The sequence below is a fragment of the Blautia sp. HCN-20427 genome (genome assembly GCF_037890365.1).
Lineage (GTDB): Bacteria > Bacillota > Clostridia > Lachnospirales > Lachnospiraceae > Blautia.
Genome location: NZ_JBBKBX010000020.1, coordinates 1 through 57671 on the forward strand (window position 1 = coordinate 1; position 57671 = coordinate 57671).

Consider the following 57671-nt stretch of genomic DNA (forward strand, 5'->3'; position numbering starts at 1 on the left):
TAATTTCTGATTGACTTTCACCGTCGCTTCAGTTATATTATTGTTAGCGATTAGATTGCAGATATTTGTAAATCCTGCAATCGGGGAGGGTGTCGAGGACCCTCTCCTTTTTCTTTATGTCAAAAGACTATTTGTGGAGAAGCACATATGAGTAAACCATTTATTACATACACCGTGCAGATTAAAGAACTTAAGAATGAAAAAATCTTATAAAATAGCTTGCCTAATATACTCACCGCTGTTGAGCCATCGCAGGCTCAACGATGGTCAAATACTGTAATAAGTTGCAGTATTTATTTAACCTATGGAAACATTTTATTAAAAATAATTCTGATGATTAAGGATTGGATGATGATATACAATGGCTGAAAATAATAAATTGCAAATCCGAAATAGCACCGTAGATTTCCTTGTTTTTACAAGAGATGCGCACGAAGATGGTATCGAAGTTCGTGTGCAGGATTCCGATGTTTGGCTGACACAAAAAGCGATTGGGCAGCTTTTTGATGTAGACAGAAGTGTCGTCACAAAACACCTTAAAAATATTTATGAAAGCAAGGAATTATCTGAGGATTCAACTTGTGCAAATTTTGCACAAGTTGCGGATAATGGCAAAACCTATCAATACAAGTTTTATTCCCTATCTGCTATTATTGCAGTTGGTTATCGCATCAACTCTGGCAGAGCAACTCAATTCCGGCAATGGGCAACAAAAGTGCTAGATACCTTTACCAGGCAGGGATATGTTTTGGATAAGAGTAGATTAATCAACGGCCAAATCTTTGACGAGGATTATTTTGATCATCTGATTTCTGAGATACAGGAAATTCGAGCCAGCGAGCGCCGTTTTTATCAGAAAATCACGGACATCTATTCCACTGCCGCTGACTATTCCCTTGATAGTCAAATTACCAAAGATTTCTTTGCAACAGTACAAAATAAGATGCACTATGCCGTTCATGGTAATACCGCAGCAGAGGTCATTGTAGCAAGAGCGGATCACACCAAAGAACATATGGGATTAACATCTTGGCATAATGCTCCCCACGGAAAAATTGTAAAGCCAGACGGCATATCCCTATGACGATGGCAGATTGGGCCTCCAAACTGGATGCATTCTTGCAATTCAACGATGCGGAAGTCCTGCAAAACAAAGGAAAGGTCACTGCCGCAATCGCCAAAGCATTTGCAGAAAGTGAATTTGAGCAGTATCGTGTTATCCAAGATTGTTTGTATCAGAGCGATTTTGACCGCCTTGTAGCCAGAACTGAAGAAAACAAAGAATAGAGGGCGATTGTCTGTCAGTAATATCCCATCCGACAACCCCCGCGCCCGTCAGGACAAGGTTCGGAATGAGATAATCACTTTCTTGAGATAAAATATCTGAAAATATTAACACTGTATCGGAATATCTATGCCCTCCATGAACGACTGTTTTCATATCGAACTTATATTGATATTCCAGATACACTATCACATAAGAAATCAGCTATTTCAAAAAATGGTTCAAAATACAGATATAGAAAGAATGATTTCTTTAACGTTGTTATCGCATTTCGTTGTTTGCTTCCTATATCATACTTCTCTTCCAACTTCCCTTTTTATAAAATCCCACAGAAAGCAGGGTTCCAAGCGTCCAGCCCACAGGCCAGGAAAGCCAGATTCCCACAGCGCCCCAGAACTTTGCAAAAACAAATGCCAGCACTACTCGCAGCAGCAAATCTGCAAAAGTGCTGACCATGAACGCTTTCATGGCTCCGCTGCCTCTTAACACCCCGTCTGAGGTCACCTTCAGGCAAATCAGGAAGTAAAAAGGCGTTACAATTCTACAGAATTGAATTCCCGTATTACGGGCAAGTTCCGTACTGCCCTCGTTCATAAACATATCCAGACACGGCCCGGCAAAACCGAACAGGAGGATAAAAGCCACCGCTGCAACCCCAAGAGCCAGAAGAACTCCTGTCTTAAATCCTTCTTTTACCCGCTGGGTCTTGCCTGCCCCCATATTCTGGGCCGTAAAACTGGATACACTGTTTCCAATGGTTGTGAAACAGGTAATACTAAACGTATTCAGCTTAATAGCCGCCGAGTATCCTGCAATAACCGAGGAACCATAGCTGTTAATCAGCCCCTGGATAAACATGTTTCCCACGGAAACAAAGCTCTGCTGCAAAATACTGGGAACCGCTACCACCGCAATCTTCTTCAATTCCGAAACACTAAACTTCGGATATGGTGCCTCTGTCCGGATTTCCCCTATCCGCTTTTTCAAAACAGCCAAAGACAGAAGACATGCCACACCCTGAGCCAGAAAGGTCGCCCAGGCCACACCTGCCACACCCATATGAAAATCTGCTACAAACAGCCAGTCCAGAAAAACATTGCCCAGAGAGGATGCAATAAGAAAATACAGGGGTGTCCTGCTGTCCCCCAGGCTGTTAAAAATTCCTGTTGCTACATTATAAAGAAATAAAAACACAAAACCGCCAATGTAAATCTGCAGATACAGCTTACCGTCTGCAAAAATATTTTCCGGTGTATTGACCAGCCTCATCATACCGCCGGAAGCGAAAATCCCCAATACCATCAGCAGCGCAGACAGCACAAAGCCACTGATAATAGCTGTGGAAACTGCGGATTTCAGGTTTTCGTACCGCTTTGCCCCAAAAAGCTGGCTGACAATAATGGTACAGCCTATTTGACAGCCAATGGCAACTGCCATAAAAATCATGGTAATGGGATAGCTGGCTCCTACTGCCGCCAGAGCATCTTCCCCTGCAAATTTTCCGGCAATGACACTGTCGGCAATATTATACACCTGCTGAAAAATCACCCCGATAAACATAGGAAGCGAAAATCGCCATAGTACGGAACCGGGACGTCCTGTTGTTAAATCTTTTATCATATCGTATTCCTTTCCTGCAACACACTTCTGCCAAACAAAAAACACCGTCCCCGCAGCTCTACGTCTGCAAAAACAGTGCCTTTCAGTGCGCCTTCAGGGACTCGAACCCTGGACAAATAGATTAAGAGTCTACTGCTCTACCAACTGAGCTAAAGGCGCTTGTTTATTTATTTGTATTGCTTAATGCAAGAAATATTATAACCGATTGATTTACAAAATGCAAGATTATTTTTAACATTTTTATGTTTTTATTTTGAAACATTTTATAATTCCTTTACAAATAATTTGTTTTGTGGGATTGACAGATTTGGACTATCGTGATAGTCTAACAGTATACTATTGCAATAGTCTAAGAGAGGTAACTAATTATGAACATCAAAATGTATGAATCTGAATTACATGTCATGGAAGTTTTATGGGAAAGAGGTGATTTGCCGGCAAAAGAAATTGCCGGAGTTCTCAATGAGAAAATCGGTTGGAACAAAAATACCACTTACACAGTGATTAAAAAGTGTATCAGCAAAGGCGCTGTCCAGCGTTACGGAACAAATTTTATGTGCAGACCGCTGATTACCCGGAAACAGGTGCAGGTTTTTGAAACCAATGAATTAATCGGCAAAGTCTTCCACGGCTCCCGGTTGGAATTTTTCAATACTTTTCTAAAAGAAGAAACCTTTACACCGGAAGAACTGGATGACCTGAAAAAGCTGATTCAGAAAATAGAATGAGGGAATTTCTATGGTTTATTTTGAAATTGGTCTATATATGCTTTTGCAGCTGCCTTTTTTGTATCTTATCCAAAAAACGGCGCTGAAAAACTGTTCCGGAAATAAGAAACTGCGGCTCTGGAAGCTTTTTATAATCCGTGCCTTTGTGCCCTGCTCGATTCCGTTTACCATTGGAATCACACACACACTTCCTCTTTCGGGCAGTACAAACACAACTTACACAGGTACAAAAGAAGGCCTTTACAATGCCGCAAAACACCGTTGGGATTTTACATCTGTCTTATTGGGTATCTGGATAGCGGTTGCTCTGACACTGCTTTTCCTCTATCTGCTGCTATATGCCAAAAGCAAACAGATTTTACTGCAGTCCGTACCTATGACAGAAGAAGAAATACAAGCGTTTCTGCCCGTATGGGCTGACTGGAAAGTCCCCCTTTCTTACTCTGACCAGTGTACTTCTCCAGTAGTCTGCGGTATCCGAAAGCCCGGAATTGTGTTTTCCCGTAATGCGAAGGGTTTATCCGTATCAGATAAACGACTTATCCTTCTTCACGAATACATGCATATCAAGGGGCATGATAATTTGTGGAAATTCCTTTCCGGTCTGGTTGTTTGTCTCTACTGGTTCAACCCTCTGGTGTGGCTGTTCTATTTCAAATTCAGTCAGGAACTGGAGTTATGCTGTGATGAACGGGTTCTGCACTTTCTGCATACTGCAGACGCACGGAAAGCCTATGCCAACAGTATTCTGCACTTTGCTGTTTTAAGAAACGGATTCCCTCTATTTGAAAGTGGATTCGCAAAGAACGAAACAAAAGAAAGGATTGTAGCCATTATGACTTATAAAAAACATAAAAAATTTTTATTCTCCGCTTCTGCGGCTCTGATATTGTGCGGTATCACTTTGTTTACTGCACCGCATATAAAAGCTCAGGAAAGCAACGATGTCAACACACCCATGACCGTGCAGAATAACGACGAGACAAGTATGCAGGCCGAACTGCCGGAGGAGGAACTATCGGAAGAATATCCGTCGGACGCTGCCGATGCCTTTGAAACAGCTGACTTGAATATCGCAGATGCAAATCTGGATGGACTTGTAAATTGACAGCTTTTCATGAAAGAAATCGTAGAATTTGTGCGGAGTATGAAAAAGCCCATACAACGAAATAATTGATAAAAGGCTGTTGTATCCATATAAAACAGAATACAACAGCCTCTAAATTTAATTTCATTCCTTTATTTTTCCAAATGCACAGCCCCATATTTCCGAATACGCAGCGGATAAATATTCTCCTTATTCATAAACTTGGAGAGATACTGTACATATGCCTCTACATCTTTTTCCGAAACAATACTCATAATCACTCCCGCAAATCCGCCGCCATGAACTCTGCAGCATCCGTCTTTGACTTTTTTCAGGAAAAATTCAGTCAAAGCCAGATACAGCGTAATTTTCTGCTCTTTATAGTTGGACAGAGAGCAGCAATTCTGCAGAAGTTCCCAGGAAGACCTGCCGGATTCTTCCAGAATCTTTAACAGTTTTTCACCGTTTCCTTTGGCAATGGCTTCTGCCGCCTGATTTACTCTGTCGTTTTCTGTAAAGAAATGAAAAGCTCTCAGAATTCCTCTGTCGTTTTCGCAGTCTTCCAGAATTTCCGGCAGTTTTTCCATAAGAGTTTCCATGTCGCTTTCCGCCAGTCTGGATACCCCCAGACACTTGGCAATTTCCTTCATCTCTGCCGGAACGTCACTGTACTCCTGACTTAAATCTGCATGTCCTTTCCCTGTATTTACAATCACCAGGCGGTATCCGAAATCTTCAAAGCCAAAATTCAGCTTCTCATAAGACACATCTTCAGAAAAATCCAGCAAAATCGGGCCGCCAACAGCACAGGCCATCTGATCCATAAGTCCGGAAGCCTTGTCCCAGTAGTGGTTTTCTGCATATTGGCCGATTTTCGCATAACTGGTGTAATCCAATTTTCCATCATTGAAAAAATAATTTATCATAGAACACAATAACATTTCAAAAGATGCGGAAGAGCTGACACCGGCAGAACTGATAACTTCTGTGGAAATATAAGCCCGGAAACCGGAAATCTGGAATCCAAATTCCTGCACTGCTTTTATCATTCCCGCAACCAGGGAAACCGTTCCATGGTTTTTGGGCACTTTATCCACTTGTGTCACATCAATCACTACGCGCTTTTCATAGCCTTCGCTGACAATTTCCACAATCTTGCTGTCATTGGGAAACGCGGCGCCGATGGTATCCATATTGATGCTGGCTGCTATGACTTTTCCTCCGTTATGGTCTGTATGGTTTCCCACAATCTCTGTTCTTCCCGGCGCAGAGAAAAATTCCATCTGGCTGCTCTGAAAACACTTTTCATAATTTTCCGCCAGTTTTTCAAAACGCTGGCTGCTCTTTTCCGTTTCCCCGTACACTTCTTTTAATAACATCTCATTTGGTATCTGCATATCCCATTCTCCTTCATTTTTATTGCCTGACGCTTTCTACTTCCCATTATATCCGTCCCACCAATCGCCGCCATAAAAATACTGCACAAAACCAGTAATATATTGCGAAAATATTTTAATTATAGTAACATAGAAAGAAAAAACAGAATTATATTGAGATATTCTGTCTTATGGGAGATTGTCATGCAGATTGTTACCAACCAATTTCAGAAAGAATTAAAAGAACATGGAAATTATGCTTTTCCCCTTCTGGTCAGTCAGGAAAGCCTCTCTAAATATGAATCCGGTTCCTTCCTCTGGCACTGGCATCCGGAAATTGAACTGACTTACATTACCAGGGGAGAAATGACTTACAAAGTCAACCACAACACCTATCATCTGCACCCAAAGGACGCGCTGTTCGGCAACACCGGAACCCTGCACATGGGCTGCCGGTATGAAAATCAGGACTGCGAATATACCTCCATTACCTTTGACCCCAAATTAATCTACGGATATGACAACAGCATTGTTTACCAAAAATACGTAAAACCTGTGCTGCAAAATTTCTCACTGCCTGCCATACACTTAAATGGAGCAGAGTCCTGGCACGCGGAGGCCTTGCATTGTATTGAGGAAATGATTCGGATAAATACGGAACAGTCCCGCACTTTTGAAATAGAAATGATAGTGAAATTAGAACAGTTCTGGCAGCTTTTGTTTCTGCATGCTGTCTCTGCTTCAGAAGAAATGCCTTTTGACAAGCGCAATTATGAAAGAATACGGGATATTTTATCTTACATTGAAAACAACTATGCTTCGCTTCTGACTCTGGATGATATTGCTGAGCACATACACCTGTGTAAAAGCGAGTGTTCCCGCATGTTCAAAAAATATATGAAAATGTCTCTGTTTGAATTTATTTTGCAGTATCGCATTGAAAAGAGTGTGGAATATCTTGGGAACACCAGTTATACCATAACGGAAATTGCCCAGCGGGTGGGTTTTCATGATTCCAATTATTTTACTAAGGTGTTTCGGGCGCAAAAGGGATGTACCCCGTCGAAATTTCGGAAGAATATGCAGGACTTCTGAATACCATACACAAAAAGGGCGCAATTGCAAGTATTCCAACGCTTTGCAATCGTGCCCTTTTCTTTCTTTTCACTTCTTCTTAATCCGCACCGTTCCCAGTGTCTTCTCTACTTCTTCTATGGATTTCAGCACCTCTGCCGACTTCTTCCCGGTTCTGCGGCTCTCATAAGCCCACTGGAAAAGCGCACCCTGCATGCCGCTGCCTTTTTTCCTTGCCATACGCACCTGCACAAAGTTTCTTTTCTATATCTTATGTCTTACACATTCCCTGGTGCAGGTTCTATCTGGCTGCAATCAGCTTGTGAATGGGATTTCCCATAGAGGAAAATTTCTCCTCATACTCGGTCATCACATTTCCCTCATTGAGCGCCGGGTCATGGTGCAAATCAAAGGTATGGGCCACCAAGTGCCACTTACTCTCCTGAATTTCCTCCAGAGAAAACTCAAACAACTCGCGGTTATCCGTCTTAAATTCTATCACGCCTTCTTTTGCCAGAATCCGGTCATATCTTTCCAGAAACTGCCTGGAAGTCAGTCTGCGCTTGGCATGGCGCTCTTTTGGCCAGGGATCGGAAAAATTCAGATAAATCTTTTCCACCTCTCCCTCATCAAAAACAAGGGGAAGCTCTCTTGCATCCATGCGTATAAAAAACAGATTCTTTGGCCGAGTTCCCTGCTCTTCCCTCTCTTCCATTTTCTGTAAAGCCCGCAGCAGCACACTGTCGTACATCTCGATTCCCACAAAATTCACAAGGGGATTTCTCTTGGCCATATCCATAATAAACCGGCCTTTTCCCATGCCTACCTCGATGGAGATGGGATTGTCATTGCCGAAAACTTCCCGCCATTTCCCCTTTTTCTCCTGTACGTTGTGAACAACATAGTTACTCTCTTCAATGGCGTCCTTTGCACCCGGTATATTTCTAAGCCTCATTGGGTTTTCCTGCCTTTCATGGTCATTTTCACTTTAAGAGTATAGCTGATATATACGATAATTTTCAAGAGATTTTTGAAAAATACAGATTGCATGAACGTTCCATAAACCACGAAAATCCGTATCATTCTGTGGCATAAATATTTTTCTCCTCATTTCGTCGTTTTTCTCTCTATCGTCTTTCTCTTTCTGCATTTTTTTTGCATTTAAAATAGATTCCCTCTGTTTTTCATATATTTTCTATTCATTCTACCTGAATTTTCCAAAATCGAAATACAATTTCATATGACTTTTTCTCTAAAATGGTGTATGATAAACAGTGCAGAATATATTATGAAGGAGGAGAGCCTATGGAAGACATTATCAGCAAGCTTGCAGAAATAGAAGCTGCCGCCTCCCATATTATGGACGATGTCGCAGAGCAGAAAAAACAACTCGCCCGGGAATATGAGGAATCCATTCAGAACTTTGATGATACCATAGACAGGGAAGTTCAGGAAAAGTCTGAGACTATCCGCAGAGAACTGGAAGTCCGAATGAAAGACGAACTGGCAAAGCAAAGGTCTGAAACGGAAACTGTTTTAAGCCAGATGGAAAGTTACTACGAAACTCACCACTCCCAGCTGGCAAAGCAAATCTATGATAAAATATTAAGGATGTGATACTATGGGAAGTCTGCTTTCATACAGCGGTCTGTCCACGAAAATCCGTGCCATGCAGAGTAAACTCATCCGGGAAAGCCAGTATCAGGAGATTTCCCAGATGGACTCCGTTACCCAGGTGGTTGCCTATCTGAAAAAGCAGCCGGGATTTTCGGATTTGTGGGCCGACCTTGACGAAAACAGCCTGCACAGAGGCGATATAGAAAAGCTTCTGGTTCATACCATACATCAGAATTTTGCCAAACTGTACCGCTTTGCCAACCCTCAGCAGAGAACTTTCATGGCCCTGTATTTTAAACGCTATGAACTCTCTGTCATGAAGGACTGCCTGCGGAAAGTCTTTGACAAGGGTCACGCAGATTTGGATTTGTCGCTGTTCAAAGAATTTTTCGACCGACATTCCAGACTGGACATTGAAAAGCTGGCTGCCTCGTCTACAGTTGCAGAATTTATCAGCAATCTGCAGGGTTCTGAGTATTATGCCCCGCTCATAAAACTGGGCGGCGACTCCACACCCAGTATTTTTGATTATGGTATGGCGTTGGACCAGTATTACTTTGCCAACATCTGGTCTGTAAAAGAAAAACTGTTTAAAAAACGGGATTTGCAGGAAATCACCAAAGCCTATGGCAATAAATTCGACATGCTGAATCTGCAATGGATTTACCGTTCCAAAAAATATTACCATATGGCGCCGGTGGACATCTATGCACTTCTGATTCCCGTTCATTACCGCCTCACCAAAAAAGAGATTTCTTCGCTGGTGGAGGCCGCGGATGAAGAGGAATTTCGGAGAGTTCTGGATACCACTTACTATAAGAAACGTTTCCCCGCCCTTGCCCCGGAGAAACTGGAAGATTTCTACAATCTGAATCTGAAAACGATTCTGGAAACAGAGGCAAGAAAATATCCACACTCAGTAATTATGATTTACTCATACCTCTATCACAAGGAGCATGAGGTTGACAGGCTGACAACAGCGGTCGAATGTGTCCGCTATGGACTTTCACCTGCTGAGACCATGGATTATATTGCAAAAACTTAATAACTCGGAGGTGATTACATGATTGAGAAAATGAAATTCTTAAGCATTACCGGTCCGAAATCCGACATTGACCGAGTGGTAAACCAATACCTCTCCAAATACGAGATTCATCTGGAAAATGCCATGGCCCAGCTAAGCCAGATACAGCATTTATCTCCTTATATCCAGATAAATCCATATAAAGATTTGCTCTCCAGGGTCAATGAATTCGCCGGACTGCTGAAGAATCCCAAAGATGTTCCCGTGGGGGATATTTCTCTTGAGGAAATTCAGGCTCTTGTAGACTCTCTTGGCAGCCGAATTTCCAAAATCAATGGAACATGCGAAAAACTCGCCGAGGAACGCGCTTCTCTGACAGAGGATTTGAAGTGGATGACTCCGTTTCTCACTCTGCCGGAAGATATCGACAAGCTGATTCATTACCGCTTTGTCCAGGTGCGTTTCGGAAGAATCCCGGTAGAATATTACGGCAAATTTAAAGAATACGTTTATGACAACCTGGATACCATGTTCTTCCCCTGCCATCAGGACGATTATGTATGGGGACTTTACTTCGTGCTCTGGACGAAAATGGAACAGGTGGACGCCGTGTTCTCTTCCATGCATTTTGAACGTATTTATCTGAAAAAGGACCATTATTTTGGTACACCGGAAAAAATTCATGCAGAACTGGAAGCGCGGCTGGAAAATGTAAACCGGGAATATACCCGCTGCCAGGAAGAAATGCAGGCGCTTTTAGAAGGAGATGCCAAATCCATTCTCTCCGCCCAGGCTGCTTTAAACGCGCTTTCCACCAACTTTGATGTGCGCAAAGTGGCCGCCTGTGTCAAAGAACATCAGGAAACATTCTATATATTATGCGGGTGGATGAGCGAAGGGGACTGCAAGTCCTTTATGGCAGAAATTGAACATGACCCCAACCTGTTCTGTGTGGTGGAGGACGACCAGAACCAGGTTCGCTGCAAGCCCCCTACCAAGCTGAAAAACCCGAAAATTTTCAAACCTTTTGAAATGTATATCAAGATGTACGGTCTGCCGGATTACCATGAAATCGACCCCACCATCTTCGTGGCGCTGACGTATTCCTTTATCTTCGGCATCATGTTCGGAGATGTGGGACAGGGACTTCTCCTGGCAGTCGGCGGTTTCCTGCTCTATAAGCTGAAAAAAATGGATTTAGCCGCTATTATCGGAACTGCGGGTATCTTCTCTACTTTCTTCGGTTTTATGTTCGGAAGTATTTTCGGATTTGAAGATATCATCGACGCCGTATGGCTGCGGCCTTCGGAAGCCATGACTTTAGTTCCGGGACTTGGAAATATGAATACCGTGTTTGTGGCTGCTATTGTATTTGGTATGTTTTTGATTCTCATTACCATGATTTTCCACATTATCAATGCCGTAAAGGTCAAAAATGTGGAGGGTATCTGGTTTGACCAAAACTCGGTCTGCGGTCTGGTGTTCTATGGAGCCCTTACCCTCTGTGCACTCCTGTATCTTACGGGAAATGCCCTTCCGGCAACCATTGTTCTGGCTGTGATGTTCCTTGTACCGCTGGTTATCATTATGTTAAAGGAACCCATTACCCGGCTGGCAGAAAAGAAAACACCTGCCATTGAGGGCAGCAAGCCCATGTTCTTTGTACAGAGCTTTTTTGAATTATTTGAAATTATGCTGAGTTTCCTGTCCAATACCCTTTCCTTTGTGCGTATCGGTGCATTCGCTGTCAGTCATGCCGCTATGATGGGCGTGGTTCTGATGCTGGCCGGTGCGGAAAGCGGAGGCAATATCAACTGGCTGATTATCGTGCTGGGCAATGCCTTTGTATGCGCCATGGAGGGCCTGATTGTAGGTATCCAGGTGCTTCGTCTGGAATACTACGAAATGTTCAGCCGTTTCTACAAGGGCAGCGGCAAGGAATTCCGTCCTTTCTTAAAGCATATAAACAGCAGACGGACTTCCGAAGAGGCATAAACCATACAAATTCATTTGATTTATAGGAGGATATTATTATGACAACCATGATTCAGATTCTTACAGCAGCAGCTTTGATTTTAAGCATTATCGTACCTTTCGGCGCTTTCTTTTTAGGAGAGAAAAATAAAAAACGCTATAAAAAATCCCTGGCCTGCAACTGTTTCTTCTTCTTCGGCAGTCTTTTCGTGGGAACGATTGTGATGCTCAGCGGCACTATGACTGCACATGCAGCCGCAGGCGGAGCTGATTTGGCCACCGGTATGGGTTACATCGGCGCGGCGCTGGTTACCGGACTTTCCGGCATTGGTTCCGGTATTGCGGTTGCAAGCTCTGCCAGCGCTGCTTTGGGAGCTATCAGCGAAGACGGTTCTCTTTTTGGTAAATCCATGATTTTCGTAGCTATGGCCGAAGGTATTGCTTTATACGGTCTGATTATTTCTTTCATGATTCTTGGTAGACTGGGATAACAGGTGATGTCTTATGAAAATGTTTTTAATCAGTGACAACATTGACACCTATACAGGTATGCGTCTGGCAGGTGTAGAGGGGGTTGTGGTGCATGAGCGGGAGGAACTCCGGCAGGCTTTAGAGAGCGCCATTTCAAACAAAGAAAACGGTATCATTCTTCTGACCGAAAAATTCGGCAAAGAGTTTCCCGATATTATTGACGACGTGCGTTTAAACCACCGTCTCCCCCTGCTGATTGAAATTCCTGACCGGCACGGTACAGGACGCGCCCCGGACTTTATTACTTCTTATGTAAACGAAGCTATTGGACTAAAATTATGACAAGAAGGTGATAGATATGACAACAGAGGAAAAACTGCAGCATTTCTATGATGTTTCCATGAACAGTGCACAGGAAGAGGCTCAAAAGGCCATTTCCGAATACCGCGCTTCTCTGGAGCAGGAAATGGAACAGCACAAACGGGAAAAACAGGCTGCTTCTGACAATCGGTTTAAAATAGAATCTGAAAATGCTGCCAGAGAAATCAACAAGGCACTGTCCGCAGAACACCTGCATATTAAGAGAAAACTCTCTAAAAAACAGCAGGCTTTAAAGGAAAAACTCTTTGCAGAAGTAGAAGATTTGCTGAAAACCTTTTGCCGCCAGCCGGAATATACAGACTGGATGGAAGAGAAAATCCGCGCCGCTCTTGCAGTTGCGGGAAACGACGAGGTGAAGATTTATGTAAACTCTTCCGACGCAGCGCTTTTAGAAGAACTGGAAAAACGCACAGGAATGACTCCTCTTCTGTCTGACACAGACTTTATGGGAGGTATCCGGGCGGTAATTCCCGATAAAAATATTCTGATTGACAACACATTCCTCACATGCTTTGAGAATGAAAAGGAAAGCTTTAACTTTGACGGAGGGATAAGACATGAGTAAAACCGGTATCATTTACGGCATTAACGGCCCTGTCATTTACCTGAAGGGGAATACAGGCTTTAAGATGTCTGAAATGGTTTATGTAGGACAGGAAAACCTGGTGGGCGAGGTCATTTCCCTGAAAAAAGACGCCACTACTGTACAGGTTTTCGAGGAAACCAGTGGACTGAAACCGGGGGAAACGGTAACCGCCAGCGGTGACGCTATTTCCGTCACTCTGGGTCCCGGTATTCTGGACAATATTTTTGACGGTATCCAAAGACCGCTTTCCGTCATTGCAGAGCAGTCCGGAAAATACATTTCCAGAGGTATGCAGGTATCTTCTCTGGACACAGAAAAACTCTGGGACGTGCACATGACCATTACAGAGGGCATGGAAGTATACGGAGGCACCATCATCGCAGAAGTGCCGGAAACAGCTTCTATTGTACACAAATCCATGGTGCCTCCCAACCTCCACGGTACGATAAAGTCCGTAGTATCTGACGGAAAGTACAACATTACCCAGACACTTGCTGTCCTGACTTTAGAAGACGGTACGGAATATCCGCTGAAACTGGCACAGAAATGGCCTATCCGTATTCCCCGTCCCACCAGCAAGCGTTACCCGGCTTCTAAGCCTCTGGTGACGGGACAGCGTATTCTGGATACTTTGTTCCCCATTGCAAAAGGCGGTACAGCAGCCGTTCCAGGCGGATTTGGTACGGGCAAAACCATGACCCAGCACCAGATTGCCAAGTGGTCTGACGCGGACATCATTATCTACATCGGCTGCGGCGAGCGTGGAAATGAAATGACCCAGGTTCTGGAAGATTTCTCCAAGCTTCATGACCCCAAGACAGGAAATGCTCTGATGGCTCGTACTTCCCTGATTGCCAACACTTCCAACATGCCTGTGGCTGCCCGTGAGGCTTCTATTTACACAGGTATTACCATGGCGGAATATTACCGTGACATGGGCTATGATGTAGCAATTATGGCGGACTCCACTTCCCGCTGGGCAGAAGCCCTGCGAGAACTTTCCGGACGTCTGGAGGAAATGCCTGCTGAGGAAGGTTTTCCGGCTTATCTGGCTTCCCGCCTGTCTGCCTTTTACGAAAGAGCCGGCATGATGCAGAATTTAAACGGCACAGAAGGTTCCGTGTCCATTATCGGCGCGGTTTCCCCACAGGGCGGTGACTTCTCCGAGCCCGTTACCCAGAACACCAAGCGTTTCGTCCGCTGCTTCTGGGGACTGGACAAATCCCTGGCCTATGCCAGACATTTCCCTGCCATTCACTGGCTTACCAGCTACAGCGAATATCTGGGAGATTTGTCCTACTGGTACAGCCAGCATGTGTCTCCGAAATTTGTGGATTACCGAAACCGCATCATGGCAATCTTAAACTCAGAAAGCAGTCTCATGGAGATTGTAAAACTTATCGGAAGCGACGTGCTGCCTGATGACCAGAAGCTGACTCTGGAAATCGCCCGCGTAGTGCGCCTGGGCTTTTTGCAGCAGAATGCCTTCCACCCGGACGACACCTGCGTGTCTTTGGAAAAGCAGTTTAAAATGATGGAAATTATCCTGTATCTGTACAAGAAATGCAGAGCCCTAATCAATATGGGCATGCCGGTATCTGTGCTGAAACAGGAGAACATCTTTGAAAAAATTATTTCAATTAAATACGACGTGCCAAATGACCGCCTGGACATGATGGCGGATTACAAAGAGGCCGTGGACGATTTCTATAACACCGTAATGGAAAAGAACGCATAAGGAGGGACTGATTTATGGCAATAGAATATCTTGGTTTAAGTGAAATCAATGGCCCTCTGGTGGTTCTGGAGGGCGTCAAAGACGCAGCTTTCGATGAAATCGTGGAGTTCCGCGTTGAGGACGGCAGCCGCAAGCTGGGGCGTATTGTGGAAATCTATGAAGACAAGGCTGTGATTCAGGTATTTGAGGGAACGGAAAATATGTCCCTTTTGAACACACACACACGCCTCAGCGGGCATCCCATGGAAGTCGAACTTTCCCCGGACATTCTGGGACGTACCTTTAACGGTATCGGAAAGCCCATTGACCGCTTAGGGCCTGTGATTCCGGAAATGAAACTGAACATCAACGGTCTGCCCTTAAATCCGGTCACACGGGAATATCCTCGAAACTTTATTCAGACAGGTATCTCTGCGATTGACGGTCTGACCACCCTGATTCGGGGACAGAAACTGCCGATTTTCTCCGGAAACGGTCTTCCCCATGACCAGCTTGCCGCACAGATTGTGCAGCAGGCATCTTTAGGAAGCAACAGCGATGAGAAATTTGCCATTGTCTTTGCCGCAATGGGTGTGAAATACGATGTAGCGGAATTTTTCCGCCGTACCTTTGAGGAAAGCGGCGTATCCGACCATGTGGTTATGTACCTGAACCTGGCAAATGACCCGGTAGTGGAACGTCTGATTACTCCGAAGGTGGCATTGACGGCTGCAGAATATCTGGCCTTTGAAAAGGGCATGCACATTCTGGTTATCCTCACAGATATTACTTCCTTCTGTGAGGCCATGCGTGAAGTTTCCTCCTCCAAGGGGGAAATTCCTTCCAGAAAGGGTTATCCGGGCTATCTTTACAGTGAACTGGCCACGCTTTATGAACGGGCGGGCATTGTCCGGGGCGGTACGGGTTCTGTTACACAGATTCCCATTCTTACCATGCCAAACGACGACATTACTCACCCTATCCCCGACCTGACGGGCTATATTACCGAGGGACAGATTGTTCTGGACAGACAGCTGCACGGACAGTCCATTTACCCGCCGATTAACGTACTGCCTTCCCTGTCCCGTCTGATGAAGGACGGCATTGGTGAAGGATTTACAAGGGAAGACCACCAGGACGTAGCCAACCAGCTTTTCTCCTGCTACGCCAAAGTAGGAGATGCCAGAGCCCTGGCTTCCGTTATCGGTGAGGATGAGCTCTCTCCTCTGGATAAGAAATATCTGAAGTTTGGTACGGCCTTTGAAGAGGAATTTGTAGGACAGCGGGCCGACGAAAACCGAACCATTCAGGAAACACTGGATAAGGGCTGGGAACTTCTGGGCATGATTCCGAGAGAGGAACTGGACCGTATTGATACCAAGATTTTGGACAAATATTATCACCCAATAGAAGAAGAGAGGTGATTGCATGGACCCGAATACCTTTCCCACCAAGGGAAATCTCATACTGGCCAAAAATTCCCTGGTACTTTCCAGGCAGGGATTTGACTTGATGGATAAAAAGCGAAATATCCTTATCCGGGAACTGATGGACTTAATCGACCAGGCCAAGGATATTCAGTCTCAGATTGACGTGACTTTCCGCACGGCCTATGCGGCTTTGCAGAAAGCGAATATGGAAATCGGCATCAGCAATGTGCAGGAAATTTCCAGAACTGTGCCTGTAGAAAACTCCATTTCCATAAAGACCCGCAGTGTCATGGGAACGGAAATCCCTCTGGTGCGTTCCGAGCCTTCCTCAGACGCTCCCACCTACGCTTACTATAGCACCAAGGCGTCTCTGGACGAGGCAAGGGCTGCTTTTGAAAAGGTGAAAGAACTGACCATTCGCCTGTCCATGGTGGAAAATTCCGCTTATCGGCTGTCTGTGAATATTAAGAAAACCCAGAAGCGGGCCAATGCGCTGAAAAATATCACCATTCCCAAGTTTGAGGCATTGACAAAGAGCATTTCAAACGCTTTGGAAGAGAAAGAAAGGGAAGAATTCACCAGGCTGAAGGTGATTAAGAGAATGCAAAGCAAATAAGAGAAAAGAAAAAGCTGCTGTATAGCATATAGACAATCCATACAGCAGCTTTTTCTTTTCTCCTCACATCTCCTACTCCCAGACTATTTCTATCTGGACTTTACCTGTTTTTTCCTCCATCGGAATCTTATATACCAGTCCACTTTGACGAACTTGCCCCATCATATCTACTCCATTACAAAACACTTTAATAGGTTTTTTCAAGCAAAGAAATCCTATTGGTCCCTGTTCAGCTATCACACCCATCATCCCTTTTTCTGTAAAAATTTCCTGTTCTACCGCAAGAAATCCTGCATATTTATCAATCAGTCCAAGCAGTGCTCCCTTCCCTTTACATGGGAGAATTTGATACCATGCATAGCCCTCTGCCTCCAAAACTCCTGTCTGTTTTTTATTCTTTTCTGCCAAAACGGCCTTTTGAGAAAAATAATCATAAATCCAATATCTTTCTACTTTCTCTATATCCCAAATTTCTTGTGCCCGGAACTCATACGTTTGCCGCTTATCTGTCAGATTATAAACAGCTATTCCGCCTAATTCTCCTTGTTTTCCCACATTTGTCAGTTTCAGAGTGCCTGTATCCATTGGATTTGTAAAAATGCAGTCTATAGAAGGTTTCGCTGCTCTGTCCATCATCAAAATCCGCCCATTCCTATAGGCTAAAGGTTTCAGTACATCAACATCAGTTTCATTAATTTTATCACTAATATATACTGGGCCACCGCTAATCCCTCTTAACAAACTATGTTTAACACAATCTTTATGTTCTGTCCAGAACATGTCCCAGTCGCAATAATACAACTCATCCTGGTAGATGGCATTATAAGCATTCTGTAATAAATGCTCTGCAAATCCATTTTCATTGCCCGGAACAAAATCGTCACTATTTCTTGATACCGCAGAACTTGGGCGAGCCAGCATATTTTCCATAGCCATTCCCATACAATTAATCACAGCACCATTCATATAAACCGCTCCCGCTTCCAGTCCCTGATGTAATTCCCTGGCCCCAAGACAGACTGATACGCTATTTTCATAATAATTTTTCACTGCACTTTGACCGTCTACCTTTACAAAATCAATTCCCTGTCCTCGCAGATATTTATGCCAGTCCCTATAGAACCCATAAGCCTGTTCCGCCTTTGGCATAGGAAGAACCTTCCCATTAACAGTTTTGCACAAATACTGGTTTTCTTCTCTCTCTAATTTGCTTCCTGGAAGAATACCTCCCCAGGCACCTCCCAGAGCATGCCAAACGCCAAACCACTGAATTTTTCCTTTTTCCTTTATTTCCCTTGTCATTCCCAAAAACCCTGTCGGAAACTTCTCTTTATCTGGCACAAAATCATAAAGGCACTCTTTTTCTTCCGACATCCATCCATCATCCAGCAACATCCAACGGATTGGAGCCTGTTTTTCTTCTAGCTCATTTGCTTTCTCACGTATTTTCTGCTCTGTAATGTCAAAATAGAATGCATCCCAGCTACACCAGCCCAAATACTTAAATATTTCAGGAAAATTTCTTTCTTCTTTGGTAAGGATATTTTTTTCTCGAGCTAACCACTGAAAAGCTTTTTTTACTGCCTTATATGGATCTTCATCTTTTGTCTGTACATATACAGTTTCTTCCAAGCTGCTCATCCCTCCCTGATGAGCAGTCATTTTCAGTACCATTTCATTATCTTTTCCAGAAGACAAATATGCCTTAAATCGTTCTCCCGCCATAGGCACCAGACAGATACAATAATTTTCATATTCTAAAAAAGCAATTTGCGTCCTTTCCGGAATATCTGAAAAATCATCTGCAAAAGCAGGTCTGGTCCACCAATCATTGAACAAATACAGCCCCATTATCCTTTTTGGCGGATTTTTTATTTTTAACCGCACTGTCACTGGATATTCCATTTCCAAATTCTGATTTTCTCTGCATGACTCATTTTTTAAATGCAATTTTATTTTTGCTTCTTCTCCATAAAACGTATCTGAAAAAATTATTTTTCCGGAAATCCCCTCTGTTTCTTCAAAAACATATTCTTTTCTTTGATCTCTCTCTGCCCATAATCCTTCTTTAAGTTCTGTTTGTTTTGATTTCTGACAGTTTACTTGTACCTCTGCATTTTCTATATCCAACATTTTAACCTTCTCCCTATTCTATTTCCAATATGACTGCTTCATATGGTCGAAGCAGCAATTCTTTTTCTCCTTTTTGACAGAGTTTCCCGTAATTCCCTGCCAGCATTTTCTTCCAGCTTTCTTCCAAGGCTATTTTTCGTTCTTGTCCCTGATAGTTGCAGAGAATCAACAATTTTTCATCTCCAAAAATCCGCATATAACCGATTAGATTTTCTACATCCTCATATACCGGAACAATACTCCCCTCAATAAGAATCTCTGCGTATTCTGACTTTTTCCGAAGGGAAATCAATTTCCGATACCAGTTAAGAAGGGAATCCTCATTATCTTCCTGCTCTTTCGCATTGATTTCCCTGTAATTTTCGTTAACCTTCAGCCATGGTTTGCCTTTAGAAAATCCTGCATTTTCGCTGTCATCCCATTGAAAAGGAGTTCTGGAATTATCCCTGCTCGTCCGATAGACAAACTCCATTGCCTCTTCATGGGTATATCCCTCATTCAAAGCTCTATGATATTGATTGTATGTGGAACAGTCATCATAGTCTGTAATTTCCGGATAACGACAATTTCGCATGCCCAGTTCTTCCCCCTGGTAAATGTAAGGAGTACCTCTCAGCATCAGATACAGTAACGCAAGCATTGACGCCCCATAAAAATTTTGTCCATCTGGTTTTAAATAATGATCAATAGAGCGGGGCTGGTCATGGTTTTCCATGCAAACTCCCATCCAACCTTTTTCCCCTGCTACACGATGGCTGTGAAACATACAGGCTTTAAGCTCATCCGGATTCCAATCTCTCGTTTCATACCAGAAATAATTAGGCCCTACAAGGTCAATTTGACAATATGAAAATTCAAATATCATAGAAAAATATCCATGGTTCAACGATATAAAATCTTCTATCTCTTCATCTGGTACTCCTGCCGTTTCGCCCACTGTCATGATAGTCCTTCCATAGGTACGGTCCCTCAACTCTTTCAGGAACTTGTCAATTCCTTTCTGATTTAAACTTCCATAAGATACGGACACCAAACCGTCCTCACCATCTGGTTCGTAAGAGGGCAGACCTTCTGCCTTTTTTAAATATGTTATGGCATCCATACGGAATCCCGCAATTCCTTTATCCAGCCACCAATTCATCATAGAATAAATCTCTTCTCTTAATTCTTCATTTTCCCAGTTCAAATCCACCTGTTTTTTTGTAAATAAATGCAGATAATAATAAGACGTTCCGGGTATTTTTTCCCATGCACTTCCTCCAAAAATTGACCTCCAATTATTAGGCGGCTGCCCATCAATTCCTTTTCGAATATAGAAATACTTCCCATATTTTCCCTCCGGGTCTTTTAATGCTTTTTGAAACCATTCATGTTCATCCGAACAATGGTTGACCACCATATCCAACATGATTTTTATTCCCCGCCTGGCTGCTTCCTGGATTAATTCATCCATCTCCTCATCCGTTCCAAATCTGGGGTCCACATGGTAGTAATCCGAAATATCATATCCATTATCATCCATAGGTGAGCAGTACATGGGACACAACCACAAAACATCCACGCCCAAAGATTCCAAGTAATCTAATTTTTGTGTAATTCCCTTCAAGTCCCCGATTCCATCTCCATTTGAATCATAAAAACTACGGGGATAAATCTGATATACAATTGACTTTTTCCACCAATTCTGTTCCATCTTTTTTCCTTCTTTCTTTATAATCTTATCTTATCAATCACAAATATACATATTTTTTCACAGTTCTTTTTGATATAAAAAGACTGCTACCTTAAACATTTAAATTGAAATGTATAAATATTCCAGATAACGTTTAAAGCAACAGCCTCTTACATTACATTTTAACAGCGCCCTCTGCCACACCGGCAACTATATATTTTTGCAGAAAAATATATAGCAAAACAATGGGTATAATGGTAACCAACACCGCCGGGAAAATAAGTTCCCACGGGTTTCCATACTGACCAGAAGTAAGTTTTGCAAAATATAATTCAAGGGTAAGCGTCTTCACTCCATCACTATTACCGATTACCAAAAATGGCAACAGATAATCGTTCCAAATCCACATACCATTTAATACAATCACCGTTACTGTAGTCCCTTTCAGCAACGGAAACACGACTTTGAAAAACATCTGAAAGATATTTGCACCATCAATAATTGCTGCTTCTTCCAGGGACTGTGGTACGCTCTTGATAAATCCATGGTACAAGAATACTGACATACTCAATCCAAATCCGCCATACATAATAATCAACCCTGGAATATTTTTCAGCCCAAGTTTCTCAAAAATGTCCAATAGCGGATACATTACAGACTGAAACGGAATCAACATAGCCGCGGTAAACCCAAGATATAATACAGTTGCCAGCTTACTCTTACTTCTTACCATTACCCAAGCAGCCAAAGAAGAAACCAAAATCAGAAGCACAACTGCTATGACTGTAATCGTAAATGTAACGCCTAATGCTTCCAGAAAATGAATTTGTTCTGCAGCATTTTTAATATAATCCAATGTCCACTGTTTCGGAACTGCAATGGGAGATTCCACAATTTCATTATTCGACTTAAACGAGTTAAATAAAAGAAATACCAATGGAGCTAATGTGTAAAGAGCAATCATGATTAATATTGCATGTGACACTATCTGTCCTGCCTTATGGCGCCCCTTCATTGACATTACATCTCCACCTCCTTCTTCGTAGTGATAGAAACCTGAATCAGTGTAACCACAGCAATCAATACAAAGAAGATAACTGCCTGAGCCTGAGCAAGACCGTAATCCGGAGGTGCGCTGTCCCTGGTTGTCCTTAAAATCTGTGTTGCCAGCATACGAGTTCCGAAGTTACCATCTGTCAGAGCAATATTCTGGTCTAAAAGCATAAAACATTTTGACAGTGTCATAAAAAACACTATGGTAAAAGAAGGCATTAACATAGGAACCGTAATATTCCAGAATCTCTGCCATGCGTTTGCCCCGTCAATTGCTGCTGCTTCTGAAAGATCTTTGGGTATATTATTTAAACCCGTTGTATAAATAATCATCATATAACCTGCCATCTGCCAGGTAAAAAGCATAACTAAAGCAAACAGGGCTTTTGTATTATCCTGCGTCATATTACACAACGCAGGAATAGAAATTATCCCATTCTCTCCAAACAGAATTTTTGAAAATACAATTTCAAAAATAAACTGCCAGATATATCCAAGAGCCAAACCACCCAACAGGTTTGGAAGAAAATAGACTGTTCTGTATGCAGCTGCTCCCCTATGCAAATAGGTTGCCAGTAAAGAAACTGACAGTGATACCACATTAATTACAACTACTGCAACCAAGGTAAATTTTACAGTATATATTAACGCATCTATAAATTTCTTTGTTTTGAATGCTTCTATGTAATTATCAAATCCAACAAAAGCCTGCCAAAAATGTTCTCCTCCTGCAAAATATGTACCACGCCATCCAGTAAAGGAATAAATTACCCCCATAATAAACGGAATTACGATTACCAGCACAAAAAGAATCAATGCAGGAAGTGCCAGGGGTACAAATCTTCTTCTATAATATCTGTCCATTCTGTTCCTCCTATGGCTCTGATACCCTGTTATTCTAACCCAGCCATTTCTGACCAACTGCTAATTGCATAGTCCGCAATATCTCCATAAGCAGTCTCTGACCATTTTGCCGTATTTAAATAATTTTCCATCATATGCAATCCAAAGTTTTCTGTTGCCCAACCCACTGGTGCTCCTGCATATGCGTTTGTTAAAGTCTTATCCTCAGACATATAGGAAATGATGGAATCTCCCAGACTGTAACCAGCAGAAGTTTTTGATGGATCGGCATTATAAGGAATGAATGCCATATCTTGAACAACAAACTTCTGTCCTTCTTCTGAAGTATTCAGCCATACTAAAAATTCCTGAGCTAATTCTTTTTCTTTATCAGAGACTTTGTCATTAATACAATAATAATTTGGTACGAATACAGGAATAGATTCCAGCATATGTTCAACTGTTAAACCTTCGACTTTAATATCATCTTGTGCAAATGGCATTTTTATCGGAAGAAATGTCAATGTATCTACAATATCGGCATTCGCCTTCTTAATATTTTCATAAGCCCAATTTCCCTGTTTCAAGAAAATTGCTTTACTGTTTGCAAAGGTTGCTACAGACGGATCATATCCATTTGTAGAAGCATTAATCAATTCCGGTCCTCTTTCTGTTGTTGCATTGGAAGTTTTTAAATCCAATGCTTTTGCATATGCTTCAAAAGCCCCTTTTCCAGCTTCCAACTCCTTTTTTGTAGCTTGAGACGCTGCTTGAGAATCTTTAAAAATTGCATCCACCGCAATATTAACAAAGTGGTCTCCATAAGTCCATTTTTCAGAGCCTGCTACAGAAAATACACCTTCCAAACTAGCGGCTTTCCCTGTTTTTTCTGCGGCCAGTGCAAACTCTTGTCCACTCAAAATAACACTTCCGGCTGTTCCTTCTTTAATATAAGCCTGCAATGTTTTTACGGCAGATTCAAATTCATCGTAAGTTGCCGTTTTAAATGCTGATAGAAAAGCCTCTACCTTATCCTCTCCGAACAATGCTGCTATCATTTCAGTATCTACAATATAACCATATCCTTCTACATTATAGGGAATTCCATAATTTGCCGAACCATCTGTAAGATTAAAACTCTCTGGTATTTCGCTTACCAGTTTTTTAAAATCCTCATTTGTGGCTTTAGACAAATCCATGGCAAATCCACCTTCCACCCATTCCACTAATGCCTGAGAATTCATGCATGAAAAAATAGCTGGCTTGTTTTTGGAATTCATTTCTGTTCTCAACGTATCATCACTGTTTGTCCCTGATCCTAAAGAAAATACTTTGACTTTCACACCCTTTTCTTCCCCAAAAGCATTGGCTGCTGCTTCCATTGCATCTGCATTTTCACCTTTAGTATTAAAAATATACAAATCGTAGTCTTTTTTGCTGCCGGAACTATCCCCGCTGTCTCCAGATCCACCACAACCTGCCAACATTCCAGTTGTAAGAATTCCAGCTAATACCATAGATAAAATTTTCTTTTTCTTCATGCGATATCCTCCTTAATTTCTACTCTTTTAGAGCTTTTTCTTTATAAGGAGAGTATAACTCCGCCTTTGTTATATGTCAATCGTTAACATATATTGTTTTATATATTTTGTGTATTTTTTCCAGTTTTATCTATTTATTTTTATATATATTTACCTCATTTTTTTCTTCCTCCATATTTTAGTCCGTGTTTTATATCATTTTTCTTGCTTTATCTATTATTTTTATATCTCTTATATATTTATCGATTACATTTTGTATTTCGATGTAAAAACCTAAACAAAAAGCTATTACCGTTCAGATATACTCTATACTTTCGGTAATAGCTTTTTTTGTTTCTTTATAAAGTAGAATCTCTCTTCACCAACCACACAGGCATAGATGTTCTGGAAGGAACCACTTCATTTTTCTGTAATCTGTCTATATAATCCACTGATAATTCTGACATTTCTTTAATAGGTTGATGAATTGTAGTAATAGTAGGGGTTGTAACAGAAGCTATCAACACATCATCAAATCCCACTAACTTTATTTTTTCAGGTATATGAATACCCATTTGATTACATATCTGAATCACTTGAGCCGCAATCAAATCACTGCTGGCAAAAATTCCATCCACATCAGGAAATTTTTCTAATCCCTCCTGAATATACTCTTGATAGTGCATAGAACCATAAACTAATTGATTACTCACCATAATAGTTCCCTGTACCCCCTTTTCTCTGCAGGCTTCTATAAACCCGTCCGCTCGACGGTCTGCTGGCATATCTTTTCCTCTTACACCTCCAAAATGAAGAAGCTTTTTGCAGCCCTGTTCTATCAAATGATTCGCCGCTATCTTCCCACCTTGATAATTGTCACACTGAATGGTTACTGCACTAGAATTTTCTTCTTCTCTTTCAAAACTGATAACAGGAATATGAAGCGAATGAAATTTCTCTGTCTGCACATATTTACTGCATAAAACAATCCCAGAAACTTTATTTGAAATACACATATCCAGATACTCTGCTTCCTTTTCTGGCTGATCCTGTGAATTACAAAGAAGAATTTTATACCCTCTGGCAGACGCAGCCCTCTCCAGATTGCTGATTAATTTATTAAAAAAGGGATGTATAATATGAGGTACTATTACTCCTATCGTATTTGTATGACGCCTGGATAAAGAACGTGCTGCTTCATTGGGCTGATAGTGCATTTCTTTCATCGCATCCGATACCTTCTTTCGGGTTGCCTCACTAATATATCCTCTATTATTAATTACTCTGGATACAGTTGTTGCCGTAACTCCTGCCCTTGCCGCAATATCTTTTATCGTCGCCATATTCCTACCTCTTCTTTTTCTTTAAATGCCGAAACCACTAACGAAAAAATAACCGCCCCAGCTTTCCAAACTGAACGGTTATTTTTGACCAATTATAACGTGGACTAACCATCTATCGACAGCGCTTTTCTATATTCAGACTAGCACCAAACATAAACTATGTCAAAGTCTTTTTTTAATTATTTTTCCATTTATCCACAATAATGTAATTTCCTCACTATTATTCGTGTATTTTAATGTGGCTTTTTTAATAAAATGCCCTTATTTTTGCAGGAATATGTATTACACTATATGTAAATTTTAGAATTCGGACGCACACACTATAAAATGTGGCTTATTTCAATTTTGAAACCAATCCCGGATTAAGCGAAACCTTTGAAGAAAATATCAGTCCGGACTATTTAATTCCTATTTTATCGCAGGACAGACGATTGTCCGCCAAAAAACTTTGATTGTTTTCGACGAAGTACAACTCTGCGAAAGAGCTTTAACCTCTCTGAAATACTTTTGTGAGGACGCCTCTGAGTATCACATTATCGCAGTTGGAAGCCTACGTTGCGTGGCAGTGAATCGTTCAAACTTTTCTTTTCCTGTAGGTAAGGTGGACATAAAAACCCTTTATCCCATGGATATGAAGGAATTCATGCTTGCACTGGGAGAAAAAGACCTGGTGGAACAAATCAAATCCTGCTTACAGGCCAATGCCCCGCTTCCCTCTACATCACATACGGTAGTGACACAGCTTTATCGTTAATACCCCATTGTAGGGGGGTATGCCTGAATAATTTCAAAGACGGTATGACCAAAATTATGTAAATGTACAGCTTACCATAAAGGAGTATAAAACTTATTACCGAGAGTCTGAACGCGACGCTGAAATAGATTTCGTCATTCAACGAGAATGAGAATGGATTCCTATTGAAGTGAGATCCACTGATAATACCAGATCAAAAAGTCTGAAAAGCTACATAGATAAACATAAGCCCTCTTACGCAATCAAGCTTTCCGCAAAGAATTTCGGCTTAGAAGGCGAAAAAATCATCCCTCTCTATGCCGCCTTTTGTATGTAGCGCAAAAAAGACAAGTAAAACGCCTTTCTTCAGCCTTTTACTTGTCTTTCTCATTTTCACTCCGGTATCATCAATATAAATCTGCTGCCTTCTCCCAGTGTGCTCTCCACCTTCACATCCGCGCCTAAAAACATGCTTCCGTGCTTCACAATGGAAAGCCCCAGTCCGGTTCCGCCGATGGCTTTGGAATGGCTCTTATCCACACGGTAAAATCTTTCAAAGATGCGCATTTTATCTTCTTCTGATATACCGATTCCTGTATCCTCCACCACAATCTGCGCATTCCCTTCCACCTCGGAAATGTTCACCGTCAAACTGCCGCTCTGCTTGTTATATTTCAAACCGTTATCACAGAGATTATACAGCACCTCTTCCAGAATTACCTTCACGGTGTTCACCTTTACATGAGGGCCATAGAGATACAGATGAATATTTTTCTCTGCTGCACGCTCTTCCAGCCGTTTCAGAATTTCCCTTGCCGCTTCATACAAATCCACGTCTTCTTTTTCACAGAAAAACTTGCCTTCGTCCAGTTGGGAAATCTTAATAACATCATTTACCAGCGTAATCAGTCTTTGCGCTTCTTTAAAAATTCTGCCTGCAAATTTCTTCGTATCCTCCGGCTTCACAAATCCGTCATTGATGATTTCCGCAAATCCTGAAATGGAAGTCAGGGGTGTTTTCAGTTCATGAGACACATTTGCCGTAAATTCCCGGCGCATTTGTTCACCCTTCATGCGCTCTGTCACGTCCAGAATTACAATTACCGCACCGGTTACTTTCTTTTCCTTCCAAACCGGGTTTGCTGCTACCTGGCAGCTTCTTCCCTGAAATTCCAGATTCGTAACCATGTGTTTTCCTTCCAGCACACGCTCTATCAGATTCTGGAAGCCCTCGCTCCGATTCAGGGTCAGCACACTTCTGCGCCCGGTCTGGGCTTCTGCGCCCAACAGTCTTAAAGCACTGGAATTATAAGAAAGCACCTCTGTATGGGCATCGATGACCAGAAAACCTTCTTCCATATTTTCCGTAATAATGGAAAACTCCTCCTGCTGCCTTTTGGCCTCTGCAATTTCATGCTTCAAGGACTTCTGCTGACGGTTGATTTTTGTCAGAAGCGGCGCAATCTCATCATAAATCTGATTTTCTTCCGGATGTTCCAAATCCAGAGCGTTCACCGGATCCACAATATGGCGTGATACCCTTGAAGCAATCCATGCAGCCAGAGCCGTTACAGCCACCAGCATAATCAGCAGCGGCTGAATCATTCCCCGCAAAAGCGCCGGAAGATTGTACTGCACACTGGAAACTCTGAGAACGGTTCCATCTTTTAGTTTCATGGCATAGTACAGAGTCTTCCTGGAAAGTGTATCCGAATTCCGCACAGCCGTGCCGGAGCCCGTTTTCTGCGCTTCTTCGATTTCTTCTCTTTGGGCATGGTTCTCCATGGATTCCGAGTCTGCCACATTGTCAAAAAGCACTGTTCCGTCTTCATCAATATACGTCACACGCTCCGCCTGTGCCGGAAGGGCTTCCAACGCATCAATCCCGTCTCGCTCCACAGCAATGGCAAGGTAAGCTGCTTCTGTTTTCAATTCCTTTTGCAGCTGATTCCCGAAATAATGGTATAGAATCCCCAGTGTCACTCCCGTACATGTTGCCAGTACAATGAGAGAAACCGCAAAAATGGATTTAAAAATTCGTTTTGTCATGATGACCCTCCTATTTTATATCCCATACCACGGACAGTCTCAATATAATGCCCGGCATCTTTCAGTTTCTGACGCAGCGTCCGGATATGCACGTCCACAGTTCTGCTCTCACCGTCAAACTGATAGCCCCAGATTTTATCCAGAAGCTGTGCTCTGGTAAATACAATCCCCGGATTGGAGAGCAGAAGCAAAAGAATTTCAAACTCCTTTAACGTCAGGGTAATCTCCTCTCCATCTACCTTCACCTGATGTTTTTTCTGTGAAACATACAAATTTCCCAGGGTGTATTCCGTATCCGTACCTTCACTTTTTCCGCTCCTTCTAAGCAGGGCTTTCACTCTGGATACCAGTTCCATCATGCGGAAAGGCTTTGGAATATAGTCGTCTGCGCCGCTGTCCAGTCCTTTGACCGTATCGTATTCACTGCCTTTTGCAGTCAGCATGGCAATAGGAACCTGTTTTGTATCGCTGCGCTTTCTCAGCTTTTGCAGTATGCTCAGTCCGTCTTCTTCCGGCAGCATAATGTCCAGAAGAATCAAATCCGGCACCCTTTTCTCCAGGGTTTCCCAGAAGTCCGAAGGCATGGAAAAGCCTTCTGCTTCTATCCCCTGACTGTTCAGGGTATACACTACCAGTTCCCGGATACTTTCATCATCTTCAACTAAATAAACCATTCTCACTACTCCTGTCTGAGTTCTTGATGCGAGCCTGTAATGGAATATTCCACCCACTGGGCAATATTCTCGGCATGGTCTCCGATGCGCTCAAAATATTTGGCAATCATAATCAGGTCAATATAATACTCAGCATTTTTAGAATCCTTTTCCATCATGGCCGGCAGCTCTGTTTTTATTTTTAAGAATAAATCATCTACTACATCATCATATTTTACTACAGCTGCGGCTGCTTTTAAATCCTTTTTTACAAAGGAATTAATGCTTTCTGTTACCATTTTAATAGTGGCTTCCGCCATTTCCCCGATATGGATTTTGTGGGCAATTTCCTTTACCTGCATAAATCTGGCCATATCCGCAATATCCTGCGCCTGGTCTCCGATTCTTTCCATATCAGAAATCATTTTCAGCGCAGAAGAAATTTCACGCAAATCCTTTGCCACCGGCTGCTGCTGCAAAAGCAACTTCATGCAAAGGGTCTCTATCTCACGTTCCTTGTGATTGACTTCCTCTTCAATCCGGTCTACATCGCTGACTCTGGTGTCCTCTGGATTTTGCAGCAGCTCTACGGCTCTTCGGATGGCTCTTTCACACAGCGACCCCATCTTAATCAATTCCACATTCAATTCTTCAAGCTGCTGGTCGAATCTCTTTCTCATTATCCAAACCTCCCCGTAATGTAATCTTCCGTTTTCTTATTCTTCGGCATGGAGAATATCTGCTCCGTCTCTCCGTATTCCACAACCTCACCCAGAAGGAAAAACGCCGTCTTGTCCGAAATACGGGCTGCCTGCTGCATATTATGGGTTACCATAATAATGGTATAATTTTTCTTCAATTCCACAGCCAGTTCTTCAATCTTAGACGTAGAAATAGGGTCAAGGGCAGAAGTTGGCTCGTCCATGAGAAGCACCTCCGGTTCTACAGCCAGAGCTCTGGCAATACAGAGACGCTGCTGCTGACCGCCGGACATTCCCAGGGCGCTTAATTTCAAACGGTCTTTGACCTCATCCCAGATAGCCGCATTTCTAAGAGAACGCTCTACAATATCATCCAGCTTTACCTTAGAACGGATTCCGTGAGTTCTGGGACCATAGGCAATGTTATCGTAAATGCTCATAGGAAAGGGATTTGGTTTCTGAAACACCATACCCACTCTTTTTCTCAATAGATTGATATTCATGTTTCCGTAAATATCTTCCCCGTCCAGCAGCACTTTTCCTGTAATTTTACATCCCTCCACCAGGTCATTCATACGGTTTAAGGATTTCAGCAGTGTGGATTTTCCACAACCGGAAGGCCCGATAAAAGCGGTAATTTCCTTCTCCTGCAGTTCCAGATTAATGTTTTTCAGCGCATGAAACGCACCGTTATCATAATATAAATCCAAATTGGAAATCGAAAACTTACTCATAGTTTCTGTTTATCCTTTCTTAATCTTTCGCGCAATTCTTCCTGATATCCAGTTAATAATCAATACAATGAGCAGAAGCACTACGGCTGTAGCGTATGCCTGGTCCACATATAAACCTTCACTTGCCAGGGAATACATATGCACAGACAGGGTTCTTGTAGAAGACATCACACTCTTTGGAAGTTCTGCCACGGTTCCCGCCGTGTACATCAAAGCCGCCGTCTCTCCCACAATACGTCCGATAGACAAAATCACACCGGAAAAGATACCCGGAACTGCAGAAGGAAGAATGACAACGAAAATGGTTCTCAAGCGTCCTGCTCCCAGACCAAAGCTGGCCTCACGAAACGTATCCGGTACGGAAAGAAGGGCTTCTTCCGTGGTTCTCATAATCACCGGCAGTACCATAATAGCCAGTGTAAAAGCGCCTGCCAGCATAGAATAGCCCCAATGCAGGGTCGTTACGAAAAACAGCATACCGAAAAGTCCGTATACAATTGAAGGAATTCCGGTCAGGGTTTCTGCAGTCACACGAACCAGAGAAACCAGTTTATTGCCTTTTTTGGCGTACTCTACCAGATAAACAGCCGCCAGGATTCCCAACGGCCCTGCAATCAGCAGAGACAGCACAGTCATACAAATGGTATTGATAATGGCCGGAAACATGGAAACATTTTCAGAATTGTATTCCAACTGAAATAATTCCGGAGTCAGATTGGGAATTCCCTTAATGAGAATATATCCCACAATAAACACTAAAGTAAGCACAGTAAGCAGTGCGGCAAGTCCCACAAGTCCTGCCAGAATCAGAGAACCTGGATTGTGGGAATATGATTTTATTTTCTGTTTTGCGCTTTGTACATTAATTGGCTGAATTGCCTCATCCATTTGTTCCTCTCCTCTTTACCAATGAAAATAACAGATTAATCAGCAGAATAAACACGAACAGAACTACGGCTGTTGCGATTAGTGCATCTCTGTGCAGGTCTGTCGCATATCCCATTTCAATAACAATATTAGAAGTCAGAGTACGGACTCCTTTAAAGAGTCCCTTTGGCATACGGGGCTGATTTCCCGCAATCATAATCACCGCCATGGTTTCTCCAATGGCCCTTCCCACGCCCAGGATAATGCCTGCCATAATACCGGATTTGGCTGCCGGGACTACCGTAAAGAACACACTTCTTTCATGGGTAGCGCCCAGAGCCAGAGCGCCTTCATAGTAGCTGTTGGGCACAGCACGGATGGAAGACTCCCCTACGCTGATAATGGTCGGCAGAATCATAATCCCCAGCATGACCGATGCCGTAAACATGCTGGCGCCGCTTCCGCCAAATCCCAGTGTCCTTCCGAAAAAATCACGGACAAAAGGAACCAGAACCACCAAACCAAAGAAGCCGTATACAACAGAAGGAATTCCTGCCAAAAGGTCTACGGCTGGCTTCATAAACCGATACAGCTTTGGCGGACAAAATCTTGCCATAAAGATAGCGGTCAGGATTCCCACCGGCACACCAATCACAATGGCTCCAGCGGTTACATAAATACTTCCCAGAATAAACGGAAGAATCCCGTAAATATCGTTGCCCGGCTTCCATTTTTCTCCCAGCAGAAAGTCAAAAATTCCTATTTTGCCAATGGCTGGAACACCATTGGCAAACAGGAACAGACAAATCAAAACAACTGCCAGAATGGAAGCGCATGCACACAGGAGAAACACATATTTCATAACTGTTTCTTTGATGTCTTTCATCGCACTTTGCTCCTATTCCTCTGTGATTACTGTAAATCTTCCCAGTCGGTTACTTCACCTGTATAGATTTCTTTTACCTGGTCAGATGTAATATCTGTCATAGCGTTTTCGTTATTGACAATCACCGCAATACCGTCAAGGGCAATTTCCTGTCCCTTCAAACCAGCTTCTGTTTCAGAATCTTTTAACTCTCTGGAAGCCATTCCGATATCACATACACCGCTGATAGCAGATTCCATACCTGTTGTGGAATCGCTCTGCTGAATTTCGATTTCTGCATCCGGATTTACAGCTTCATATCCCTCTTTTAATTTTTCCATAACAGGCGTTACAGAAGAAGAACCTGCCACTACAATTTTTCCGGAGGGTTTGCTTCCCGCATAAGCGGCTGCGTCTGCAGCTGCTGCAATGTAACCGTTGTCTTCTACAATTTTCTGTCCTTCTGCACTTAAAATGTAATCAATGAAATCCTGTGCCGCTTCACTTACTTTATCTGTAGTAGCAATGTTGAAAGGACGGGAAATTTTATAAGTATCGTTCTTTACATTCTCTGCTGTTGCTTCTGCGCCATCTACTTTCAATGCCTTTACAGACTTATCCAGGGAACCTAAAGAGATATAGCCGATAGCCTGCGGGTCTCCTGCCACGCTGGTCATCATAACAGAAGTATTGTTGGTAACCTGCGCGTCTTCCGTTGTATTGTCAATTTTTTCTCCTGAATCATCTTTTTCTTCAATACCGAAAAGTTCAATAAATGCACCTCTTGTGCCGGAACCATCTTCTCTGGAAATTACCGAAATTTCTCCTGTAGGCGCCTCTGCGCTTGCTTCCTTATCAGAACCGGAGTCGCTGCCCGCATCAGAAGTGCTTTCTCCATTGCTTCCGCATGCTGCCATACCAAATACCATAACACCTGTGAGTACTGCTGTTAATACTTTCTTCTTCATTACCAGAATCTCCTTTTCACTGTAAATTTCGTTTTTTATTTATCCTTTAAATTTGTTTTGCTTTCCTGTTGACAACATCAACTATAAAAAAGTTTTGTAAAATCACCAATCGTAAAAAGGTTAAATATTTGTAAAATCCAAATTTTACAAAAGCAGACCCCCATTTTACATTTCACCTGTTTTTACAATATATAGTAGATACACAAACGTTCCTCACCTAAATATCTTCTACCCTTTTATAAATTATGGTAAACTGATATTATCAGACAATTATTTTAATTTTTTCGTTATTTCACCAAATTGTATTTCTTCCTGTTAAAAATTTGACTATAGAAAAATCAACTCTTTTTCTCCTTTTTTCCACAAAAAAACCCTTTTTATAACAAGTACACAAAACTTTTGTTCTTTATTTCTTTATGTAAATCACATTCATCCACACACATTTTTGTGGACAATGTGGATAACTTGGTGTATAACTGGACTTTTCCCCTGTCTTGAGAAATTTTTAATGTGTATAACTTTGAGGATAAGATGTGGGAAACTTTCCACAGTTCGACATTCTTTGTATATTTTTTACAAACGTGAATATTCTGACAATAATTGATAAAAACAGAAGTGTTTCCGCTCTTTTCTACATTCGACGGGAAGACTGTTATTTCGGTATTCTTATGTAACCCAAAATCCAACCATTTTCGGTTAAAACTTCTTTTAAATATTACCGTTGCATTTTTCCTTTTTTTGTACGATAATATTTCCGTTATAATTATAGAAAGGAAGTGTATGTTTTGAAAAAATCGTTTCAGATTTTTTTCCGCGACCTGCGGCGGCTGGCGGGGAATCCCGTGGCTCTGATTGTTCTTATCGGCATTACGATTCTCCCCTCTTTATACGCATGGGTGAATATCGCCGCCAATATGGACCCCTATGGAAATACTTCCGGCGTAAAGGTCGCTGTTGCAAACAATGACAAAGAAGCGGTGAAAAAAGACCTCTCCATCAACGCCGGCAAGGAAATTATAGATAATTTGAAGAAAAACGACCAGTTGGGCTGGGAATTTGTTTCCGAAGAAAAGGCCATAAAGGGCGTGAAATCCGGCAAATACTATGCTGCCATTGTCATTCCTGATGATTTCAGTAGTTCTCTTGTCAGCGTTTTATCCGGCAAAATCGAAATTCCGGAATTAAAATACTACATAAATGAAAAACCCAACGCCGTAGCGCCTAAAATTACAGACGCCGGGGCTACGACCATTCAGACACAGATTAACAGCACCTTTTCTTCTGTAGCCTCTGAATCGGTTTCCAAAATATTGAAAACTGCTGTGCGTGATATTTCCGGAACTGTAACCTCCGTAAATTCTGAGATTACAGATATGCTGGACAAAACCCAGCAGAATATCGCTGAATATGAAACTCTTCTGGATACCTTCCGTACCCATGCAGACAGCAGTAAATCTCTGATTTCGGACACACAGGGAACTTCTGATAATCTGAAGACAGCTGCCCAATCCTCTGCTTCTGCCTTAAAGGACGCAGATTCTTTGCTTAAAGATACCAGAACAGCGGCAGGCTCCTTTTCTTCTGTTCTCTCCAAGTCCCTTTCTGATGGGGAACTGCTTCTGAATCAGGCAAACAGCTCCGCCTCTGCAGGGCTGACGGATTTGGAATCCAAGGCAGATAAAATCAACGGGCATGTGGGAAATGCTCTGGATAACGTAAATAGCGTAGTAGACTTAAACGGTCAGATTCTGAATAAAATGCAGGAAATTAATGATGTTATTTCCCAGTACCTCCCTATTGTACCGGATGAAATCGGAACAGCCATTGAGAAACTGCAGGAACACAACCAAAGCAATAAAGAACTGGTGGACAGCCTTACAGCCAGCAATGACGGAATCAAAAATGCTATTTCCGTCACCGGCTCTACCAGAGAAGAACTGACCTCCCTTACTGAAGAGAACCTGAACCAGCTTCACACACTGCGTTCTTCTTTAAACGAAAGCGTCCTGCCTGCACTCAGTCAGTCTCTGGATACCTTTTCTGCGCTTTCCGGGGAGCTTTCCGGGATTTTAAACAATGTTCCTGCCTCCGCTGACCAGATAAAAGGAGCACTGACCCAGCTTGGAACCGGACTGGAAGATGCCCGGACTGCCCTGGACAGCACACAGACTGCCCTGGCTAAGATTCAGGAAGATTTGAACACTGTACGCACCGATGTAAATGCCATTGTAAGCTCTGATTCTTTCCAGAAGTTCCTTTCACTGGAAGGCATTGACGCAGAAACCGTTTCCTCTTTTATGGCCTCTCCGGCTGAAATTGAGACGAAAACCTTCTATTCTATGAAGAACTACGGCTCCGGCATGGCTCCTTTTTACACCAACCTGGCTATCTGGGTGGGCGGCATTGTCCTCATTGCCATTTTGAAGCTGGAAGTAGACCGGGACAAAAAGATTCCTTCTTTTCGTCCTGTCTCCGGATTTTTCGGCAGATGGCTGCTTTTTGTCTTCATAGGCGTATTCCAGGGGTTGATTGTATGTGCCGGAGATATCTGGCTGCTGAAAATCCAGTGCAAACATCCTGCTGCCATGCTGGCTGCGGGCATGCTTTGTTCTTTTGTGTATGTAACGATTATTTATGTCCTTTCCCTGACCTTTAAGCATATCGGAAAGGCTCTGGCCGTCATTCTGGTTATCCTGCAGATTCCGGGCTCCTCCGGTACGTTCCCGGTGGAAATGACCCCTGCTTTTTTCCAGAAGCTGCACCCGCTTCTGCCCTTTACCTACGGGGTAGGCGCCATGCGGGAATGTATTGCCGGCATGTATGGAAACGTCTACGCAAAAGATATGCTGCTTCTGCTCTGCTATATACCGGTTTTCCTTCTTATAGGACTTGGGCTGCGCCCTATGCTGGCAGGGCTTAATCACTTATTTGACCTGAAGCTGTCTGAAACGGAGTTTATGATTTCCGATACACCGGGCAGGGAGCCGGGTCGAAGCGCACAGCTTTCTCTCCTTTTAAAGGCTTCCCTGTCACAGGAGGAGCTGCAGCTGCAGACCACCCAAAAAGCACAGGCTTTTGAGAAAAACTACAGGAAAATGGTTCGCCTTGGTTTTCTGGCGATTCTCATAATCCCGCTGATATTCCTGATACTCATGTTCAGTCTGGAATCCAAGCTGGTCTTCCTGGTGCTCTGGATTGTCTCCATTATCGCCATCTGCCTGTGGCTGATTATTATAGAATACATTCACACAAAACTGGCCGAACAGCAGCAGTTGGCAGGCATGTCCTTTGAACAGATGCTGGAAACCTTCCGCAGAAAGGAGAACGACTGATGAGAAATATTTTTTCTATTTTCCGTAATGACATAAAGAAAATACACAACAATGTCATTGCCATGGTAGTCATTATGGGAATTCTCGTAATGCCCACTCTGTATGCATGGTTTAACATTGCGGCGAGCTGGGACCCTTATTCCAACACGCAGGGCATTAAAATTGCCGTAGCAAGTTCGGATAAGGGATACACCGGAAAACTGCTTTCCATCCATCTGAACATGGGAGATGAGGTACTTTCCACACTCCATGAAAACGAACAGATGGACTGGGTTTTTACCTCTGCCAAAAAAGCGGCTGACGGTGTAAAATCCGGAAAATATTATGCCGCCATTGTGCTGCCGGAGGATTTCACCCAGGATATGATGAGTATTTTTTCCTCTGACGTAAAGCACCCGAAAATCATTTACTACACCAATGAAAAAGAAAATGCCATTGCCCCCAAGGTAACCTCCAAAGGCGCCACAACGGTTCAGCAGCAAATAAACAGCACCTTTACAGAAACTGTATCCGAAGTGGCTTTGGAGGCTCTGGACTATGTAAATACCTCTAAGGCCGAGGCAGGCGACGATTCCATTGCCTCCAATCTCCAGGCAAACCTGACGAAAATTTCTTCTGATTTGTCTGCCGCCTCTGATACAGTGCAGGCTTTCTCTCACATGGCCGGTGCAGGAACGGAAATGCTGAAAACCACATCTGCCCTTTTGGAAGACTCCCGGACCGGAGCCAAAGATACCCTTTCCCGGCTGAAAGAATCCACCGACGGCGCAGATTCTCTGAATACTGCCGTTTCCGGCACAACACAAACCATCAGCGATGCCATGGCACAAAACGAAGCCTTCTATCAGGCTGTATCGAATGAAATCGACAACGCTTTGAACTCCTATTCCAATGATGCGGCTGCGGCTGCCGATTCCCTGTCTGAAATCAGTAAACGGGTACAGAAAATCATTGACGGATACACGACCGTGCGAGACTCTCTGACAAGTGTTTCAGACGCTTACCCTGTGGTGGAACCTGTTATTCGCCCGGCTGTAAACTTAATACAGGAAGCGATTGACCGACAGACTGCTGTAAAAGACAAACTGGATAACGCAGCCTCTGATGTCACAGGAGCGGTATCGGATGCTGCCGCATTAAAAAGCGATATGGATACCCTGATTTCCCAGAGTAAAGATTCTGTAACTGCAGTGAAAGAAGAATATGAAACTTCCGTAAAAGACAAGCTGAACAGCCTTACAGAAAACCTGAATCGTGCAGATGACTCTGTGGCCGGTCTTATGAGCGAGCTGGACAACAGTGTAAAAAATATTTCCGATATTACAGACACGGCTTCCTCCGACCTGACCCAGGCAGAAGAGACGCTGAACAATTCCGCAGCGCTCTTAAAAGAAGCCTCAGATAAGCTAAATACTGCGATTTCGGCCCTGGCTTCCCCGGACAGCGAAGGACAGCAGACCTTAAAAACCATTTTGTCCGAAAGCCCGGAAACCATCAGTTCCTTTCTGGCTTCTCCTGTAAAGCTGAAGGAAATCAAGCTTTACGGAATCGAAAACTACGGCTCTGCAGTGGCTCCCTTTTACTCCACACTGGCCATCTGGGTAGGCGGCGTCATTATGGCAGCCATGCTGAAGACAGCCGTTTCCCAAACCACTATGGATAAGCTGAAAAACCCAAAACAACGGCATCTTTATCTGGGACGCATGGTACTGTTTCTTTTGCTTGGGCTCTTTCAGAGCGGGCTTATCTGCCTGGGCGATTTGTACTTTCTGGGCATCCAGTGCAAGCACCCCCTCCTGTTTCTGCTGGCAGGCTGGTTTACCAGCATGGTATATGTAAACATCATCTACGCCCTGTCCGTTTCCTTCGGGGATATCGGAAAAGCCATCTGCGTGGTTCTGATGGTTATGCAGGTGGCTGGAAGCGGCGGTACTTTCCCCATTCAGGTGGCGCCGGAATTTTTCCAGAAGGTTTATCCTCTGCTTCCGTTTACGCACAGCATGAACGCCATGCGGGAATGTATAGCAGGATTTTATGGAAATAACTACTGGCAGGAAATGGGTATGCTGGCTCTCTTCCTGATTCCCTCCCTGCTGCTGGGACTGCTTCTGAGAAAACCAGTCATTCAACTGAACAATGCTTTCATGGAAAAACTGGAAAGCACCCATGTGATTTAAGTAAAAAGGAGACTGCTGAAAACGGCAGTCTCCTAAAAAATCCTGTATTTTTTTCTGCTCTATGGCCATTCTTTACAGCACATGGATTCCGCCATGCTGACGTACCTTCAGCACATGGCAGGCTCCTTTTCCAAACACCTTATCCATAGCTTTTCTGTATTCTTCTACAAAGCTGTTCTCTACAAAGACCTGAATGGTTCCTGCGAAGCCGCCTCCATGAACACGGCTGACACCGTGGCTGCCAAGGACGCTTTCGCTGACGCCCAAAGCAATGGACATGGCCTGTTTCTGTACGTTTCTGTTGGTATAAATATTCTGCAGATATTTAAAAGAGGAATCTCCGGATGTTTTCACCAATTTTAAGAATTCCTCAAATTCTCCGTTTCTAAGAGCATGTACCTGTGCTTCCACACGCTTCTCTTCTTCAAAGAAATGCAGCGCACGCAGTACCGGACGGTCACCCAGAACACTTCTCAGTCCTGATATCTGCTGGAAAAATTCCTTCTCGTCCACTTCACGAAGCACTTTTTTCTTGAAGAATGCAGCCACTTTTTTCATTTCTGCAGGAATTTCTGCATAATCTTCGGTTAAATCATCATGGAATTCTTTTGTATCTACAATGCACAGGCTGTATTTATATGCCTCAAAATCAGACGGTACTTTTTCTACCACCGGTTCTTCCGGATTCTTGAAATCAATGTGAATCAGGCCGCCTACAGAACAAGCCATCTGATCCATCAGACCGCTTGGCTTTCCAAAATAAACATTTTCTGCAAACTGTCCTGCCTGGGCAATCAAAACCGGGCTGATACTCATATCATTAAACAGACCGGAAAGTATGGTTCCGATAATGACTTCAAAAGCTGCAGAGGAAGACAGACCTGCGCCAATAAGCACATCACTGGTAATATAGGCTTCAAATCCACCCAGCTTATATCCTCTTTCTTTCAGATTTGCCGCCACACCTCTGATTAAGGCAATCGTGGTTCCTTCTTCATAAGCCTTTTCTTCTAAATCTTCAATATCCACTTCCACCATGTCGTATCCTTCTGATACCACACGAATAAGATTTCCTTCTGTTCTGCTGACAACTGCGATAGCGTCCAGGTTAATAGAAGTAGCAAGCACCATGCCCAGCTGATGGTCTGTATGGTTTCCGCCTACCTCGCTTCTTCCCGGAGCGCTGTAGATTTCCACTTCCTTTTCCCCAAATAATTCTTCAAATTTTGCTACTGCCTCTGCATACCTTCTGTTCTGATATTCCAGAAGACTTTCATCCAGGTAAATATCCTGAAATAATGCACTGTGTTTCCCCTGACGTAATTCTTCCTTTAAAACTGCGGAATTTTTCATGTCAATTCCTCCTCCTTGTTCCTGTAAGTTTTTAGAATTTTTTGTCTATAAAGAGCATATCATACCCGGCAGCTTTTCGCCACTGGATTTATTCCTCTGCGGGCACTTTATTTTCGTCGGGAAGGACTGTCGAATTCGGTTCTTCCCCGGAAACTTCCTCTTCCTTCCCGTCCGAAAGACTTTCCGGGCTGTTGGATACCTGAATTTCCCGTACAAGACCCAGGTCTTTGTCTATGAAAATCCGGACAAAATTTTTCTTCGTCTCATCTGAATACAAATAATAAGAAGTTCCCTTTTCCTCCTCTTGGCTTTCAAAGGCATTTCCTCCCAAAAGAATTTTCATATTTTCCTCTGACATCCCCAGTGTAATGTTGTTCCCCACAGCAACCGGCACTTTTGTCACATCAAAATCTCCCGACAGACTGGTGAGGAATGCATACTTCACAGCAATGGTCTGCTCTCCGTAATTTCTCACCACTGCATACAGCGTATGGCCATCTTTTTCCAGCGTTACATATCCGTGGCGTCCGGGTTTTACATAGGTATCCGAACCCTCTTCCTGTATTTTCCATCCATGTTTTACAAACTCAGACACCGGTGCGGGAATACGGTACAGTTGATTATCATAAGAAACCACATAATCTCTGGGATTTTCCGAAAATTGCTCCGGTCTCTCATATTCCTTTACGGCCTGAGGCTCCTCTTTACTCACCTCTTCATCTGCCCCCTGGGATGCGCGGTAGTTCTGCAGAGAAACCCGATAAAGGGTTTCATCCTCTATATGAAATACAAACTCTGCCTTCTTGTAAAGACCAAATTCATAGGTAACATAGACATCCTCTTTTTCTTCATACTCGTCCGTAGGTGGACCGTACTGCTCTGTCACCTGGTTCAAAGTTGCCCTTCCCAGACAGAGTTTCCCCGGAAGCTGGTACACGGTGCCCCCTTCCCGGTATTCCAAAGTCACACCGCCTATCATACTGTCTTCCAGAGTCCGACTTTCCCCCTCTTGATTGACAAATGCTGCTGTCAGAGTGTCTTCTCCTCTTTTCAGACTTTCCCCTTCTATAAAAGATTCCGCTTCCAGATGTTCTTCTCCCCTGTCAGAGGGGATTTCCCATCCCCGTTCCTTCCAGACTTCCATGCTTTCCGGAAGGGTGTAAACTTCCTCGTTCATGGCAAATTGAAAATCTGAAAGTTTATCTGACAAATTCACTTCGTATTCCCGAAATGCTTCCTCGTTCTGTACCACAGTCTCATCCTTTCCCTGACATCCTCCCAGCGCCAACAGCAAAGCTGCTGTCAGAAGTATCCATTTCTTTTTCAAAAAAATCTCTCCTTCCATGACGGATTTCCTGCTATCACTAAGTTTTCCCTATATAAGAAATCTTAACACAAAGGTATGGCCTTTTCCATGAAAAATACACATACCCTGCCGTTTTTTTCATACACTGTAAAGAGTATTTTATGCAAAGAGGCCCTCCTTTGAAAAAGTTTTCTTTCAGATTCTCCCGCAAAATCACTGCTGCTGTTTTTCTTCTGCTTCTTGGCATTTTTTCGCTTTTCTGTCTGAAAACCCGTCCTTTTTCCTCCTGGGATACACGCTTTGAAGCCTTTACCCGGCAGCTTTTTTGCCAGGAACTTTCATCCAATACGCTGAATCTCCATTATACTCTGGCTTATCCTGAAAAATACAATATAGAGAATTACAGCATTAGCCTTGGCAGTATGAAACCCCAGAATCTGCAGGAAAATTTCGACTCCATAAAGGCTTTGAAAAAGCAGCTTGAGCGTTTTCCTGCCTCCAAACTTTCCACAGAAAATCAAATGGTTTATGATATCCTGCGGCTGCAGTTTGCCACAGAACTCTCCTCTGAAAACTGCTATCTGCTTCAGGAACCCCTTAGTCCCAATCTTGGAATACAGGCTCAGCTTCCTGCCCTTCTGGCAGAGTATACTTTCCGAACCCCGGCAGATGTCAAAGACTATCTCTCCCTGCTCACTTCTCTCCCGGATTATTTTAAGGAAATCCAGCAGTTTGAGCAGGAAAAATCCCGCCAGGGACTCTTCATGAGCGACGACAGCGCAGAACGAACCGTACAGCAGTGTAAAGAATTTTGTGAAGACCTAAACTCCCACTATCTCTCCGAGACTTTTAAAGACCGGGCTCAGAAGCTGACGGAACTCAAGGTCATAAGCAAAAAACAGAGGGATTCTTACATAAAAACACACGAAAAAATCTTAAAAAACTGTGTCTTTCCCGCCTATAAATCCCTTGCACAAAGTCTGGAAAAATTGAAGGGAAGCGGGAAAAACCAAGGGGGACTCTGTCACCTTCCAGAGGGCAAAAAATACTATGCTTATCTGATAAAAAGCAGTACCGGAGACTATCGTTCTGTCCGGGAAATTCAGAAACATCTGTATCAGCAGCTCTTCCTGGATTTTGAAGAAATTCAGAATCTGGTGCAGAAAGACCCTGACATTTTTACAAAAGCAGCACAACTTCCCCAGACTGCTTCCTCCTCTCCGGAACAAATGCTGGATTATTTAAGCCGGGTTATGACAGACGATTTTCCCAAACTGACGGTCAAAGACTATGAAGTAAAATACGTTCCGGATTCCATGGAAGAATTCTCCAGTCCTGCCTTTTATCTCACGCCGCCTGTGGATACTCTGACACCCAATACCATTTACATTAACCAAAGCACTACCGTCTCAGATGTCCAGCGTTTCACCACCCTGGCCCACGAAGGTTTTCCCGGCCATCTGTACCAGACCGTCTATTTCGGAAAGCAGGATTGTCCCCCCATCCGGCATCTTCTCGGCTGCAGCGGTTATGTGGAAGGTTGGGCCACTTATGTGGAAAATATGGCTTATGAATACAGCTGCTGCTTCCTGCAGACAGACCCGGAGGTTATGGAATTTCTCCGCCTGAACCGCTCCGTCACCCTCTGCCTGTACTCCATTCTGGATATCGGTATCCACGATACCGGCTGGAATCTGCAAACCGTTCAGGAACTTTTGAAAAGTTTCGGCATTACAGACGAAAATGCCTGCCGGGAAATCTTTCAATACATCGTAGAAAATCCTGCCAACTACCTGAAATATTATCTGGGATTTTTAAATTTTACAGCGCTCAAAAGCAATGTCCAGGAAATCCAGGGAACGGATTTCAACCTAAAACTCTTTCATCAAAACCTTTTGGAAATCGGGCCCGCGCCCTTCCCCATTGTGAAAAAATATTTGCTTATGCGGTACTGAAGCAAAAAGAGCCGACACCCCCTGCTATTTAAAGGTGTATCGGCTCTTTTTATTGTTCTTTTTTCTGATAAGAATTGAAGAATTCTCTCAGGTTCAACAGGGATTTCACCAGAACTTCCTGCTGGCTTTCATCCAAATCCTTCAGTACTGCCTGTATCATTCCCTCATGAAATTTCTTATGATGTGCATTGGCTTTGCGTCCCTTATCCGTAAGCGAAATCAGCACCACTCGTCTGTCTTCTTCGCTTCTTTCCCGGTGTACATAACCCTTTTTCACCAAACCGTTCACAGCAATGGTCAGGGTTCCCACGGTCACAGACAAGGTTCTGGCAACCGAAGACATATTTCTGGGGCTTTCCTCTCCAATGGCTTCTATAATATGCATATCATTAACAGAAATATCTTTAAATTCAGGAGTAATCAGTGCCTTCCCTTCAATATCCATGATTTCCTGAAAGAGATTCACCAGAATATCATGAAAAACCTCATAATGCTTCACTTTATCACTGCCTTTTCTGCTTTTACTGTATTTTTTGTTCCTATTGCTTTCATTATAGCTGATTCAGGCAGCAAACACAATGAGATTTTTATAATCCGATTATTTTACAATCATTTCTCCGTAGCATTCTTTTCCAGGAGCTAACGCATTTGCTTCATCTGTATCAATGTGCGCTGCTGTTGCGTAGGATGCGCTTACACGAACCACTACATCACCGAAAGTCAGGCTTCTTCCATTTGGAGATTCGATAGCCAGTTCTACGATCTGTTTGTCAGCCACGCCTGCTTTTTCAGCGTCTTCCGGTGTCATGTGTACATGACGTTTTGCAGCGATAACGCCCTCTGTCAGTTCTACTTCACCTGCCGGTCCTACTAACTTACAGACACCGGATTCTTTGATGTCACCTGATTCACGAATCGGAGCAACTACGCCAAGACTTCTTGCGTCTGTTAAAGAAACTTCTACCTGTGTGTCTTTTCTAACCGGTCCTAAAACAGACATTTTCAGGCTGCCTTTTGTTCCGATTACTTCAACTTTTTCTTCACAAGCAAACTGACCCGGCTGGCTCAACATTTTTTTCACTGTTAATTCATGTCCTTTTCCGAACAGAGCTTCCAGATGTTCCTGTGATAAATGCACATGTCTTGCAGATGTTTCTACTAATACTTTCATGTTTAAATCCTCCAATTTTTGAAATATTCACTATCTTTTATTATAGCTTTTTCGTGGGGCTTGTCAACTTCTGGCAGAGGATTCTTTATCTAATTTTTGCATTTTTAGTGGTACAACCAACGACTGTGTAACCTCCTTTATGGATGGAATAGACGTTTGAGCCCCTTTTCTCGTTACTACAATAGAAGAAACATAATTTGCAAAATTTACTGCTTCCTCCAGACTTTTACCTAATGCCAATTTCAATGCTACAGCTGCAGTAAAAGTGTCTCCAGCTGCAGTTGTATCTACTGCTTCCACTTTTCTGGCCGGAATTACTTTTATTTGCTCTGATTCAGAATTGATATATACCCCCTTCCCCCCCAATGTTACTACTACATTCTTCACACCTCTGCATTTCAAATATTTTGCTGCTTTTTCCAATTCATCGATACCATGTCCCGTCAACATCCTTACTTCAGTTTCATTCGGTTTGATAACATCTATATAAGAATACAATTCTTCTGGAAACAGCATTGGAACAGGCGCAGGGTCCAATATAACTTTTTTTCCTAATTCCTTCGCTCTTTTTGCTGCGTAAAGAACTGTTGTGATAGGAATTTCCATTTGCAGAACCAAAATATCACATTCTTCTATCAATCTAATATTTTCTTCTATGTCTTTCTCAGAGAGAGCTGCATTTGCCCCTGCTACCACCACAATGCTGTTGTCACCATTTTTATTCACTGTGATAAAAGCAGAACCCGTGCTCATTTTTTCCTTTTTGATAATATAAGACGTATCTACACGGGCTGAATTTAAACTGTCTATTACAATTTTTCCATAACTGTCTCTGCCTACTGCTCCCAATATTTTTACCTGAGCTCCCAATTTTCCCGCCGCATATGCTTGATTTGCACCTTTCCCACCAGGAATTAATTCCATACGCTCTGTTATTATGGTTTCACCTACATGAGGTGTATGGTCTACTTCTGCCACCATATCCATATTTAAGCTTCCAATTACTAAAATTTTTTTCATACTTTCACCTTTATTACCCTTTTACACTCCCGGCTGTAATACCCTCTACAAAATATTTCTGGAACGGTAAAAATAATGCTATTGGTATGATGGCCGAAATCATTGATCCAGCATATATATACGTCCATTTAATAGACCGCTCTCCACTGAACTGGCTAATGGCAATCTGTATAGTTCTTATTTCTTTGGAGCGCGCTACCAGTAACGGCCATAAATATGAATTCCACTGATTCATAAATATCATCAATCCTGCTGTAATGAATACAGGAACCGAAATAGGCATTATAATTTTTGTAAAAATGACAGGCCACTTTGCTCCGTCTACCCGCGCTGCTTCTATAAGACTTGGGGGAATATCTTTAAAAAACTGAATAAACAAAAATGTAACTAACCCATCCGCTATAGCCGGAATAATCATGCCTGCATAAGTGTCTACCATTCCAAATGTATCTGCAACGCTATAAAGAGGGATAGCTATAGCTTCAAAAGGAACCATAAAAGATACCAATACTAAGGGATAAAAAATTTTCTTTCCCTTAAATTCAAAGCATGTAAAGGCAAATCCTGCCATAGAATTTATAACACATCCCAACAAAATAGTTAATATTGTCACAATTAACGTGTTCACTATAGGACGCCAGAAGTCATATTCTGTAAAAATTGCAATATAATTAACTGCCGTCAATTCGGTAGGCAACAGAGACTTAATCGTAAAAGGAAACATATTTTTAAACAAGTCTTCTTGAGTTCTTAAAGATGCTGATAAACAAAAAATAACAGGAAACAAAGATACTACTGTCATAACAACCAATGCTATATATATGGCTAATTTTTTCGTAATTCTTTTTTGTTTCAAAGTCATATTTTATGCCTCCCTTTCTTTCATACACCGATTCTGAATAATGCAAACAAAAATAATAATAACTAAAAGTATAGTCACAATGCATGCCTGTCTCGGTCTGTTTGAATACTTAAACGCCGATTTATAAGCCTCATACATTAAGACATTGGTACTGCCTTGAGGCCCTCCTTCTGTCGCAATCTGTATAGGTGCAAATAGCAAAAAATTTGCTGTTGTGTTTGCAATAATAACAAAAATCATTGTGTTTTTTAAAAGTGGCAATGTAATTCTAAACAATGTACTGAAAAATCCTGAACCATCAATTTTAGCTGACTCATAAACAGATGTATCTATTCCTTTTAATCCAGCGAGGAAAAACATCATCCAATAGGCACACCCTCTCCATGAAGCAATCAAAATAATAGACAATAATGCCCATTTTTTATCTATCAAAAATCCCACTTTTCCGATTCCAAATATTCCAAGAATACTATTCATAACACCATTATTCACATTTAACATTGTCTGCCAAATAACTGTTGCAACTGTTAGAGAAATACAAAATGGAAGATAAAATATAGTACGAAATAATTCAATTCCCTTTACCTTAACATTAACAATCATAGCCATAGCAAAAGCTACAATAATTTGAAACGGTATAATGATAACATTAAATTTGACTGTTACTGCTAAAGATTCCCAAAATATTTTATCTGCAAAAAGCAGCTCATAATTATTAATTGTCAATTCACCGTCTTTTGATAAAAATCCCTGAATCACACTATCAAAAATGGGATATATTTTAAAAATACAAATCAGCAAAATCGTCGGTAAAATCAAAAGATATGGAAGCCATTTATTCTTTATGTAAATATTACCCATGTTCTTCTCCTTTCCCTTCAAAATAAAAGGCAAAAATAGCGGCAGCATCTCATTCTGACTGCCGCTATTTTCAGTTATTTACTTTTCATAAGAGGCTATTGCAGAATTATATTGCTCTATAGCAGATGATAACGTTTCTTTCACATCTGCCCCATTCCTAATATCTTCCCATGCTTGGTCAAGGGCTGTAGAGTACTCTCCAAATACAGGCGTTACTGCTCGCGGAACCGCTGTATTAGCTGCCTCATATGCTGCAATTTTCATATCATCTCTTGCTTCCGGGTCTTCCTCAATTTCTTTCTGTTTTTCCAAACGACTTGGAACATCTCCATTCACCTCTAACCACAAATCATTTCCTTTTTCTAAAGTAAACCATTTTACGAAATCTGCAGCAGCTTCCTTATTTGGGGACTGTGAATTCACTCCGAAATACCAGCTTCCTGTAGAAGTTGCAATCTCTTTCTCATATCCCTCAAAGCATGGTGCATATGCACATCCAATTTCGTCATCACACTTCATTCCTGATGGCGTCCAAGTTCCTCCAACCATAAATACCATATTTCCTGCATAAAACTGCTCTCCCAACTGGTCAGCATCATATCCCTGAGATGCAATTCCCTCTTTTACCAGGTCTTGATACCATGTCATGGCTTTTATCCATGGCTCATCGTCTACCACTCCCTCAATAGTAAATCCATCTTCTCCAATATTTTTTCCTCCCATAGAGTTTGCTAACATATTCATCTGATATACACGGCTTACCTGCTGAAAATCAAAACCAATAATTCCTTTGGAACCATCCGGGTCTAATTTCTTTTGTGCCTGCTGGGCTAAATCAGCCACCTCTTCGTAAGTAAGGCGATTATCTGCGCTACTTTCCGGTACTGTAATTCCAGCCTGATTCAAAAGTGTTTTGTTATAATATAAAACCTGTGTAGAAGTATTTTCCGGTGCTGCATACATTACATTGTCCCACACTCCTGCCTGATAAGACGCCTCATCCCACTGGGCCTTTTCTTCATCAGTAAAGTACTTATCAAGAGGTTCTAAATAACCGCTTGTTCCATACTTAGCAACATAAGTTACATCCACACTCATGACATCAAAATCAGCACTTTTCGACGCTGATTTTGTCTCAATCACTTCAAATAAATCACTAAAAGAATAAAATTCTGCTTCAACATGTACACCTGTATCTTTTTCATATTCTTCAAGAATAGATTTTGTAAGCCCTTCCCATGAATCTTCTCCCGGACCTTGAGAAATCCACTTTATTGTTACGGAATCTTTATCTCCTTTTTTCTCCCCATCCGTTGACTTTTCTCCACATCCTGTCATACTTAACGAAGCAGCCATCAACATAGTTAAGCAAATCGCCATCACTTTTTTTAATTTCATCTCTTCTCCTCCCTCATCTTGTAAGTTTTTGGAATAAATCCATAAATAATTCATCTCTATTAATATGGTAAACATATTTTATAAAATGCCGATTTACATCAAATGCATATTTATTATCATATTCTGGTATTGGACTATGTTTTAAGCAATCATACATAAACTCTCCATCCAAAAGCCAAGCTACTGCTGTTACATCCCAAATTGGTCGTGTCCATGTCGGTTTTCCCGAACATTCTATAGCCTCTTTTGTTGTCACATCTATAAGGTAATCACAAAGTTTATTTTTCCCTCTTAAGTGATATTCTAGTTCGGGCCCACTGGTTGTAAAGGCTGATACAACCCCCATACATGGAAGTTGAACTAATGGTACTCCACAGCCAAATACAACCCTTGCACCAGCTACATCCTGATAAAGATTAAACTCTTTATTATGTGGCCAAAAGTCTGCATTTCCACCTAACCAAATTAATACTATTCTCTCCTTTATTTCGGGTTTCAAAAGCAAAGCCGAAGCTATATTCGTAATTGCTCCAATAGCAATTACATAAAGAGGATTTTCCTCCGTATATTCCATAGCTCTTTGCACTAAATTTTCTGCTGCTTCAGATATTACAGGTATATCTTCGGAAAACAAATATTCTTTTGAGCCTTTATAAACATGCGCTTTCAAATCCTCTCGTCCCATTAATGTAAGGATATGAAAGATTTCACTATAACTTTTTTCCATGCCATCTTTTGGTCCAGAAGACTTTGAATTGAAAAAAGGAGCTGCATAAATAGCCTTCAGATTTAATTTATCCTCTGATTTGATTAGATAGGCTAAAGCAAACTGGTCATCAATTTCATTATATGTATCTGTATCAAGAACTACATCAACTTTCCCTTTGGGCTTTTTTAATCTTCTAACCAGTTTTTCATTGTCTACTTTGTATTCTGCTACTTCTGAACTTGTAAATGTTTCCCATTCTTTCTGTTTTTCTCCCATATACATTTTTCCTTTCCCCACACTCCGTTTTCAAGAAAGTGTTTTCTTAAATTATTTTCTTATGCACATATTTTACATTTTCACCTGATAATTGTCAATATATTATTCACTTTTCGTCACTTGTCTTAATTATACAGCCTTATTTTTATGCACTTTTCCCAATCACAACTATTTTAAGATTCAAAAAAGAGAAGAGACTCTTTTTCACTTACTAGTCTCTTCTCTTTTTTTCTTCTTTATAATTTTCTTCCAGAAACCTGTCTTTCAGATAATGATATTCCTTCACAATACTTCTGGTAATCTCATCCTCACCAAAATCATTCACCGGATGGTAAATCCGAAGCAGCGCCCCATATCTTCTTTTCAATTCTTCCAGATTCTTAATTCCCTTAAAATAGTGTATGTGCACTTCCGAATCATTGCTTTCTCCGCCCCTATAGCTCTCATCAAAAGCGGACCATTTGTAATCAGGACGCTTGTAAAAAGCCTTCAGGCTGTCCGAATTTCCCATGTAAAACTTCCATATCCAGCTGCACACCGCCTCCAAAACCACCATAACCATGCCTACGCCTGCCACCGGTACATAAGCCAGACCTCCGGCAAGGGCCATTGTCAGAAAAACAGGCGCGATTCCCGGTCCTTTTCCCTGTATCTGCAAAATAATTTCTATCAGCACTCCAAGGGAAACCACCACGGATGACAAAATGCAGACAAACGAAACAACCGGTCCGCACAGCTTTAAGAAAAACTGTACGCACCGTATCAGAATAAATATAACTGTCAGCGGTACTGCCAACAGGATTTTCAGCAATATCTTGAACGCAATCCTCTTCTTTTCTTCCTTCATAGTTTTACCCGCATTTCCATAAACTGTCTTTTTTCTTACCCACAGTTTATCATATCCGGCAGGATTTTCACAGAATAAATTATGAACAAATCGGCAGAAATTTTATCCTCTGTTTCAGGTATTGTGGTCACTGACATGAAACGTTTTCAAATTTCCTATTTTTTGCCGTCTCTCCTCCAGAATCCCTTCTACTTCCTCTACAGAAATCCCGGCTTGTACCATCATGACAATAAGATGATACAGCAAATCACAGATTTCATTGGCCGTATCCTCATTGTTTCCGTTCTTGGCTGCAATAATCACTTCACTGCATTCCTCTCCGCATTTTTTCAGGATTTTATCCAGCCCCTGCTCAAAAAGATAACAGGTATAGGAGCCTTCCTGCTTTGTCTCTTTTCTCTGCTTTGCAACTTCATATAAACCTTTCACGACATCCATCATAGCATTTCTTCCTTTCCGATTTCTCTGAAAAAACAACTGTGGGCACCTGTATGGCAGGCCCCTCCCGTCTGAACCACGGTGATTAAAACCGTATCCTTATCGCAGTCTCCCTTAATATCCACTACCTTCTGTACATGGCCGGAGGTCGCTCCCTTGTTCCACAATTCCTGCCGGGAACGGCTGTAAAACCAGGTGTATCCCGTCTCAAGGGTTTTCTGAAAGCTTTCCCGGTTCATGTAAGCCAGCATCAGCACTTCTCCTGTTTCCGCCTCCTGTACAATAGCAGGAAGCAGGTCTGCTTTTGTAAAATATTCCTCTATCTCTTTCATCCTTTATTCTGTCTCCTTACCGGTATTTTATGTTCTTCCAAATGAGCTTTCACCTCATCTACCGTCAATTCTTTATAATGAAACAAAGAAGCTGCCAACGCTGCATCCGCCCCTGTCTCTTCAAATACCTGAGAGAAATGCTCTGTCTTTCCGCAGCCTCCGCTGGCAATGACAGGAATGGAAACTGCCCCACAAACAGCCCTTAAAAGTTCCAAATCAAACCCCTCTTTTGCGCCGTCCGCATCCATAGAAGTCAGTAAAATTTCTCCGGCTCCCAGCCTTTCACACTCTTTTGCCCACCAGACAGCGTCCAGTCCTGTATCCTTTCTTCCGCCGTGAACCACCACATGAAATGCGCCTGTTTCATCTCTTTTTGCATCAATAGCCGCAACCACACACTGACTTCCGAATACCTCTGCCGCCTGGCGGATAAGGTGAGGATGATCCACCGCAGCCGAATTTACCGCTACCTTATCTGCACCTGCCCGGAGGATTTCCCGGAAATCCTCCACACTGCGGATTCCTCCTCCCACAGTCAAAGGAACAAAGACATTTTCCGCCGTTTTTCTTACCACATCAACCATGGTTTTCCTTCCCTCATGGGTGGCTGTAATGTCCAGAAAACAGAGTTCATCCGCCCCTTGTCTGTCATATGCAACAGCACATTCTACCGGGTCGCCAACCTCCCGGATACCTACAAAATGAATCCCCTTGACTACCTTGCCATCCCTGACATCCAGACAGGGAATAATTCTTTTTGCCAGCATTACTGCTCACCTGCCTTTTCTATCGCTTCCCGCAAATCCAGGCTGCCTGTATATACGGCTTTTCCACAGATACAGCCATAAAGCCCCAGCTTTTTGCACGCTTCAATATCTTCTATGGAGCGGACACCTCCGCTGGCAATAATATTACAGGACACCGTTTCGTTTAATTTTGCAAGCTGCTCCAGATTCACGCCCTGCAAGGTTCCGTCTTTGGATATGTCTGTATAAATAATGGTTTTTACACCTGCCTGTTCCATCTTTTTTGCCAGTTCCAGATAGGAAAGACTGCTCCTTTCCAACCAGCCTTCTGCTGCGGGTGCACCGTCCCTGGCGTCAATTCCCACTGCAATCTGACTGCCGAAAATCCGGACTGCTTCCTCTACAAGCACAGGATTTTTGATTGCTGCAGACCCCAGAATCACCCTGGAAATTCCCCTGGTCAAATACCACTCTATGGTTTCCATACTGCGGATTCCGCCTCCTACTTCTGTGTGCAGTCCGGATTCTTTTGCCACCTTCAGAAAGATTTCCTCATTGACCGGGCAGGCTGCTTTTGCACCGTCCAGATCTACCATATGTATCCATTTTGCCCCTTGCAGCGCAAAGTTTTCTGCTGTTTTTAAGGGGTCTTCCGCTACCTTATGCGCGGTGCTGTAATCCCCCTGTACCAGGCGTACACAGGTTTTATCTTTTACATCTATTGCAGGTAATATAATCATTTTTCCACCAGCCTCGCAAAATTTTTTAACATATTCAATCCCACACTTCCGCTTTTTTCCGGATGAAACTGTGCACCGTAAACCATATCTTTCTGCACCAGTGCGGGAATCTCTTCCCCATAAAAAGTGGTACAGGAAAGGTATTCAGGCTCTGTATCCGCTCTGTAGGAATGAACAAAATACACATAGCTGTTTTCCTCCATTCCTTCCGTCATACTGCAGGGTTTTAATACCTCCAGATGATTCCAACCCATATGGGGAATTTTTTCCCCTTTTCCATCTATTTTGATGACTTTGCCCGGTATCAGGCCCAATCCTTTTGTCTTCTTAAATTCCCAGCTTTCTTCAAACAAAAGCTGCATTCCCAGACAGATTCCCAGAAGGGGTTTCCTTGCCGCCTCTTCCTGAATTACGGACACCAGCTGCTTCCTTTCCAGCCTTTCCATGGCATCCGGAAAAGCTCCCACCCCGGGAAGAATCAGCCCGTCCGCCCGGCGTATTATCTCTGCTTTTTCTGTCACACAATTCTCTATCTGCAGGTAATCCAGGGCATTTTTCACACTGAAAAGATTCCCCGCACCGTAATCAATAATTGCTATCATCACAACACTCCTTTTGAAGAAAGAACACCGCCTCCGGTTTCTGTTACAGCGTCTTTCAATGCATGAGCAAATGCTTTGAAAAGGGCTTCTGCCTTATGGTGGTCATTCTCACCATAGAGGATTTTCATGTGCAGCGTAATCCCTGCCTGAAAGGCCAGCGCACGAAAGAATTCTTTTATCATACAGCAGTCCAGGGCGCCAATACTTTGGTTTTCATATTCTGCTTCATACACCAGAAAAGCCCTGCCGCTGATGTCCAAAGAACAGAATCCTAATGTCTCATCCATGGGAATATATGCCGTACCATAACGACGAATGCCGCCTTTTTCTTCTAATGCTTTTGCAAGAGCCATCCCCAGAACAATGCCCAAATCTTCCGTGCTGTGGTGACAGTCCACTTCCAAATCTCCCTTCATGGACAGTTGAATATCAAACTTTCCATGCACGCACAGAGCCTGCAGCATATGGTCCAGAAAGCCGATACCGCAAGTGCCTTCATAAATTCCCTGCCCGTCTGTGTTCCAAATCAGCGCAATCTGCGTTTCCTTTGTATTTCTCTCTATTTTTGCTGTTCTCACTGGTCTCTCCCCTTTCTTTTTGCAGCGGTTTTCCTATTGCAGCAAGTTCTCAAGGCTCTGTAAAATTTCCTGGTTTTCTCTTTGAGAACCGGCGCAGATACGCAGATATCCTTTCATAAAACGCACGGAAATCCCCGCCTTTTTCAGCCCTTCAAATACAGTTTCCCCAGCTTTTATATCGACGTAAACAAAGTTTGTACTGGTAGGATACAGTTTACGGATTTGCTGCTTTTTTTCCTTTAGCGCCTTTAACCCAGCATATAATTCTCCCACAGATTCTTTAATTTTCTCCGTACATTCCTGCAGATATTCCCTGTGTTTTAAGACAGCACAGCCCGCCGCCTGAGTGAGGGAATTCACATTATACGGAGATTTTGCCGCCTTTAAAATCCGGGTAATTTCTTCATTGGCTGCTGCAAATCCCAAGCGGATAGCCGCCATTCCAAAGGCCTTGGAACAGGTTTTCAATACAATTAAATTTCCGTAATTCTCGATTTCGTCCAATACAGAACCTTCTGAAAAATCCATATAAGCCTCATCTACAACCACCAGTGCATCTGTCTGTGCCACAATCTGAAGAATATCCTGCCGCTCCAGCTTCAGAGCCGTGGGATTGCAGGGGTTGGAAAAGATAATCAATTCTGCTCCGGTTTCTCTTGCTTTTTGAATCATATCCTCTGCACAAAGCACCATATCCTGCTTATCCAGAATTTCAACTTTGGCTCCTGCAGCCTGCGCATAAAATCCATACATGGAAAAATCCGGACTTACGGTAAGCATAGTCTGTCCAGGTTCCAGAAAGTTCTGCACAATCAGGGAAATCAATTCATCCGAACCATTTCCTGCAGTAAGAAGCCTGGAATCCACCTGAAAAAATTCACCAAAACACTGACAAAGTTCCTTTGCTTCCGGGTCCGGATAACGGTTAAATTCCACCTGACTGATAGCTTCCAGAACCTCTTTTCTAATCTCATCCGGCAGGTCTATAAAGCTTTCATTGGCATCCAGGCGCACTTTGTAAACTTCTGTAACCGGCTCATAAGCCTGGAGTTTTTTCAATTTTTCCGGTATCTGATATGCCATAAGTGCACCTCCCTATTCTCTGCTTTTTACATCTTGCTCTATCTTCTCAATGAGTTTTTCTATCTCATTTTTTCGCAGCTTCATGCTGGCGATATTGACAATCAGACGAGCGCTGATATCACAGATGTTCTCTTTGACTTCCAGTCCGTTTTCCCTTAATGTAGTGCCTGTTTCTACAATATCCACAATGGCATCCGCCAGTCCAAGCACCGGGGCAAGTTCTACAGAACCTTCTATTTTCACCAGATTAATGTCCATATTTTTGCTTTCAAAAAAGGCTTTCGCTACATTCATATACTTGCTGGCAATCGTTCTGGTTTTATATCCGCGATACACATCTGCCCCCTTTAAAGCTGCCAGGGCAAATCGGCATTTTCCGAATCCCAGGTCTGCAATTTCATAGAAAGTTCCACCTTTTTCCATAATGGTGTCTTTCCCTACCACACCCATATCACAGACTCCGGTTTCCACATAAGTAACCACGTCCGCCGCCTTGGCCAACACAATCTCAATACTGCCGTCCCCTATGGGCATAATCAGCTTCCTTCCCTTTTCTCTCACACTGGTACAGTCATATCCCAGCCGCTCCAGCATTTCTATGGTTTTATCTTCCAGACGCCCTTTGGTCAGTGCCATTCTAATTGGTTTCATCCTCTTTCCTTCCTTTCCCTGTCTGATATTCCGTGATTTCTTCACCAACCAAATGGACTGTTAAAATCCCTTTCTTACGGGCATATGCAAGAGTTTCCTCTAAGGTATCAAAGACACTGTTTTCTGCTGTTTTTCCCTGCTCTTCCAGTGTTTTTCTATAGCGCACACTATCCGGAACTGCACTGATATCCCTGGCAAAAATCAGAATTTCCGGTATTTTTTCCGGCTCCGGATGAACCATCTGACTTGCCAAATCCACATTGATTCCAAAGCCAATGGAACCGTGATTTTCTCCAAACTGACCCAGAAGCGTATCGTACCGCCCCCCGGAGAGTACCTGCTCTCCCACGCCGTCAAAGTAACCGCGAAAGATAATTCCCGTATAGTATTCCGCCAGATTTACAAGTCCCAAATCAATAATAACCTTATCTCCCAGGCCCAGTCTGCAGAGGTATTCATAAATGCCTTTCAGGTAATCCAGGCTTTCCTTTGCCCCATTTTCATCAAACAAGTCATAGGCTTTTTCAAAGACCTCTTCCCCACCGAACAGTCTCGGCAGTTTTCGCAGCGCTCTGGCCGCTTTATTCTCCTTGGCCTTGCCTAAAATATCTGTCAGGCTGGCATAATTTTTCTGTTCAATCAAAAGACGAATCTCTTCTTTCGTATCCTCATCTGCATCCAGACTTCCCATAATTGCCTTGAAATATCCGATGTGGCAAAGTTCCAGCCGGTACTTTCCACTGCCGATTTTGTCCAGACTTCTTGCGGCCAGTTCCACAACTTCCAAGTCACTGCGCAGAGAGGAGCCGCCTATTAATTCGATTCCTACCTGGTTGATTTCCACACTTTTACTCTTTCTCTCAGGAAAACCCCGGTAAATATTATGGTTATAATACAGTCTGAGAGGCAGTGGCATTCCTTTCAGTCTGGTTGCCGTCAGCCTTGCCACAGGAACTGTACAATCCGGACGCAGCACCATGAGTCTTCCTTTGGAATCTGTCAGCTTATACATGGTTTCCTTTGGCAGATATTTCGCTGCTTCTCCGAAAACATCGTAAAACTCCAGTGCCGGTGTCATCACCCTGCGGTATCCCTGGGAGACAAATAAATCCTTTAAAGTCTTCGTCACCTGAGAACGCTGGTCGCACTCGGCAAAGAGCAAATCCCTGGTTCCGTCCGGTGTTATTTTATCGTAGTATCTCATCTTTATCCCCCTTTGCTTTAGCGTGTTACCATATTAGCATTATGATGTATTTTTGTCAACAACTTTTCTATTACATCATTCCCGCCAATACCACACTGGCTGCAATTCCCGCAAAAGAAGCCAGCAGCGCCCCCCACACCGTATACCTGGTTTTGTTCACTTTTGCAGCAATAAAATATACAGAAATCGTGTAAAAAATCGTTTCTGTGCAGGACATCATAATAGACGCAATAAGTCCTACACGGGAATCTGTGCCGAATTCCCGGAAAATATCCAGTACCAGGCCTGTAGCGGCGCTGGAAGAAAACATCCGTACAATCGTTAAGGGAACCAGCTCCGCGGGAAAACCCACATGTGCAGTAAACTTTCCCAGCAGTTCTCCCAGCATATCCAGAAATCCCGAAGCCCGCAGAACCCCTACAGCTACCATGAGGCCAATAAGTGTGGGCAGAATTCCCACCACAGTTTTCAGTCCATCCTTTGCACCCTTTACAAACTCTTCGTATACATGGCACTTCATCAGAATACCAAAGCCTACTATGTAAAACAGGATAAGAGGAATACTAACCTCTGAAAGAAAAATCAGAAATTTCATGTGTGTCTCCTTACTGTCTTTTGTTCAGTTTACGCAGGAAAAGGCAAAAAAAGAAGAGACTGCGAATTACAGTCTCTTCTGTATGCTATTTTTCTGATTCTTCACCCCTTTTCACTTCTCAATCCCGTTTTCCTTTATAAAATTTCGGATTTCCTCTGCAAATGCCTCTCCGTATTTCTCATACTTACTGTTTCCCACCCCATTTATGGAAAGCATTTCTTCCTTCGTAACCGGAAGATAGGTGCTCATCTGACGCAGTGTTTTATCGGAAAAAATAATGTAAGGCGGCACCTTGGCCTCCTGGGCCATTTTGTA

At 42.7% G+C, this 57671-nt stretch carries 54 protein-coding genes, 1 tRNA gene and 1 pseudogene (1 of these 56 running past the window's edge); 17 read left to right on the plus strand and 39 right to left on the minus strand.

Annotated elements, in window-relative coordinates; translation table 11 throughout:
* The first annotated feature begins 361 nt into the window (after positions 1-361).
* Positions 362-1287 (plus strand): annotated as a pseudogene (gene rhuM, locus WKT17_RS12145) (RhuM family protein).
* A 283-nt stretch (positions 1288-1570) separates the two neighbouring features.
* Here the strand turns inward: rhuM and WKT17_RS12150 are convergent.
* The gene (locus tag WKT17_RS12150; RefSeq protein ID WP_291681751.1) at positions 1571-2905 is read right to left on the minus strand and encodes an MATE family efflux transporter; all 1335 of its coding nucleotides are present in this window, start codon (positions 2903-2905) and stop codon (positions 1571-1573) included.
* Between the two features lie 86 nt (positions 2906-2991).
* Positions 2992-3064: transfer RNA gene (locus WKT17_RS12155), tRNA-Lys, on the minus strand.
* Between the two features lie 209 nt (positions 3065-3273).
* Between WKT17_RS12155 and WKT17_RS12160 the strand changes: the two genes are divergently transcribed.
* Together WKT17_RS12160 and WKT17_RS12165 are read left to right on the plus strand one after the other, a co-directional pair.
* Positions 3274-3633, plus strand: a complete 360-nt coding sequence (locus WKT17_RS12160) for a BlaI/MecI/CopY family transcriptional regulator (RefSeq protein ID WP_173749448.1) — start codon at positions 3274-3276, stop codon at positions 3631-3633.
* 10 nt (positions 3634-3643) lie between these two features.
* A complete protein-coding gene (locus tag WKT17_RS12165; protein WP_291681755.1) occupies positions 3644-4741 on the plus strand; it encodes a M56 family metallopeptidase in 1098 nt (365 codons plus the stop codon).
* Between the two features lie 131 nt (positions 4742-4872).
* On the opposite strand, the gene WKT17_RS12170 is transcribed toward WKT17_RS12165, so the two are convergent.
* The gene (locus WKT17_RS12170; RefSeq protein WP_291681757.1) at positions 4873-6117 is read right to left on the minus strand and encodes a galactokinase; all 1245 of its coding nucleotides are present in this window, start codon (positions 6115-6117) and stop codon (positions 4873-4875) included.
* Between the two features lie 183 nt (positions 6118-6300).
* Between WKT17_RS12170 and WKT17_RS12175 the strand changes: the two genes are divergently transcribed.
* Complete coding sequence (locus WKT17_RS12175) at positions 6301-7191, plus strand: AraC family transcriptional regulator (RefSeq protein WP_173749445.1); 891 nt, start codon at positions 6301-6303, stop codon at positions 7189-7191.
* A gap of 69 nt (positions 7192-7260) precedes the next feature.
* Here WKT17_RS12175 and WKT17_RS12180 read toward each other — a convergent pair whose 3' ends face one another.
* Complete coding sequence (locus tag WKT17_RS12180; protein ID WP_173749444.1) at positions 7261-7410, minus strand: hypothetical protein; 150 nt, start codon at positions 7408-7410, stop codon at positions 7261-7263.
* 61 nt (positions 7411-7471) lie between these two features.
* Positions 7472-8125, minus strand: a complete 654-nt coding sequence (trmB, locus tag WKT17_RS12185) for a tRNA (guanosine(46)-N7)-methyltransferase TrmB (RefSeq protein WP_173749443.1) — start codon at positions 8123-8125, stop codon at positions 7472-7474.
* A gap of 350 nt (positions 8126-8475) precedes the next feature.
* Here trmB and WKT17_RS12190 point away from each other — a divergent pair, with 350 nt between their 5' ends.
* From WKT17_RS12190 to WKT17_RS12230, 9 genes are read left to right on the plus strand one after another with little or no spacing between them, the layout of a single operon-like run.
* Positions 8476-8787: a hypothetical protein gene (locus tag WKT17_RS12190; RefSeq protein ID WP_173749442.1), complete on the plus strand. Its 312-nt coding sequence runs from the start codon at positions 8476-8478 to the stop codon at positions 8785-8787.
* A 4-nt stretch (positions 8788-8791) separates the two neighbouring features.
* On the plus strand, positions 8792-9832 hold the full coding sequence (locus WKT17_RS12195) for a V0D/AC39 family V-type ATPase subunit (RefSeq protein ID WP_173749441.1): 1041 nt from the start codon (positions 8792-8794) through the stop codon (positions 9830-9832).
* Between the two features lie 18 nt (positions 9833-9850).
* Positions 9851-11806 (plus strand): V-type ATP synthase subunit I, encoded by a 1956-nt coding sequence (locus tag WKT17_RS12200; protein ID WP_173749440.1) that lies wholly within the window; start codon positions 9851-9853, stop codon positions 11804-11806.
* 38 nt (positions 11807-11844) lie between these two features.
* Positions 11845-12276, plus strand: a complete 432-nt coding sequence (locus tag WKT17_RS12205; RefSeq protein ID WP_173749439.1) for an ATP synthase subunit C — start codon at positions 11845-11847, stop codon at positions 12274-12276.
* 13 nt (positions 12277-12289) lie between these two features.
* Positions 12290-12598: a V-type ATP synthase subunit F gene (locus tag WKT17_RS12210; protein WP_173749438.1), complete on the plus strand. Its 309-nt coding sequence runs from the start codon at positions 12290-12292 to the stop codon at positions 12596-12598.
* Between the two features lie 16 nt (positions 12599-12614).
* Positions 12615-13202, plus strand: a complete 588-nt coding sequence (locus tag WKT17_RS12215; protein WP_173749437.1) for a V-type ATP synthase subunit E — start codon at positions 12615-12617, stop codon at positions 13200-13202.
* The gene (locus WKT17_RS12220) at positions 13195-14961 is read left to right on the plus strand and encodes a V-type ATP synthase subunit A (RefSeq protein WP_291681765.1); all 1767 of its coding nucleotides are present in this window, start codon (positions 13195-13197) and stop codon (positions 14959-14961) included. The genes WKT17_RS12215 and WKT17_RS12220 overlap by 8 nt, the downstream gene beginning before the upstream one ends.
* Before the next feature lie 14 nt (positions 14962-14975).
* Positions 14976-16364: a V-type ATP synthase subunit B gene (locus tag WKT17_RS12225; RefSeq protein ID WP_173749435.1), complete on the plus strand. Its 1389-nt coding sequence runs from the start codon at positions 14976-14978 to the stop codon at positions 16362-16364.
* Between the two features lie 4 nt (positions 16365-16368).
* Positions 16369-16986, plus strand: coding sequence for a V-type ATP synthase subunit D (locus tag WKT17_RS12230; protein WP_291681766.1), 618 nt, complete (start codon positions 16369-16371; stop codon positions 16984-16986).
* Between the two features lie 72 nt (positions 16987-17058).
* Here WKT17_RS12230 and WKT17_RS12235 read toward each other — a convergent pair whose 3' ends face one another.
* The 6 genes from WKT17_RS12235 to WKT17_RS12260 all read right to left on the minus strand — a co-directional run bounded on the left by WKT17_RS12235 (position 17059) and on the right by WKT17_RS12260 (position 25550).
* Positions 17059-19119, minus strand: coding sequence for a Sip1-related alpha-galactosidase (locus WKT17_RS12235; RefSeq protein ID WP_291681768.1), 2061 nt, complete (start codon positions 19117-19119; stop codon positions 17059-17061).
* 13 nt (positions 19120-19132) lie between these two features.
* A complete protein-coding gene (locus WKT17_RS12240) occupies positions 19133-20812 on the minus strand; it encodes a glycoside hydrolase family 13 protein (RefSeq protein WP_291681769.1) in 1680 nt (559 codons plus the stop codon).
* Between the two features lie 154 nt (positions 20813-20966).
* Positions 20967-21812, minus strand: coding sequence for a carbohydrate ABC transporter permease (locus tag WKT17_RS12245; protein WP_291681771.1), 846 nt, complete (start codon positions 21810-21812; stop codon positions 20967-20969).
* On the minus strand, positions 21812-22708 hold the full coding sequence (locus tag WKT17_RS12250; protein WP_291681772.1) for a carbohydrate ABC transporter permease: 897 nt from the start codon (positions 22706-22708) through the stop codon (positions 21812-21814). The genes WKT17_RS12245 and WKT17_RS12250 overlap by 1 nt, the downstream gene beginning before the upstream one ends.
* Positions 22709-22737: 29 nt before the next feature.
* The gene (locus tag WKT17_RS12255) at positions 22738-24228 is read right to left on the minus strand and encodes an extracellular solute-binding protein (RefSeq protein ID WP_291681773.1); all 1491 of its coding nucleotides are present in this window, start codon (positions 24226-24228) and stop codon (positions 22738-22740) included.
* Positions 24229-24566: 338 nt separating this feature from the next.
* The gene (locus WKT17_RS12260) at positions 24567-25550 is read right to left on the minus strand and encodes a LacI family DNA-binding transcriptional regulator (protein WP_294542174.1); all 984 of its coding nucleotides are present in this window, start codon (positions 25548-25550) and stop codon (positions 24567-24569) included.
* Between the two features lie 448 nt (positions 25551-25998).
* On the opposite strand from WKT17_RS12260, the gene WKT17_RS12265 reads away from it, so the two are divergent.
* A complete protein-coding gene (locus WKT17_RS12265) occupies positions 25999-26304 on the plus strand; it encodes an AAA family ATPase (protein WP_291681775.1) in 306 nt (101 codons plus the stop codon).
* Positions 26305-26676: 372 nt separating this feature from the next.
* Here WKT17_RS12265 and WKT17_RS12270 read toward each other — a convergent pair whose 3' ends face one another.
* The 7 genes from WKT17_RS12270 to WKT17_RS12300 are packed head-to-tail and all read right to left on the minus strand — an operon-like array spanning position 26677 to position 33120.
* Positions 26677-28332: a sensor histidine kinase gene (locus WKT17_RS12270; RefSeq protein ID WP_291681776.1), complete on the minus strand. Its 1656-nt coding sequence runs from the start codon at positions 28330-28332 to the stop codon at positions 26677-26679.
* Positions 28329-29006, minus strand: coding sequence for a response regulator transcription factor (locus tag WKT17_RS12275; protein WP_173749432.1), 678 nt, complete (start codon positions 29004-29006; stop codon positions 28329-28331). The genes WKT17_RS12270 and WKT17_RS12275 overlap by 4 nt, the downstream gene beginning before the upstream one ends.
* A 5-nt stretch (positions 29007-29011) precedes the next feature.
* Positions 29012-29665 carry a phosphate signaling complex protein PhoU gene (gene phoU, locus WKT17_RS12280; RefSeq protein ID WP_173749431.1) on the minus strand — a complete coding sequence of 218 codons (654 nt, stop codon included), beginning with the start codon at positions 29663-29665 and terminating at the stop codon, positions 29012-29014.
* Entirely contained in the window at positions 29665-30420 is a 756-nt protein-coding gene (pstB, locus tag WKT17_RS12285; RefSeq protein ID WP_111920569.1) for a phosphate ABC transporter ATP-binding protein PstB, read from the minus strand. The genes phoU and pstB overlap by 1 nt, the downstream gene beginning before the upstream one ends.
* A gap of 9 nt (positions 30421-30429) precedes the next feature.
* Entirely contained in the window at positions 30430-31308 is an 879-nt protein-coding gene (pstA, locus tag WKT17_RS12290; RefSeq protein WP_173749430.1) for a phosphate ABC transporter permease PstA, read from the minus strand.
* Positions 31301-32173 carry a phosphate ABC transporter permease subunit PstC gene (gene pstC / locus WKT17_RS12295; RefSeq protein WP_173749429.1) on the minus strand — a complete coding sequence of 291 codons (873 nt, stop codon included), beginning with the start codon at positions 32171-32173 and terminating at the stop codon, positions 31301-31303. Before pstC ends, pstA begins: the two co-directional genes overlap by 8 nt.
* A 26-nt stretch (positions 32174-32199) precedes the next feature.
* A complete protein-coding gene (locus tag WKT17_RS12300; RefSeq protein ID WP_173749428.1) occupies positions 32200-33120 on the minus strand; it encodes a substrate-binding domain-containing protein in 921 nt (306 codons plus the stop codon).
* Between the two features lie 785 nt (positions 33121-33905).
* Between WKT17_RS12300 and WKT17_RS12305 the strand changes: the two genes are divergently transcribed.
* Together WKT17_RS12305 and WKT17_RS12310 are read left to right on the plus strand one after the other, a co-directional pair.
* A complete protein-coding gene (locus WKT17_RS12305) occupies positions 33906-36452 on the plus strand; it encodes a YhgE/Pip domain-containing protein (RefSeq protein ID WP_173749427.1) in 2547 nt (848 codons plus the stop codon).
* A complete protein-coding gene (locus WKT17_RS12310) occupies positions 36452-38629 on the plus strand; it encodes a YhgE/Pip domain-containing protein (RefSeq protein WP_173749426.1) in 2178 nt (725 codons plus the stop codon). Before WKT17_RS12305 ends, WKT17_RS12310 begins: the two co-directional genes overlap by 1 nt.
* Positions 38630-38701: 72 nt before the next feature.
* Here WKT17_RS12310 and WKT17_RS12315 read toward each other — a convergent pair whose 3' ends face one another.
* Positions 38702-39982, minus strand: coding sequence for a galactokinase (locus WKT17_RS12315; protein ID WP_291681778.1), 1281 nt, complete (start codon positions 39980-39982; stop codon positions 38702-38704).
* Between the two features lie 88 nt (positions 39983-40070).
* Positions 40071-41309: a hypothetical protein gene (locus WKT17_RS12320; protein WP_291681780.1), complete on the minus strand. Its 1239-nt coding sequence runs from the start codon at positions 41307-41309 to the stop codon at positions 40071-40073.
* A 158-nt stretch (positions 41310-41467) separates the two neighbouring features.
* Between WKT17_RS12320 and WKT17_RS12325 the strand changes: the two genes are divergently transcribed.
* The gene (locus tag WKT17_RS12325; RefSeq protein ID WP_291681782.1) at positions 41468-43243 is read left to right on the plus strand and encodes a DUF885 domain-containing protein; all 1776 of its coding nucleotides are present in this window, start codon (positions 41468-41470) and stop codon (positions 43241-43243) included.
* A 49-nt stretch (positions 43244-43292) separates the two neighbouring features.
* Here the strand turns inward: WKT17_RS12325 and WKT17_RS12330 are convergent, their stop codons facing one another.
* The 19 genes from WKT17_RS12330 to recQ all read right to left on the minus strand — a co-directional run.
* On the minus strand, positions 43293-43742 hold the full coding sequence (locus tag WKT17_RS12330) for a MarR family winged helix-turn-helix transcriptional regulator (RefSeq protein WP_291681784.1): 450 nt from the start codon (positions 43740-43742) through the stop codon (positions 43293-43295).
* 99 nt (positions 43743-43841) lie between these two features.
* The gene (locus WKT17_RS12335) at positions 43842-44414 is read right to left on the minus strand and encodes a PduL/EutD family phosphate acyltransferase (RefSeq protein WP_291681786.1); all 573 of its coding nucleotides are present in this window, start codon (positions 44412-44414) and stop codon (positions 43842-43844) included.
* Between the two features lie 63 nt (positions 44415-44477).
* Entirely contained in the window at positions 44478-45434 is a 957-nt protein-coding gene (rbsK, locus tag WKT17_RS12340; protein ID WP_291681787.1) for a ribokinase, read from the minus strand.
* Between the two features lie 13 nt (positions 45435-45447).
* Positions 45448-46296 (minus strand): carbohydrate ABC transporter permease, encoded by an 849-nt coding sequence (locus WKT17_RS12345; RefSeq protein WP_291681789.1) that lies wholly within the window; start codon positions 46294-46296, stop codon positions 45448-45450.
* Between the two features lie 3 nt (positions 46297-46299).
* Positions 46300-47157, minus strand: a complete 858-nt coding sequence (locus WKT17_RS12350) for a carbohydrate ABC transporter permease (RefSeq protein ID WP_291681791.1) — start codon at positions 47155-47157, stop codon at positions 46300-46302.
* Between the two features lie 78 nt (positions 47158-47235).
* Complete coding sequence (locus tag WKT17_RS12355) at positions 47236-48555, minus strand: ABC transporter substrate-binding protein (RefSeq protein WP_294542158.1); 1320 nt, start codon at positions 48553-48555, stop codon at positions 47236-47238.
* Positions 48556-48568: 13 nt separating this feature from the next.
* On the minus strand, positions 48569-49540 hold the full coding sequence (locus WKT17_RS12360) for a nucleoside hydrolase (RefSeq protein WP_291681794.1): 972 nt from the start codon (positions 49538-49540) through the stop codon (positions 48569-48571).
* A 211-nt stretch (positions 49541-49751) separates the two neighbouring features.
* Positions 49752-50387 carry a hypothetical protein gene (locus WKT17_RS12365; RefSeq protein WP_291681795.1) on the minus strand — a complete coding sequence of 212 codons (636 nt, stop codon included), beginning with the start codon at positions 50385-50387 and terminating at the stop codon, positions 49752-49754.
* 114 nt (positions 50388-50501) lie between these two features.
* Positions 50502-50828: a phosphoribosyl-ATP diphosphatase gene (gene hisE / locus WKT17_RS12370; protein ID WP_173749420.1), complete on the minus strand. Its 327-nt coding sequence runs from the start codon at positions 50826-50828 to the stop codon at positions 50502-50504.
* Complete coding sequence (gene hisI, locus WKT17_RS12375; protein WP_173749419.1) at positions 50825-51157, minus strand: phosphoribosyl-AMP cyclohydrolase; 333 nt, start codon at positions 51155-51157, stop codon at positions 50825-50827. Before hisI ends, hisE begins: the two co-directional genes overlap by 4 nt.
* Positions 51154-51924 (minus strand): imidazole glycerol phosphate synthase subunit HisF, encoded by a 771-nt coding sequence (gene hisF, locus WKT17_RS12380; protein WP_173749418.1) that lies wholly within the window; start codon positions 51922-51924, stop codon positions 51154-51156. The genes hisI and hisF overlap by 4 nt, the downstream gene beginning before the upstream one ends.
* Complete coding sequence (gene hisA, locus WKT17_RS12385; protein WP_173749417.1) at positions 51924-52643, minus strand: 1-(5-phosphoribosyl)-5-[(5-phosphoribosylamino)methylideneamino]imidazole-4-carboxamide isomerase; 720 nt, start codon at positions 52641-52643, stop codon at positions 51924-51926. Before hisA ends, hisF begins: the two co-directional genes overlap by 1 nt.
* Entirely contained in the window at positions 52640-53245 is a 606-nt protein-coding gene (gene hisH, locus WKT17_RS12390) for an imidazole glycerol phosphate synthase subunit HisH (protein WP_173749416.1), read from the minus strand. Before hisH ends, hisA begins: the two co-directional genes overlap by 4 nt.
* Positions 53245-53823, minus strand: a complete 579-nt coding sequence (hisB, locus tag WKT17_RS12395) for an imidazoleglycerol-phosphate dehydratase HisB (protein WP_173749415.1) — start codon at positions 53821-53823, stop codon at positions 53245-53247. Before hisB ends, hisH begins: the two co-directional genes overlap by 1 nt.
* Positions 53824-53856: 33 nt before the next feature.
* Positions 53857-54906, minus strand: coding sequence for a histidinol-phosphate transaminase (gene hisC / locus WKT17_RS12400; RefSeq protein WP_173749414.1), 1050 nt, complete (start codon positions 54904-54906; stop codon positions 53857-53859).
* A gap of 12 nt (positions 54907-54918) precedes the next feature.
* Positions 54919-55557, minus strand: coding sequence for an ATP phosphoribosyltransferase (hisG, locus tag WKT17_RS12405; RefSeq protein ID WP_173749413.1), 639 nt, complete (start codon positions 55555-55557; stop codon positions 54919-54921).
* Positions 55544-56761 carry an ATP phosphoribosyltransferase regulatory subunit gene (gene hisZ / locus WKT17_RS12410; protein ID WP_173749412.1) on the minus strand — a complete coding sequence of 406 codons (1218 nt, stop codon included), beginning with the start codon at positions 56759-56761 and terminating at the stop codon, positions 55544-55546. The genes hisG and hisZ overlap by 14 nt, the downstream gene beginning before the upstream one ends.
* A 70-nt stretch (positions 56762-56831) precedes the next feature.
* Positions 56832-57356, minus strand: coding sequence for a spore maturation protein (locus WKT17_RS12415; RefSeq protein ID WP_173749411.1), 525 nt, complete (start codon positions 57354-57356; stop codon positions 56832-56834).
* Between the two features lie 111 nt (positions 57357-57467).
* On the minus strand, positions 57468-57671 hold the 3' end of the coding sequence (gene recQ / locus WKT17_RS12420; RefSeq protein WP_294461239.1) for a DNA helicase RecQ. It continues 1644 nt past the right edge of the window; the window shows 204 of its 1848 coding nt (coding positions 1645-1848); its start codon lies beyond the right edge, outside the window — the gene reads right to left on this strand; its stop codon occupies positions 57468-57470.

Excerpts from the sequence above, each read along its gene's own strand:
- WKT17_RS12260 (WP_294542174.1), bottom strand. The coding sequence starts at position 25,550 with ATGGCGACGATAAAAGATATTGCGGCAAGGGCAGGAGTTACGGCAACA.
- WKT17_RS12160 (WP_173749448.1), top strand. The coding sequence starts at position 3,274 with ATGAACATCAAAATGTATGAATCTGAATTACATGTCATGGAAGTTTTA.
- WKT17_RS12315 (WP_291681778.1), bottom strand. The coding sequence starts at position 39,982 with ATGAAAAATTCCGCAGTTTTAAAGGAAGAATTACGTCAGGGGAAACAC.
- hisF (WP_173749418.1), bottom strand. The coding sequence starts at position 51,924 with ATGCTGGCAAAAAGAATTATTCCCTGTCTGGATGTCAGGGATGGCAAG.
- hisE (WP_173749420.1), bottom strand. The coding sequence starts at position 50,828 with ATGATGGATGTCGTGAAAGGTTTATATGAAGTTGCAAAGCAGAGAAAA.
- WKT17_RS12170 (WP_291681757.1), bottom strand. The coding sequence starts at position 6,117 with ATGCAGATACCAAATGAGATGTTATTAAAAGAAGTGTACGGGGAAACG.
- pstA (WP_173749430.1), bottom strand. The coding sequence starts at position 31,308 with ATGGATGAGGCAATTCAGCCAATTAATGTACAAAGCGCAAAACAGAAA.
- WKT17_RS12245 (WP_291681771.1), bottom strand. The coding sequence starts at position 21,812 with ATGTCAATGAAGGGGCGCCATAAGGCAGGACAGATAGTGTCACATGCA.
- hisC (WP_173749414.1), bottom strand. The coding sequence starts at position 54,906 with ATGGCATATCAGATACCGGAAAAATTGAAAAAACTCCAGGCTTATGAG.
- WKT17_RS12275 (WP_173749432.1), bottom strand. The coding sequence starts at position 29,006 with ATGGTTTATTTAGTTGAAGATGATGAAAGTATCCGGGAACTGGTAGTG.
- WKT17_RS12230 (WP_291681766.1), top strand. The coding sequence starts at position 16,369 with ATGGACCCGAATACCTTTCCCACCAAGGGAAATCTCATACTGGCCAAA.
- WKT17_RS12180 (WP_173749444.1), bottom strand. The coding sequence starts at position 7,410 with ATGGCAAGGAAAAAAGGCAGCGGCATGCAGGGTGCGCTTTTCCAGTGG.
- WKT17_RS12165 (WP_291681755.1), top strand. The coding sequence starts at position 3,644 with ATGGTTTATTTTGAAATTGGTCTATATATGCTTTTGCAGCTGCCTTTT.
- WKT17_RS12150 (WP_291681751.1), bottom strand. The coding sequence starts at position 2,905 with ATGATAAAAGATTTAACAACAGGACGTCCCGGTTCCGTACTATGGCGA.
- WKT17_RS12350 (WP_291681791.1), bottom strand. The coding sequence starts at position 47,157 with ATGGGTAATATTTACATAAAGAATAAATGGCTTCCATATCTTTTGATT.
- WKT17_RS12250 (WP_291681772.1), bottom strand. The coding sequence starts at position 22,708 with ATGGACAGATATTATAGAAGAAGATTTGTACCCCTGGCACTTCCTGCA.
- WKT17_RS12415 (WP_173749411.1), bottom strand. The coding sequence starts at position 57,356 with ATGAAATTTCTGATTTTTCTTTCAGAGGTTAGTATTCCTCTTATCCTG.
- WKT17_RS12235 (WP_291681768.1), bottom strand. The coding sequence starts at position 19,119 with ATGTTGGATATAGAAAATGCAGAGGTACAAGTAAACTGTCAGAAATCA.
- WKT17_RS12215 (WP_173749437.1), top strand. The coding sequence starts at position 12,615 with ATGACAACAGAGGAAAAACTGCAGCATTTCTATGATGTTTCCATGAAC.
- WKT17_RS12355 (WP_294542158.1), bottom strand. The coding sequence starts at position 48,555 with ATGAAATTAAAAAAAGTGATGGCGATTTGCTTAACTATGTTGATGGCT.
- WKT17_RS12195 (WP_173749441.1), top strand. The coding sequence starts at position 8,792 with ATGGGAAGTCTGCTTTCATACAGCGGTCTGTCCACGAAAATCCGTGCC.
- WKT17_RS12335 (WP_291681786.1), bottom strand. The coding sequence starts at position 44,414 with ATGAAAGTATTAGTAGAAACATCTGCAAGACATGTGCATTTATCACAG.
- WKT17_RS12210 (WP_173749438.1), top strand. The coding sequence starts at position 12,290 with ATGAAAATGTTTTTAATCAGTGACAACATTGACACCTATACAGGTATG.
- pstC (WP_173749429.1), bottom strand. The coding sequence starts at position 32,173 with ATGAAAGACATCAAAGAAACAGTTATGAAATATGTGTTTCTCCTGTGT.
- WKT17_RS12365 (WP_291681795.1), bottom strand. The coding sequence starts at position 50,387 with ATGAAGGAAGAAAAGAAGAGGATTGCGTTCAAGATATTGCTGAAAATC.
- WKT17_RS12190 (WP_173749442.1), top strand. The coding sequence starts at position 8,476 with ATGGAAGACATTATCAGCAAGCTTGCAGAAATAGAAGCTGCCGCCTCC.
- phoU (WP_173749431.1), bottom strand. The coding sequence starts at position 29,665 with ATGAGAAAGAGATTCGACCAGCAGCTTGAAGAATTGAATGTGGAATTG.
- WKT17_RS12240 (WP_291681769.1), bottom strand. The coding sequence starts at position 20,812 with ATGGAACAGAATTGGTGGAAAAAGTCAATTGTATATCAGATTTATCCC.
- hisH (WP_173749416.1), bottom strand. The coding sequence starts at position 53,245 with ATGATAGCAATTATTGATTACGGTGCGGGGAATCTTTTCAGTGTGAAA.
- WKT17_RS12220 (WP_291681765.1), top strand. The coding sequence starts at position 13,195 with ATGAGTAAAACCGGTATCATTTACGGCATTAACGGCCCTGTCATTTAC.
- WKT17_RS12270 (WP_291681776.1), bottom strand. The coding sequence starts at position 28,332 with ATGACAAAACGAATTTTTAAATCCATTTTTGCGGTTTCTCTCATTGTA.
- WKT17_RS12255 (WP_291681773.1), bottom strand. The coding sequence starts at position 24,228 with ATGAAGAAAAAGAAAATTTTATCTATGGTATTAGCTGGAATTCTTACA.
- hisZ (WP_173749412.1), bottom strand. The coding sequence starts at position 56,761 with ATGAGATACTACGATAAAATAACACCGGACGGAACCAGGGATTTGCTC.
- WKT17_RS12300 (WP_173749428.1), bottom strand. The coding sequence starts at position 33,120 with ATGAAGAAGAAAGTATTAACAGCAGTACTCACAGGTGTTATGGTATTT.
- WKT17_RS12175 (WP_173749445.1), top strand. The coding sequence starts at position 6,301 with ATGCAGATTGTTACCAACCAATTTCAGAAAGAATTAAAAGAACATGGA.
- pstB (WP_111920569.1), bottom strand. The coding sequence starts at position 30,420 with ATGAGTAAGTTTTCGATTTCCAATTTGGATTTATATTATGATAACGGT.
- WKT17_RS12360 (WP_291681794.1), bottom strand. The coding sequence starts at position 49,540 with ATGGGAGAAAAACAGAAAGAATGGGAAACATTTACAAGTTCAGAAGTA.
- WKT17_RS12225 (WP_173749435.1), top strand. The coding sequence starts at position 14,976 with ATGGCAATAGAATATCTTGGTTTAAGTGAAATCAATGGCCCTCTGGTG.
- WKT17_RS12310 (WP_173749426.1), top strand. The coding sequence starts at position 36,452 with ATGAGAAATATTTTTTCTATTTTCCGTAATGACATAAAGAAAATACAC.
- hisA (WP_173749417.1), bottom strand. The coding sequence starts at position 52,643 with ATGATTATATTACCTGCAATAGATGTAAAAGATAAAACCTGTGTACGC.
- rbsK (WP_291681787.1), bottom strand. The coding sequence starts at position 45,434 with ATGAAAAAAATTTTAGTAATTGGAAGCTTAAATATGGATATGGTGGCA.
- WKT17_RS12345 (WP_291681789.1), bottom strand. The coding sequence starts at position 46,296 with ATGACTTTGAAACAAAAAAGAATTACGAAAAAATTAGCCATATATATA.
- WKT17_RS12200 (WP_173749440.1), top strand. The coding sequence starts at position 9,851 with ATGATTGAGAAAATGAAATTCTTAAGCATTACCGGTCCGAAATCCGAC.
- WKT17_RS12205 (WP_173749439.1), top strand. The coding sequence starts at position 11,845 with ATGACAACCATGATTCAGATTCTTACAGCAGCAGCTTTGATTTTAAGC.
- trmB (WP_173749443.1), bottom strand. The coding sequence starts at position 8,125 with ATGAGGCTTAGAAATATACCGGGTGCAAAGGACGCCATTGAAGAGAGT.
- hisI (WP_173749419.1), bottom strand. The coding sequence starts at position 51,157 with ATGAAAGAGATAGAGGAATATTTTACAAAAGCAGACCTGCTTCCTGCT.
- hisG (WP_173749413.1), bottom strand. The coding sequence starts at position 55,557 with ATGAAACCAATTAGAATGGCACTGACCAAAGGGCGTCTGGAAGATAAA.